Genomic DNA, 57671 nt, shown 5'->3' with positions numbered 1-57671 from the left:
TCCATGAATTCTGGCGTCTCATGGCAACGAATGACTTTCGCTCAGTGATGGCGGTTCTCTCACCGTCGTTCATTCTTGAATGGCCGCAATCCAACGAACGAATTCGTGGTGCAGAAAATTTCGCCCGCATGAATAGTGAATATCCCACGGAAGGACGATGGCTGTTCAGAATAAACAGCCTTGTCGCAGCGGAATCGGCAGCGGTGTCCGATGTTTCGATTACCGACGGTGTGCAAAAGGCGCGCGCCGTCTCTTTCTTCACCATTGCCGAGGATAAGATTATCCGCCTGGTTGAATTTTGGCCTGAATCATATACCGCGCCTGCAAATAGAAAACATCTTGTGGAGCCCATCGAATGAAGTGGACAGCAAACCGATTTTTGTTAGTTTGCTTCATGAGCTTTGCCAAAGACAGTCGATAGAAGCGAAAAATCAGCGCCCGAGCTCCCGGCAAAGCTGTTTCAGAATTGATGCCGTACGCCGACCATGGCGCTGGCGCGTGTCTTGACGAAAGCGGTGATAGCACCGCTTTCGTCCGTGCTGACCGGGAAGGCGTAGACATCGAACACATTGGTGGCATAGCCGGCGTCGATCTTGCTGTAATCGGCCTGCAGGTAGACGTTGGTGCGCTTCGATAATTTGTAGTTGAACATGCCCACCACGGTGCGCTTGTTGCCGCTCTGCTCGCGCTGGCGATCGTAATAAAAACCGCCGTACAACTCCACCGCCGGCGTCAAGCCATAGGATGCGCCGCTGGCCCAGACATCGTTCTTTTGCGGCGTCAGATCGCTGCGATGGTTGAGATAGCTGAGAAAGAGTTTCAGGGCACCGATCGGATAGTAGCCGCCGACGGTCCACACTTTGTGATCGGCCACGCCATTGGCGTCATGCGTCTGCTGGTAGCCGGCGCTGACGGCGGCTTGGCCGAACTCATAGGCGATGCTGCCGCCTTCCTTGCCGCCATTGCGCGTGGCGCCGGCCTGTTCGCCGAAGCCCGCCATCAGCGTACCCGAGAAATGGCCGATTTTCTGCTGATACAGGACTGAATTGTCCCAGCGGTTGCCGCCCATATAATTATCGTAGATGAAGCCGGATTCGTAGACATTGGCCCAGCCGAACGGCTCGTTGGCGAACTCGATGTTATACGCCGGACTGTACTGGCGGCCGGCGGTCAGCGTGCCACAGCTTCCCGACAAGCCGACCCATGCCTGGCGACCGAACAGGCGGCCGCTCTGCGCAGCTTTGCCGGTATCGGGTTCGAAGCCATTCTCCAGAGTGAAGATGGCCTGCAGTCCGCCGCCCAGGTCTTCACTGCCCTTCACACCCAAGCGGCTGCCGCTGGCGGCGCCGGACGTCAGCTCCAGCAATTTGCCGCCGTCAATATCCTGGTTAGTGCTGTAACGAATGCCGGTATCGATACGGCCGTACAAGGTGACGGTGGATTGGGCGTCAGCCGCCTGGCTGGCCAATGCGGCAATGCAGCCGCTGATGATGCAGCGTAGTTTCATACTTCCTCCGGTGTCGGGCGAATAGCAAATCGGATTTATTGAATTGCGTCAGGAGTGACCACAATCCAGTTTTTGTCGGCGGTCACCGGCAGGCCAAGCGCCTTCTGCCGTGCCGCGTTTCGCTGCTGCATGGCGTTCAGCTGCTGCATGTATTTATCCTTGCGGTTGACCCAGACCCGCACCCCGCCATTTTCCACATCGGTTTTATGGAACAACATCGGGCCGTCGCTGACCGGCGTATCGCCCGCCACCAGGATGGGACGCTTCCATTCATCGATATAGGTGTTGATGGCCGCCGACTTGCCTTCGAACCAGGTCAGCGGCGCCCACAGCGTGGAGGTCAGCTCGTAATCTTGCAACGCTTCCGGCTGGTAGCGCCCTTCTGTCACCAGCTTGCGGACCGTGGTGAGTTCGCCCGTCTTGCGATTCTTAAGCAGCATACTGACGCCGATGACGTTCTGCGGCTTGACGTTATAGCCGTATTTCGAATCGGCCAGCAGCATGCGCGCCAGGTCCTCGCTGGCGGCGCTCATCACGTACACTTCAATGCCGTTTTGCATCAGCGCATGGTATAGCTCGCGCATGCCGGAGAACAGCCTGGGCGCTTGCACCTCGCCGTTCTTGGGTTCGCCTGCTTCGTAATACTGCACCGGCAGCGGCTTACCGTGAGCCATCAATTGATCGACCTGTTCTTTCAGCTCACGCAAGGTGAAGCCGGCGAACACTTGCGCCACCCAGGGATAGCAAACCTGATCGTCGATTTCGCATAGCCGCTGGTAATAGCTGTACAGGCTTTCCTTGAATTGCGGCGTATCCTTGAAGGGAATCAGCCTGAGCGCAGGCGGCAATTTATAGCGCGTCAGCAAGCCCTTCATTTCCATGAATGGCAGCAGCGATTCTTCAAGGTCATAGCGGTAGCTGGTGTTGTCCATGTCAAACACCGCATACGCGCCCTGGTTGGCATTGGCGGAAATCACGCTCTTGAGTTTTTCGGCTGCTGCTGCCGGCCAATGCTCCAGCACGATTTCAGCGTGAGTCAGGCACGATACCGCATACAGCGCCATGCCAAGCGTAACGCCAGTCCACCAGCTTCTTGTCTTACTGCTCGCCATGCCATTCCCCTTCCAATGATGTGCATCCGGATCCGAAAATCTGCAGCGCAGTCGGTCAAGGCATTGTGGGATTCATGATATGGCGTCGATTGCGATCAAGCGACGGGAAACATAAGACATGCGACGGTAACCTGCACTACGCCAAGGCCGGCGAATCGCTGCCGAAAAAAAATCGGGATGCGTAAATCTAGGCATCCCGATCTATTTGAAGCTGAACGCCAGGAACCATCGCCTGGCGAAATTCAGCGCATCATGCTTTACTTGTTGATGGTGGTTTTGTCGCCGCTGAAGCCGCTGTTATCCATAATCGTCTGCTGCGATTCCAGCGTCCGGATACGATTTTGCAGAGCGCGCAATTCGCTGCGTGCTGCCTGCTGTTTGCTGCTCAAGACTTGCGTTTGCTGGCGCGCCTGTTCCTGCTGCGTGCTGACATTCTGCTCTTGCTGCTGCTGTACCACCAGATCGTTTTGCAAAGCGCTCAGGCGCGTTTCCTGGCTAGCGATCTGTTGTTCGGTGTATTGTTTTTCCGCTTCCAGCTGGATCCGGCGAATGTCGATCGCCGCCAGCTTTTCAGTCTGGGCGACGAAGCTTTTGTAGATCTGCTCGGCTTGGGTATCGGAGGTGGTTTTTACTACGCGCCAGAAATTCTTCTGTTGGAAAAGCGCGACATAATAGGTGCGGTTATCGGGCTTGAACAACAAGCTGGAACCGTAATTGCCGTTGTAAGTCGTGCGCAATTCACTGACGCCTTGGCTCTGCATGAGCTGTTGCAATTCACTGATGGTGCTGTTGCCGCTGGCGACCGGCTTGATGCTGGCGGCCGGAGTCGGAGAAACGGTTGCCGGCGCCGGGCTGACGGTAGACGATTGCGCCATTGCATCGATCGACAAGCCGGCAATGAACAATCCCAGTCCTAAACCGCGAACCGCATTGCGTACAGTTACTTTCATCCCCTGATTCCTTCGCTAACATTAATTTTTATCGACATAAGCTACACCATGCAGTCAATTTTATCTGCAATTTTATTGTTACTGGGCATTGTTTTTACTTAAAACGCTATTGTTGCTTATTTTACCATCAGCATCCCTCGGAAATCCCTACAGACAAGTCCCAAAATAGCGTCGAAAAGAAGAAAAACAGCGTTGAATGCGCCACTGCCGCGCCGAGGAGGTTGTCGGACTTAGGATGATCGGCTACTCAGCCTCGCCAATTGCCTCGGTATCGGCGATCTGGAACTTGCGCATTTTTTCCCACAACACCTTGCGGCTGATGCCGAGCGCATGTGCGGTGTCCTGGCGGCGCCAGCCGTTGGCGTCCAGCACCGATAAAATCCGGCTACGTTCCGCCATATCCCATTTCTTGCGCACCGCAGTCAGGTCATTGCCCTCCACCAGGCGCTCCATGGTGCCGAGCGTGTCGAACACACGATCGATACGCGCCCTGTCCCAGACGCCCAGTTGACGATAGATGATCCCGACCCGTTCGGCGACATTGCGCAGTTCACGCACATTGCCGGCGAATTTTGCCGCGGCCACCAGTTCCAGCAGCCATTCAGGCGGCGGCGGGATGTCGTCATAAGTCTGCGCCAGCAAAGTGCTGAAAATCGCGATCTTGTCGGTACTGCCGCGCTCTTCCAGGTTCGGCACCCGCAATTCGATCACCGCCAGCCGGTAATACAAATCGGCACGGAACATATCTTGCTGTACCTGCTCCCGCAGGTTGCGGTTGGTGGCGGCCACCAGCCGGAAATCCAGCTTGACCTCGGTTTGCGAACCCAGTCTGGTGACGGTGCTCTGCTCCAGCACCCGCAACAGCTTGACCTGCTGATACAGCGGCAGATCGCCGATTTCATCCAGGAACAAGGTGCCGCCGTCAGCTTGCTCGAAATAGCCTTTATGCGCCAGCAAGGCGCCGGTAAAAGCGCCCTTGGCATGACCGAAAAACAGCGACTCGAACAAACCATCCGGGATGGCGCCGCAGTTCACGGCGACAAACGGCCCGTGACGATACCGGCCATGGCGCTGGTGTAAAAGCTGGGCGATGCGTTCCTTGCCGACGCCGGTTTCGCCGATGATCAACACGCTGGATTCGCAATCGGCAAACGCCTCCGCCTCCGCCACTAGCGCCTGCATCGGCTCGGATTGCGCAATCAACGGCTGCGGCGCACGTTCGGCGCTAGCGCTGGCATGCAGCTCGGACGCCAGGCGGAACACCAGTTTGCGCAATTCGGCGCAGGTAAAGTCGAGCATCAGGATATGCGAATACTCGACCGGGTAGACGCGCGGATTGGCCGCCCTCCCCACTTCCGCTACCCAGATCACCGGCATGCCATGCGATTTTTGCCAGGCGTCGGCGGAAAATTCGGAATGCTCGATCACGGTCACGGAAATCACGGCGATCGATGGCCGCGACGACACCTGGTCGCGCGTCACCGGCAGACCGTCGGCGCGGATCACCTCGATATCGAAACTCGCCAGGCAAAGCGAAATCCGGTCGGCAATATCAGACTTGCCTTCCCATATATAGATATCGAGACTTTCTTGCAAAGGCTTGTTTTGCATGGTCATCTCTTTCAGTCACCGTCGCGCAGTGCCGGCTGGATCGCCGCCGGCGCTTGGGTCTGGCGCGCCATCAGGTCGCGGATTTCAACCAATCGTTCGTAGATATTGAATGCCAGGACTCCCTGTTCACTGAGCAGGCGCCAGATCAGCAAGACCAATAGCGTAGCGCCAAGCGCCAACAAAGTATGAGCAACGCCGCCAGTGTTAATACAGCTCTGTTCGCTAGCGATCACAAGTACGCCCAACCAGCAGATCAATTTGATCATATAGGGAACAATAATATGTTCACCTTCAAACAAACTGACCAGTTTGCTGCAACCTTTTTTTGTTATCACTGTGATTCCGTCATTTGATATGCCATTTTCAATAAACCAGTTTTACATTTCCACAACTGATTGCAGATACATCTAAGGTGCTCTGTCCAACACCAAGTCCCAATAACGAAAGTGCCGAATCAAGAACACCGCCCACAAGGGACAAAATCGGGTTTAGTAGCCCCCCTAGTGCGCTTAGCAAGGGATTCAATATGCTTAAAATCCCTCCAAAAACAAAGGTCCCAGGTTGAATAATGTTCCCTAAAATGCTGCTCAAAGAAGAGCCAACTGGCTTCGGGAACGGCGCACTCATGGTTAACGTTTTACTAGGATTAGTCAGCGACGCGTTGATCCCGAGACTCACCGTCGGGATTCCAAGAACACTAATTACGTTTACCTGATTTGCCGGTTTTGACACGTCGGGGCAGGAGAATGGGGCGCCATTATTAGTTTGCCCATTTGCCAAACAGACTTCAGCCAAACCGGGCTGAATAGAGAATGTCGCGCTTTGCGGCGCATTGCATTGCAAACTGTTCAGCGTGGCTTTGCCGGGAGCGAGATCGACATACAGCGGGAGACTAAGCAATCCAGGTATATTGGCATTGAGACTCAGCCGCAACTGAGCCGAAGTTGCTGTCGCGCCTACACCCACTGCAATTTGTGGCGGCTCAATCAATTTCAAACTCAAACCGGCAACACCAGGTATTGTCGCAGCAGCATCAATAAAATTACTTTTGTTGGCGACCTGCAAGGTGCCAACATTTAGCAAATCCAGGACATTAATCTGCGTGTCCAGCGCAGCAATACCATTTGCTGCATTCAGATTCAAAATATTCCCGATTGTTAAAAGAGTCCCGCCTAATGTTCCTGTTGTAAGTTTCACGAGGTCAGCGACATTTATATTTGCCACCTGCGCCGGGGTCAGTGCGTTAATAGTTGCATTAACGAGCTGCGCCAAGGAAATCTGGGTGTTCGCGACTTGAGTGACGGTGCCAACTGTAATATTCAGATTGGCCAGCACTTTCAACAAAGATACTTGGGTTCCAAGCAGCCCATTATAAGTTACAGCACTCAAGCAAATATTACTGCCCAAGAGACCATTGACCAAGATTGATGACAATGAACCGCTAGCACTACATAAAGATAACAAACCCGTTCCAAGAGAAAATGCTGCCGTAGGACCACTACCGGATGCAATCGCCACAGCGGTAAGCTTCTGTGGAGCTAAACCAAAAAATGTTGGCACTGTTTGAGTCAATACGACCTTTACCGAATTCAGCTGTGTCCCCGAGACCGGCGCAGCAAAGTAGGCGGGCGCCGCGGACGCGTTGACTATCGGATCCCAGAGGCCGCAGGCAGGAATAATTGTATTCACCATTGCATTTGGAGCGGCAGTCGAAAAACCATTTGTCTGTGCATTGCCAATCGCGGCCTGCCACGGAGCATCAGCTGCCACGCAGCCAGTTGGATTGCCACTTAAAGGTACACTGACCAGCTGCTGAGCGCCCGCCAGCGCGGCCAGATCGGCGGCTTTCTGCAAATTACGCTTCATGTAAAACACGTACCCGATATCGATCGAAGACAGGAGAACGACGATAATCGACAAAAAAACCGCCGCCATCACGACCACTGAACCTCGCGCTCGTCCCATTCCACCCTGGCGTTGGCGCAAGGGCAAAAATCGCGCGGCAATATGGGTCAAAAGTGAATTCATGATAAGTTGGCGTCAGTGTGATGTCGCTATCCGTGTTAAATGATCAATCCGATTGTTTCTTCGTCACCTTGTTTTCATAAAATTCAGGCAGCGGATGCTTGAAACTTTCCAGATAACGTTCCCAGCTGACGTCCGCAGTCGCCCCCAGCATCGGCAAATGCGCGCCGGCGACGCGGCCGTCCACCTGGGCCTGCAACAAGGTATGAGTGACATCGCCGATCCGCACTCTGGCATGCCGCCTTGATGGCAAGGGAGCCGTCGATGACTGAGCCGGTTCAGCATCGACCGCAGCTGTCTTCGGATAAGCGGCGGCGCTAACCGCCGCTGGCGTTGCAGCCGGTGTGGCGGGATTTACAGCATGGACAGGTTCCTGCAACAATGCGCCGGTAAGCGGCGTCATGTTCTGCGCGGCCACCGACGAAATGCCGGCTGTCGCCAACAACACAGAAGCTGTAAGAAAAATGTGCTGAAGAAGAATTCCTTGTGCTTTCATTCTCTACCTCTTGTAGCAAAAATTAAACTGCGTGACGAATTTCCCGGGACTTAGCCGCCATTACCGAAGCGGTCCATCATTGATTGAAACTGCGTGGCCGGCAACGGCACCGGACTGGTATTTTTGGTCGTTGGCACAACAGCGCCGCCGATACTGGCCTTGACCGGGTCAACTGCCTGACTCACCGGCTGCCGCTGACCGATTTCGGCCGCCAGGCTATATATCCTGGCGCGGCTGTCTTGCGGCAACGCAGCCTTGTCCATGACAACGCGCGCCTTTTCCGGGTCTCCAGAGACCAGCAGCAACAGCGCCAGGTTCCCTATCATCTTGCGATTGTCCGGCGCGAGTTCGGCGGCTTGCGCCAATGGCACCCGGGCAGACGCAATATCGCCGCTGCGCAGCATGGCATAGCCAAGATCGCTCAGCATCACCGCATTGGTGGGCTCGCGCCTGGTGGCTTCGCGCATCGCTTTTACGGCGGCTGGGTAATCGCCGTTTTGTGCAGCCAGCAAACCCAGGCCATGCCAGGCCGCGCCCGCTTCGTCAGAAGTCAGCAGCTTGCGGTACGTAGCGTCCGCTGCGGCGTCCTGGCGGGTTTCGCGCAGTGCATCTGCGCGCAAGCGCTGCACTTCCGGCGTACTGCCGTTTTTCTGCTCGTAAGCATCGATATGCGCCAGTGATGCAAAGTACATTCCCCGCTCTTGCATTTGCCGGATCAGGCCGAGATACATCCCTTTGTTGTCCGGCGTGGGGGCTTTTTCTTCTGCTTGCTGACGTAGTTGCGCCGCTTCGTTTTGTTGTGCATATATTTTTGCCGCATCGCTGGCGCAACCGCCCAGAGATAGTAAGCAAAGCGCGAGGGAAGACGGAAAAATCCAGGTCCGCACAACATGCTTGTGCGAAGAAAATTTCCCCTCATTGATAATTTTCGTGGAAAAATTCATCCCTGTACTCCCATTTTCGACAGAGCGCGAATCACAGCCAAAAAACCCACGCCACCGGTAATCACCAGCAATCCCGGCAGCAGGGTCAATACCATGACTCCTGTCATTTTCACCGTCAATTTTCCGATTCTCTCTCTCATGTCCAATTTGCGTTGCTCACGAATCCGCTCGCTGAACAGCTTGAGCGGTTCTTGCACCGCACCTCCGTGATGTTCCACCTGCACCAGCAAGCGCGCAACTGCGTGTAGATCTTCGTTGTCGAACACAGTGGAAAAGCGCCGCATCGACTGCTCACGGCTGCGTCCCGTGCTGTATTGGCGGCCGGCGATCGTCAGTTCTTCACCCAGCACTTTCAGCACACTCCTGAATTCGTTTTCAATCACATGCAGACTCTGATCGACGGACAGGCCGACGCCCTGCAGCAAACGCAACAAGTCGATTAGCAAGGGCAATTCCTCCGCGGCCTGGCGCTGGCGCTGGCGGGCAGTGCGCGACATTACCCATTTTGGCAACATATAACCCAAGGCCAGGCCAAAAAATAGAATCAGCATCGCGGACAGCCATCCGCCGCGATGAAAAAATACCAGGCCTAACAACGGCAGGCAAATCGCCAACACAACCCGCGCAGCAAAAAATAGAGATTTTCCTCGTACGTCATTGACGCCGCACTGATCCAGCAAATGCCTATCCTCCTCCGCTACCAGCTGCTGCCCTAGCGGTGTATCCAGCCAGTTAGCGCTGAACGAAACAAGTCGCTCACGCCAGTCCGGCCGTTGAGAGATCGCAACGGGCGCGGCTGTCGGCCGGTCGTGAGAGGCAATTTTTTCATCGACCGTAGCGAGATTTCGTTGCAGCCGCCATGCCCTGGCCAGCAGCGCAGCACCTACCAGCAACAGGGCTGCCGCAAGCAACAAGACTGCAAGAATGATCAGCATATGCTGTGTTGTGTTCACTTTATTTCCGTCTCAAATAATGCCGTGCAAAGCATCGACTGCAAGGTTAAATCGATTTTGCCAGCCGATATAAACCATAGCCGCCAACGACTTCCAGCATGAATGCACCAATCAACATTTTCTTGCCGATCGGATCAAGCCACATGCCGACAAACATATTGTTATTAAAAACAATCAGGAAGATACCAATGGCAATTGGCAGTATTCCCATAATCCATGCTGACAGGCGAATTTCCGCTGACAAGGAAGCCATCTCATTTTGCGCATGTTCCAGATCGCGCATGAACGCGGCCATGCGCTCAAGAACCAGATCGGAGCGCCCGCCAAACCGAGCGGAAACACCGATCACCGCCGCCACCAGATCAAGTTCCTTGAATTTATATATCGTGGCTTGCTGGCGCAACGCATGTTCCAGATCGACACCGGCCTGGACTTGCCGGTTAGCGCGCTCCAGAATTATCCGCAAGGGACCTTCAGTGCTGCCGATACCAGTCTGAAAAGCTGCGCCGATGCTGTTGCCAATCGTGACCAAGCGCACCAGAGTATCCAGGAAACCAGGCAATTGCCGGATCATGGTTCGTTGCATTTTCGAAGTTTTTAGCCAAAAATAAAAAGCCGCCAGCATTGCATATAACAATACCGTCCCTAATGCCGAGAGCCAGCCGCCGAAGATCAGCGCCAGCAATGTCAGTATGACGCCGGGTACGATTATCCGGGCGTACAGCTTGCCACTAGGGTGCTGGATTCCGGCGCGCAAAAAGAAATTGCGCAATGCTTCTGTCGTCAACTGTCGTTGCGGTACTGCTTCGTTCGCGCCCTGCGGTTGCGGTTGCAGTTGCGCCTGCTGCATTCCTTGAATCTGCCGGTTCACGAATGCCGCGCTGACATCTTGCCTGGTACGTTGCTGCGCGCGCTGCCACAACCATAGCGCGCTGCCGGTAAGCAGCAAGGCAACCGCAATCAGCCAGAGAGCAATATGCATGATTAGCGTTTCCCTGGCTGACCGCTAGTGCTGTAGCCGGGACCGCCGGTATTCGGGCTACCGGTGCTTTGCTGGCCAAGCTGGCGCTGACGCTGCAGTTTCGGCGCATGCGGAAAAATTCCCAGCGAGACCCAACGGTCCGCTTCTTCGCCATCCGCTCCGATAAAGCTCTCGTGCCGATACAGCTCCTGCAGGGTGATGATGTTGTCGCCCATGCCGGTTACTTCGGTAATCGAAACGATGCGTCGCCGTCCATTCGAAAGGCGGCCGATTTGTACGATGAAATCGAGCGCGCCGGCGATCTGACGCCGGAGGCTGCTTTCGCTGCCTTGAAAGCCGGCGAAACCTGCCAGCATTTCAATCCGGTAGAGGCATTCGCGCGGCGAATTGGCGTGGATCGTGCCCATCGAGCCGTCGTGGCCGGTGTTCATCGCTTGCAGCATTTCCAGCACTTCGGCGCCGCGCACCTCGCCGACGATAATCCGGTCAGGGCGCATGCGCAGGCTGTTGCGGATCAGGTCGCGGATGCTGACTGCGCCGGCGCCTTCAAAACCGCCGAGACGGGACTCCAGGCGCACCACATGCGGATGGTTAAGCGACAGCTCCGCAGTATCTTCCACCGTGACGACGCGTTCGTTTTCAGGGATGAAAAACGCCAGCGCGTTGAGCAAGGAAGTTTTACCTGAGCTGGTGCCGCCCGATACCAGAATATTGCATCGGGCCTTGACTGCGTTATCCAGCAGTGAATAGATCTCGTCATTCATGGTGCCGAGATTGAGCAGATCGGTAGGCTTCAGCGGCTCCTTGCGGAATTTGCGAATCGAGACCATGGGGCCGTCTACCGACAGCGGCTCGATCACCACGTTCAGACGGCCGCCATCCGGCAGGCGCGCATCCACCATCGGATTCGATTCGTCCAGACGGCGTCCCAGCGGCGCCAGGATCCGCCTGACGATACGCAACAAGTGCGCGTTATCGGTAAAGCGCAGCGTCTCACGCTGCAATATGCCGTGGCGCGATACAAACACATCGTTGTAGCCATTGATCAGGATATCTTCGACCGTCATATCGGCCAGCAAGTCTTCCAGCGGGCCCAGTCCGGCCAACTCCTTGGTCAAGGCATCGGCGATCTGCCGCACCTCGGATTCATTCAAGGGGATCCGTTGCAGGCGTACAAAGCCATCGACATCCAGATTGACGAATTGCTGGATCGCGCTGCGCGACCAGCGTCCGAACTCCGCCCCCAGTTCTTCGATCCGCGTCAACAGATGATCGTAAGCCGCCGTCTTGATATCCTGGAATTCCTGGGTATTCGAGAACGTCTGGTCGTCATCCGCAAATTCAATCTGGTTACTCACGTTTATATCTCCCGTCTTTCATCAGGGGCCGCTGCTTGTCTGTCTTCTTCATGTGGCTGGACAGGTTCCGGGTGAGCGGCGCAGATCGGTCTAAATCACGCTTGCATCAATTAAATTACAGGTCTATTTCCGTAACAGTATTTTTGGGAGCCAACGCCCCACACCCAACTTGTGCGGCACGGTTTCCTCGTGGTTGAGCAAGCCATCGATCAGTCCATCAACTGCGCGTACATAGGAATCGTGAGGAGCAACTTCATGCAACAGCTTGCCGCGATTGGCGCTGGCGGTGAGTTTCAACGTGCGCTCCGGCAAAGTGGCCAGCAAAGGCAGCTTGAAGCGTTCAGCGATCTGATTGGCGCCCATGCCGAAACGGTCATCATAACGATTCACCACCAGATGGCGCTTGCCATCATCCGGATGGCGACCATTCAGCTCTTGTAGAGTGCCGGCCAGCGACACCAGCGCACCGACGCTTTGGTCGGTCACCAGCCATACCTGATCGGCGGCGCCGGTCAGGTTGGCGATAAATTCGTGGTTGGTGAAGCCGCCCAGATCGGCGATCAGCACATCGAAATAAAGACGTAGGCGATCCAGCAAAGCCAGCGCATCGTGATGCGATACGGTGCGCATCTCGCTCAGGCTATGCGGCAATGAAATCACGGTAACGCCACCGGGACTGCGCGGTAACGCTGTATGCACCAGCGTTTCGTCAAAGCGGCGCAAATTGCGCACTGCTTCCGCGAAATCGAAATTACCCGTGGCGCTCAGGTACAACTTGCCATCGCCGGCAGGCAGTCCGAGATCAAGCAATGCCACCCGGCTATCGGCTGCGATCCGCTTACCGCCATGAATACCATTACGTTGCTGAATCATGTCCGCCAGATGCGCAGCCAGGGTGCTGGTGCCGATGCCAGAACGAACGCCGAGCAGAGTTACCAGCTTACCGCGCTTGACCGGCGCCGGATTGCGCGCCGCCGCCTTTGCCAGCACGCGCTGAACCACTTCGCGGGCCTCGTCTTCGGAGGCGCTGACGTCGATGAAATCACTCACGCCGGCGCGCAACGCCGCCACCGTACCTTCGGGGAAAGCCATGGAACCGACAGCCACCAGCGGCAGAGTTGGAAGTGTTTTACTCAGTGCGCGCGCGAGCTCAATCGCGTGTGCGGTGATGCCAGGCGAATCAAGCGACATCACGCCGGCGTGATCGTGTGCATGCTCAATGCCTGAAAAATCCAGTAAAACCAGCAAAGGATTAAGTTCGACTATACGTGACAACAGCTCCGCTACATCGGCCTTTTCTTGCAGCAAGGTACCCCACTTACCGAGGGCGGCCCCAAGCCATTCGGCCTGCGTACTATTGCGCGAGCAAAATACGAAGCGGCTGAGCGACGTCAATTCATTCAAAGCTTTGTTACGAGCATTCATCATGTGATCCAAAAATGGTTGTCGCTTACTTCGAAAATCCCGGCAACTCGTCTCGACTTGCTCCTCCTAGCAGATAGCTGCCCCACGCGGTTCCCCCGGTATTGCGGCGCTCGTTCTCACCTGGCGTTGGCAGCGGCACATCTTTTGCGATGGCTTGCACCACATGCGGCGTCACGATGATCACCAGTTCTTTATCGTCCTGCGTATAGTTCATGTTGCGGAAAAAACTGCCTATGATCGGCAGATCGCCAAGTAGTGGAATTTTTTCCACATTCGATTTTGTGGTGCGCGATACCAGCCCGCCGATAATGAAACTTTCCCCGTCGCCCAGTTCCACCGTGGTGTCGGCGCGGCGGGTGGTAATTGCCGGGATAGATACGTTGTTTGATGTGATGGCGTTGGTATAGTCGAGCTCGCTGGCCTCCGGAGCAACTTTCAATGCAATCCGGCCTTTCGCCAATATGGTTGGAGAAACCGTCAGACCGATACCGTAAGGCTTGTACTGGATAGTGATTGACCCCAAGCCCGCGGATTGCGGGATCGGCAGCTCCCCTCCCGCCAAAAAACTTGCACTCTGTCCTGACAGGGCGGTCAGCGTGGGTTCGGCCAACACCCTGGCAAGACCATTGGTTTCAATCAGGCGCAGGTTACTGGTCAAGCTGTAGCTGCCTCGGGTAAGTGAAGTCAGCAGGCCTACGGCCGAAGATGCCGTATTTAAACCACCATTGGACGCAAGATTGCTGCCGAGATTGAAACTGAAATTTCCGCGCTTCAGGGTGGCGCCAAAGTCAAAGCCAACCGCCTTCAGCACCTGCTTGCTGAACTCGACGATCTTGACGTCTATCTGCACCACACTGCCGCTGCTGATGTTGGAAATATCAAGCACCTTACCTTTGCCAACCGCATCGGCTGCAACCGCACTGCTGCCCAAATGGTCCAGCAACGACGGCGCCTGGCCACTGATCAACGCGGCACCGCCTTGTACGTGCACCTCGGCGCCGGGTTGGCCTGCCATCGTCGACTGCAAGTCGCCTTGCACCTTGATGCGCCAGGTCTTGGCTGGCAATCCCTTGGCCCATGCAGTCACTGTAGTGCTGCCCGCCTTTTTCCCGACCAGGATCACGCTGCCGTTTTTGCCGCCGCTACCTTTCACCATCATTACATCTGCGACTTCGGGGTCGGCAATGGCAATGCGTTCCAGCGTGCCGTTAACCGGCAGGCTTTGCTGTTCGCGCGCGCCCAGCGAAATATCAGCGGCGTCGACGGCGGCCATTGATATTGCGGGGATGATATTGGCACTCAATAACAACGGCAGAAATAGGTCGTGAATTTTCATGAGTGCGAGTTATCCTGTTATTGATATAAGCCAGTCATTACACAATGTCTACGCATCAAAAAGCGACCGACTCCCGTTGGGTGCCACGAATCACTTCCACTGTGCCCCCACGCACAGCCCCTGCAGCCGCCGCTTTGGTGGCCACTGCCGCTACGTTGCGAGTCGCTGGTTTATGGCCCGGAGATGATTTCGAATCGGCGCTCAGACCATCTATTTCGATCCCTGCAAATGCCTGGTTATCAGGCTGTTTCAACGCTTCCTGCTGATCGCGCGTCAGATCCTTTTTTGCCGTCAGCACAGCAGGAATCTGCGGAAATAAGGCAACGTCGGAAATGGTTTCATCGCTGGGGCTGCGCAATGCCAGCGTCAGCTTGCCGTTCTGGGTTGCCAGCAGCAGTCTGTTGACATCGGCAACCGGCGTCGCCAATACCGCAGTACGCGGCGCCTGCTGTTGGGATTGCTGTGCGCCCTGTGACGGTTGTGCGGATTGGGAGGACTGTTGTGCCGGCGCTATGCCGGCACTGCCACCACTGGTCGCAGTACCGATCACGGCCGTTCCGTACGAAAGCACATGTACCCGCGACAGCAGCAAGCGCGACTGCGTTGTAGTGATGTCTTGCGACTGTTTGAGCGTGAAAAAAACATCCACATAATCCCCCGGCTGGACACGATTGCCGGCGCCGACAATTTCATCGACAGCTATCGCCACCGCCCGTTCGCCATCCGCCAGCTTGACAGACAGGCCACTGGCCAGGCCGCTTTCCGTAATGGGTGTACCGGTGCCGATGTCAATCAACGGGATTTTTCCAACTACAGAACTAGCCTGGTTGTATGCACCCGCAGGATTGATCGGTAGCGTCACCAGGCTGATATCGTTGGTGGTGATTACCTTGCCCGCCTCCAGCGCACGTGCCGCAACGATCACCTCGTATTGCTGGGAAGATTTGCCAATTGCCGCCGGCGCCGGCGCAATCGTCAGCGGTGGACGGCTGCCGAGCCACCAGGCCACAAACGCAAGCCCGAGCGCTGCCATTACCAGTATTGCTGCCACAATTTTTGTCAGATTATTCATAGCGTGTAATCGATGCCTATCCGAACGAAGAGATTGTCCAAAATGGTTTTCTTGTCAAATTCAAATCAACAGAAGTCCAACCACTGATTGATCCGAGATCGATAAAAAATTCATCCAATAAATTCCCACGCGTGCGAAGACCGTATTCAATCAATCTGCACCGTGGCCTTGCTCGTCAGCGTGTTTGGCACTGCAACATTCATGAGCGACCCCAGCAGTAGTGGCACCAGCGGATGCGCGCGATAGGGGTATATGACATTGACAGTGATGCATTGTGCAGTGGTGCCAGCAGGGAAGGTGCAGGTGAATGGTCCGACCGGCGCGCAGACTGCGTTAGCACCCAGCCAGCTGATCATTTGGTTGGCGGTATTGCAGCCATTCGGCCCGCGATTCGCCGCGATAGGGGTATAGCGCAGCGCAGCGCGCGCGCCCTCTTCGGCCGCCATGGTCAGAGATTGCTGCGCCAGGAAAATCAACACATAGGTGATGATCCCATATAGCAGCAAGAAGAATACGGGAAAGATCAAAGCAAACTCTATCGCTGCAATACCGCGCTGAGCAACGCTCTTGGCCCCTCGATCCATATCCGGATGAGCTGCACGTTTATATTGGTTATACATCCCTGCTCCTGTTCTTCACAGCCGAAGCGATTCATACATTAGCGACACGCGCTCTACTGACATGTACGATGTACACAAGAACTCAGGTAAAACCTGGAACAACTCCAGCACTCTGCATCCCGGCCCAAGCCCCCGCTAGTGCCAAATATGCTGCAAAAGGAATACCAATTCGGTTGCCGCGTTTCTCCAGAATGCGTTGATATAAAATCCAGCCGGCTACTCGCGTTGCAACCACTTGCAAACCCGGCGCCAGCCCCAGCCTCAAGACATAGACTGCAACAGCGTGCACGCCGGCGATCGCCGAAGCAATCAAGAACACCGGCAACAGTGCGCTTGGTCCAAGCAAAAAACCAAGCACGGCAAAAAACTTGACATCACCTGCCGCCATCGCGCGCAAGACGTAGAATGGCAAGAAAAATGCCAATCCCAACATAAAACCGTAGATTGCGCTTCCCCAGGCCATTCCATTCAACCCCGCGCCTGAAGCTGCAAGCCAGCCTAGCTGCGCTGCCATCGCCATCAGGAGCAACTTGTTGGGAACCCGCCGGAACAAATAGTCATACAGGAATATCGCGGCGCAAAACAACAAGAACAGCGGCAAGAGAATGCTCATGTCCGGTATGTTTTTCTCTGTCCAGCCAGTCGCTGAGAATGGCCGGACAGTTCATGGTTTCCGGTTGATAGTTCGGTTGAATTCTCAGGTGGCAGGTATCTGAGCAGCGATATAAGCGAATATCGTTTGCAGCTTGGTACCTAGAAGAGTGACCCCACCTATTATCACCACCGCAACCAGCCCGGCAATCAGACCATACTCAATCGCCGTAACGCCATCTTCGTCCCGAAGAAATTTCATTAATTTGACGTTCATTGTGATCTCCTAAAGAAACACCATCGCATTAAAGAGGTAGTCCCTGGCACTGCAATCCAGACGAATAAAAACAAGCTATCTGATTACAAATAACCACTCCCAAATCCGGACTACGCAGTATCAGCATAGCCCCGATTAAAAATTACCTCAAGATAAATTTTTCTCTTAAGAAACTTATTATTAGAGTATTACCTCTACTCACATTTTCATAGGTAAACCGCGACTTCATATTGAAATATTGTTTTACATTGTGAAAAAATGCTTACATGAAAACAAGTAAAAATTACCTCATAGAAATTTAACAATTAACTATTGACGTGTGTTTTCGATAGCTTTTTCCGACATGAAAATGCAGTGTAATTTCTGTATTTTGAGGGCTTGAAAAAAACACCGGAAACGCCGCTCACCGGCAGCTTTATTCGCTGCGGCGCGTTAATTGTTAAAAGCCCGGGTTGGCTGTGGATGACGAGCAGTTGATTGTAGTCAACATAAAATCATGCTGCTCGGCATGAATCAAGATCCATTTAAGCTGCCGTGAGGCAAGACTCAATCCATCTGATACGAATATATGGCGTTTACGCGTGGCGAACGCGAACTGGAATTGACGGGAAGATCCGCCACCGGCTTGGCCACCGACAGGTCTAGCGAGTAGTAATGGCCGTCTGTAAACCGTACCCCCAGCGCAACAGAGCCCAAAGTGTCGTGCATCAAAGGACCTGCATTGGAATACACTCGAGAATGGTCCACCAGAAAATACGGTTGCACCGATTTCAGGTAGGTGTAGCTCATGGGAAACAGACGGTTTACTTCCGCCGATATGCCCCAGCCTTTGTCGCCGGCGACTTCTCCTGAAGGATAAGCCAGGCCGAACAATCTCCCGCCGAAACCAATCTGCTCCGAGGTCGGCAAAATATTGCTGCTGTACTGCGTGCTGGCCGCCACCGCAACGCCAAAGCCGCCGGGCAGCTGGTTCGATTGCGATGCTTGCAGGGTGACACGGGTGAAGCCCAAATCTACATTATTCGTCGGGCTCTTGGTCCCCAGAGAACTAATGGCTTTATAAACGCCGACACTCAACTGGCGCGTCTGCTGCAATTTTTCAGGACTTGTTTTAACGTCGACCCACGCCGCTTCCGCACTCAATACCCGCACTTGCGAACTGATCTCAACCGTCATCGGCGTAGTAGGTATCGCGGCCGTGAATATTTGGCTGTTTTCGGCGCCATAAGCACCGCCGGTGACCGTCAGGCTATGCGTGTTATCCAAAATTACCGGATAACTGAGAGAACCGCCGACGTGCGTGGTTTTAGTTTGGTATTGCGTCAGATAGTTCAGGGGAGCCAATGCAGCATTTTGCGGTTCAGCCCGATAATCCGACAAATTCAGTCTTCCCAACAAGCCATCGCTGCCGATCGGCTGGACATAATTGAGCGCATAGAATTTTTCATGCTGGTCGCCGCTCGGTTGCAGCGTACTCACCGTCACCTGCTCGCCCAGCGGCGTCAGACCGTTGCTGCTGGCGGTCAGCAAGCCGCGGATGCCTGATTGCAGGTTATCGGCGCCGATGCCTGCGGTAATCGGGTTCCGTTTCACCGTCAGCACCATGTCTGCAGCGCCATCGGTGGTGGTCGGCGGCGCCACGTTGGCGACAATCTTGACGCCTGGCTGCAAGCTGAGAATACCCGCGACCCGTTCAAAAGTCGCGCGGCGTAACGGCCGGTCTTGCTGCAATTGTTCGGCGATCCGCTTCAGGCGCTCTTCGCTGCCACCCGGGTTGCCTTCAACCTTGACGTTCTGGACGTAGCCTTCCACCAGCGTGATCAGCACCACATTATTCTCGAAGCTCTGGGCCGGCACGAAGGCAAAGGATAGCGGATAACCGCGGTCCTGATACATCTGCGTGACCTTGTTGGCGGCGGCCAGCAATTCTGCCACGGTGGTATCGCGGTTGGCCATCGGCGCGAACAGCGCCGCGACTTCTTCGAATGGCAAGGCCTTGCCGCCGGCGATCTTGAAACTCGAAGGAGTCAAATGACTTGCCAAGAGTTTTTGCATGGCCGGATCGACCGGCTGCGTCTGTACATTGATGGTCACCGTCGGGCTGGCCGGCGCTTCGGTCTTGGGCAGGGCATCGGTCGGATTGCCTTGCAACGGACTGCGCGAATCGGCAAGCGCGGGCGCGGCAGTCAGCGTCATCAGCCAATAGGCGCTGCTGGCCAGGATCAATCCAGCGCGGCGGGAGCACTTCGATTTAAATAGTTGCATGCGGCTACGGCTCTCGTTCGTTATCGACGGCAAAACCATTCTATTCATCGCGGTCTGAAAGCAGGACCTGAAGTCACTGTTAAAGTACGGCAATAATTCATTCAGTGCAACTATTTTATTCTGCAATGCGTTGTCAATCCGCTGTCAATCTGTCTCGATCTGATTTGACGTATTGACTTCCTGGAAAACAAAAAGCCTTGGTAAAAACCAAGGCTTTTTGCATCCCCCTGCCGCCTTTTATTTTTTGCTCGAAGCGCCCAGCAAACCACCCAAAAGACCGCTCGATTGGCCGCTACCGCTGGCGCCTGTCGTGCCGCCTGAAATGCCGGAGGTCAGGCCGGCAACCAGGTTAAGCACCGGAGCCAATGGGCTGGCTGCAGTGCCGCCGGCGCCCGCGGTTCCACCCAAGCCGCCTAACAAGCCAGTGACAGGAGCCAATGGGCTGCCTGTGCTCCCACCGGCGGCACCGCTAACCGCACCGGTCAGGCTGCCTAGCAGGCCGGTCACTGGCGCCAGGATATTGCCTGCTCCGCCGCCACCGCCAACACTGCCGGTCAAGCCGCCCAGCAAGCCTGTGACAGGAGCCAGAGGCCCACTACCGCCGGCGCCGCCGACAGCGCCGGTCAGGCCACCCAGCAAGCCCGTGATTGGAGACAATGGGCCGCCGGCGCCGGCAGCGCCGCTAAGGCTGCCGGTCAAACCATTCACGACACCAACCACAGGGGCCAGCGGGCCGGTAAGCGCGCCCAGCAATGCGTTGTCAACCGGTTGCAAGATACCGCCGGTCTTGCTACCCAGCAGCGGCTGGCCGGTACCGGTAATGCCATTGGTGGACAGCCCCCCCACCAGGTTGCCGGTATTGCTTACCACCGGCCCCAGATTGCTGACGACAGGCACGCCTGAATTAGTCAGCCCGCCGCCGACGCTGGAGACGGTATTGCCGAGCACGCCTAGCAACAGGTTAGCCGGCTGGTTGAGCGCCGTCACATTGCCGACCGTTTGCAAAACGGTGGCGGCGGTATTGGTCAATGGCACGATTGCAGTGCTGACTGTCTGCGTCAGTTGCTGTACCGGACCGGTAGTCAATGCTGTCGTTACCAGCGGCGCCACGGTGCCGGAGACGGTATTGCCGATAGTGCTGACCAGGCCGCCCACTGGCGTAGTCACGGGCGCCAGGACGCTCAGCGGACCGGCGCTGCCCAGGCTTGAGACCACCTGGCCGGCGCTGTTCACGGTAGCGCCAACCTGAGCCACCACGCCGCCGGTGCTGCCGACGGTAATGCCAAGCGGATTTTGCGCAGTGCCGATCTGGCCAAGGCCATTGGTCAGGCCGCCGCCCAGCACGGTGACGATGCCGCTGGCGTTATCTATCAGGCCTGACAGTGCTGTCTTGGTGCCTGGCATCAATGGCAATTGACTGACGATTGTGTTGCCGGCGCCATCAACCGCTGTACCGACGCTTGAGACCGTCGTGCCGAGATTCGACAGCGCATTGCCCGCTGCCGCTGGCGTGACCGGAGTCACCGGCGTAACCGGGGTGACCGGCGTCGTCGGCGTGGTAGGGCTAGTCGGTGTCGTGCCACCGGGACCGGTGCCGGCAGTGGTGCCGCCGGCTCCCCCTCCTGTCAGGCTGCCACTACCGCCGCAACCGCTGAGCAGCGCTGTCAGTAACATGGACGCCGCCAGCAATCCGCTTTTTTTCGATGCTTTCATGATCTATCTCCCTTTTTGATGAATCGGATAACAGCTATGCCTACTGTCTTTCCGCAAAGAGCGTGCCAGCCGGAAATGCAAGCAAACCCGTTGCCGAGGCACATCATCCAATTTTCAAAAAGAGAAAATAAATCCTTATAAATCAATGACTAGCAGAAATTTTACTATATATAATCTTATGTTGGACTGCGCTGCCACCACGTTCTCTGACACGTAACATGTAACGTAACAACAAGGAACATCGCTCGCCCGGCGGCTTCAAAACAATAACAAAATCGCCATTTATCCACTGCGCCGCAACAGCCTATAATGGAGGCTTTCGATCGTCACCTGAAAACCGCCAGCTATGCCCAAGTCCCTGGAAAATTTACTGGTCGTGGGAATTTCATCCCGCGCGCTATTCGATCTGGAAATCGAGGAAACCATCTTTCGCCAGCAAGGGCTGGGGGAATATCGCCGCCATCAACTGCTCAACGAAAATCAGATCCTCAAACCTGGCGCCGGCTACGCGCTGGTAAAAGCGCTGCTGAAACTCAACCAGCTGACCGGCCAGCGTTTCGTCGAGGTGGTGGTGATGTCGCGTAATTCCAGCGAAACCTCGATGCGCATCTTCAACGCGATCAAACATTACGATCTCGACATCACGCGCGCGGTGCTGTCCGGCGGCGCCTCGCTGGCGCCGTACCTGCAGGCTTTCAATGTCAGCCTGTTCTTGTCACTGCACGAAGATGACGTGCAGGCCGCAGTCAATTCCGGCGCTGCGGCGGCGCTGTTGTACCAGATGCCCGACAACGCCATGGAAGAACTGGACCAGATTCGCATCGCCTTCGATGGCGACGCCGTGATTTTTTCAGATGAATCGGAAAGGATCTACCAGGCCGAGGGAATTGAGGCATTTGAAAAACACGAGCGCGAAAACGCACTGTTGCCCTTGCCGCAAGGCCCGTTTGCGCGGCTGCTGCTGGCGCTGTCCTACATCCAGAACAATTTCAAGAACCCCGATGGCCACGCCGCGCCGATCCGCACGGCGCTGGTGACGGCGCGTTCCTCGCCGGCCCACGAGCGCGTGATCCGCACCTTGCGCGCCTGGGATGTCGCGATCGATGAAACCTTCTTCATGGGCGGCCTCGTCAAATCCGACGTGCTGGCGGCCTTCAAGCCACACATGTTTTTTGACGACCAGCCCGGCCATTGCGACCGCGCCGCCAGCCGCGTGCAAACCGGCCGTGTGCCCTTGATACAGTCCGACAACCTCAAATAGATCGTCGCAACGCTCAGGCGGTCGGCAAGGTATAAGCCTTGAACTGCTCACGCAATTTATTTTTCAGCAGCTTGCCGGTCGCCCCGATCGGCAAGGCGTCGACGAATGCGACGTCATCCGGCGTCCACCATTTGGCGACTTTGCCTTCGAAAAATTTCAGCAGTTCCGCAGTACTGACTTCCGCGCCCGGCTTGCGCACCACCACCAGCAAGGGCCGCTCATCCCACTTCGGATGGAAGATGCCGATGCAAGCCGCCATCTGCACTGCCGGATGCGCCATCACGATATTTTCAAGATCGATGCTGCTGATCCATTCACCGCCGGATTTGATCACATCCTTGCTGCGATCCGTGATTTGCATGTAGCCGTCGGCATCGATGGTCGCCACATCGCCGGTCGGAAACCAGCCGTCCTGCAGGATATCGGCCCCCTCATTCTTGAAATAGCTGTCGACAATCCACGGCCCCTTGACCAGCAAATTACCATAGGTGACGCCATCCCACGGCAGCTCCTGGCCGGCATCATCGACGATTTTCATATCGACGCCGTAGATCGCATGGCCCTGCTTTTGCAATAGCAGTTCCTGTTCTTCCAGGGGCAGCGACAAATGCCTGGTTTGCAAGGCGCCGGTGGTCCCCAGCGGCGACATCTCGGTCATGCCCCAGGCATGCACCACCTCCACGCCGTAGCGATGATGCAAGCTCTTCATCATCGCCGGCGGACAGGCCGAGCCGCCGATAATGGTGCGCTTGAAACTGGAAAAGCGCAGATTGTTCTGATCCATATAATTCAGCAGGCCCAGCCAGACCGTAGGTACGCCGGCGGACATGGTGACCTGTTCCTGCTCGAATAATTCGTACAAGGATTTACCATCCAGTCCCGGTCCCGGAAACACCATTTTTGCGCCGGTCAAAGGCACGGCATACGGCAAACCCCAGGCATTCACATGAAACATCGGCACTACCGGCAGCACGGCGTCGCGGCCGGAAATATTCATGGTATCCGGCATGGTCGAAGCCAGCGAATGCAACACGGTGGAACGATGCGAGTACAGCGCGCCCTTGGGATTGCCGGTGGTGCCAGAGGTGTAGCACAGGCTGGAGGCGGAATTTTCGTCGAACAGCGGCCAACGGTAATCGTCCGCACTGGCCGCCAGCAGCTCTTCGTAGCACAGCAGATTGGGCAGATTGCTGTCCACCGGCATATGCTCACGGGCGCACAGGGCGATATAGCCCTTGATGGTCTTGGCCAGCGGCGCCACCGCTTCCACCAGCGGCAGGAAGCAGGTATCGAACAACAGATATTGGTCTTCGGCGTGGTTGGCGATATAGCCGATCAGGTCTGGATGCAGGCGCGGATTAATTGTATGCAGCACCGCGCCGCAGCCGGAGACCGCGTAGTAGGCTTCCATATGCCGGTAACCGTTCCAGGCCAGCGTGGCGACCCGCTCGCCCATCCTGACGCCGAGTGCGGCGAGGGCATTGGCGAGCCGCCGCGAGCGCCGATGACACTCGCTGTAGGTGTAGCGATGCAGATCGCCCTCAACCCGCCGCGAAACGATTTCATTGGCGCCGAAATAGCGGTCGGCGTGCTGGATGATGCTGGAGATGAGCAAGGGCTGGCTCATCATCTGCCCCATCAGCGGGCTCTTCGGATACTCGGACATCGCATCTCCTGAAAATTATAGTGCTGCTGTTTTAACTATAATTTACACGTTTTATCTCTCTTGCGACCAACTAAAACGTGTCCGGCGATACCTTTCCGAACCAATAAAAAAGGGCCCTGCTTCGCCGCCGATCATCTGGCGCTAAAGCTGGGCCCTTCTATTTCTGCTAACTGCTTCTATATAGATCTTAGCGCGCCGAGATGGCATCCACCACGCACAAGGCGGTCATGTTGACGATACGGCGCACGGTGGCCGATGGCGTCAGGATATGCACCGGCTTGGCGCAACCGAGCAAGATCGGACCCACCGCAACGCCATTGCCGCAAGTGTTCTTGAGCAGGTTGTAAGCGATATTGGCGGCGTCGATATTCGGCATCACCAGCAAATTGGCATCGCCTTTCAGCGCCGAGTCCGGCATCAATGTACGGCGCAGCTCGATGTTGAGCGCGGTATCGCCATGCATTTCTCCGTCCACTTCCAGATCCGGCGACAGTTCCTTGATGATGGCCAGTGCGTTGCGCATCTTCTGTGCCGAAGCACTGTTGCTGGAACCGTAGTTGGAGTGGGACAGCAAGGCTACGCGCGGCTTGATGCCGAAACGCAGCATCTCTTCCGCCGCCAGGATTGTGATCTCAGCTAATTGCTCGGCAGTCGGCTCTTCGTTGACGTGCGTATCGACCAATACCAATTGGCGATCAGTCAGGATCAAGGCATTCATCGCTGCGTAGACATTGACGCCTTCGCGCCGGCCCAAGACCTTGTCGATGTAGTTCAAATGCAGGCTGGTAGTGCCGTAGGTGCCGCAGATCATGCCGTCGGCGTGGCCCTTGTGGATCGCCATCGAACCGATCAGCGTGTGGCGGCGGCGCATTTCCAGCTTGGCATATTGCTCGGTCACGCCCTGGCGCTTGGTCATGGCCAGGAAGGTTTGCCAGTAGTCGCGATAGCGCTCGTCGAAATCCGGATTGATGACTTCGAAATCGACATCCGCTTTCAGGCGCAGGCCGAAACGTTCGATACGTTGCTGCAGCACCGCCGGACGGCCGACCAGAATCGGCCGCGCCAGGTTTTCATCGACCACCACTTGCACGGCACGCAAGACACGTTCTTCTTCGCCCTCAGCATAGACGATGCGCTTCTTCTCGGCTGGCGTCTTCTTGGCGGCCTGGAACAATGGCCGCATGAAGGTGCCGCTGCGATAAACGAATTGCTGCAGCTTGTCGATATAGGCTTCCATATCCTGGATAGGACGGCTAGCCACGCCGGAAGCCACCGCTGCCAGCGCGACTGCCGGTGCAATCTTGATCATCAGGCGCGGATCGAACGGCTTCGGAATGATGTACTCGGGGCCGAACGACAGGTTGGTAATGCCGTAAGTGGTGGCGACGATGTCCGATTGCTCGGCTTGCGCCAGTTCGGCGATCGCATGCACCACGGCGATTTCCATCTCGCGAGTGATAGTGGTAGCGCCGCAATCCAGCGCGCCGCGGAAAATGTACGGGAAGCAGAGGACGTTGTTAACCTGGTTCGGATAATCCGAACGGCCGGTCGCCATGACAGCGTCGTCGCGCACGGCCTTGACGTCTTCCGGCAGGATTTCCGGGCTCGGATTCGCCAGCGCCAGCACCAGCGGCCGCGGCGCCATCGCCTTCACCATGTCTTGCTTGAGCACGCCACCTGCCGACAGGCCGAGGAAAATATCCGCGCCCGGCATCAGTTCGGCCAAGGTGCGCGCATCGGTCTCGCGTGCAAAACGCAGCTTGTCCGGATCCATCAGTTCGACCCGGCCGTTGTAGACCACGCCGGCCAGGTCGGTGACGAAAATATTTTCAATCGGGAAGCCGAGATCGACGATCAGGTCGAGGCAGGCCAGCGCCGCGGCGCCCGCGCCCGACACCACCAGCTTGCAGTTCTTGATGTCTTTGTTGACTACCTTGAGGCCATTGAGAATCGCCGCGCCGACGATGATAGCGGTACCGTGCTGGTCATCGTGAAAGACCGGGATCTTCATGCGGTCACGCAACTTGCGTTCGATCTCGAAGCACTCAGGGGCCTTGATGTCTTCCAGGTTGATGCCGCCGAAAGTCGGTTCCAGCGAGGCGATGATGTCGCACAGCTTGTCCGGATCGTGCTCGTTGATTTCGATGTCGAAGACGTCGATGCCGGCGAATTTCTTGAACAGCACGCCCTTGCCTTCCATCACCGGCTTGGAAGCCAGCGGACCGATATTGCCCAGGCCCAGCACGGCGGTGCCGTTGGTGATGACCGCGACCAGGTTGCCGCGCGCTGTGTAGCGGAAGGCGTTGGCCGGATCGGCGACGATTTCTTCGCAGGCAGCGGCAACGCCAGGGGAGTAAGCCAGTGCCAGATCGCGCTGGTTAGTCAGTAATTTGGTGGGAGTTACGCTAATTTTCCCGGGGGTCGGAAACTCGTGATATTCAAGCGCCGCTTGGCGTAATTGTAGGCGAAGCTCTTCTTTTTTATCGATCATCGAATCCATGTTCCTCTGTCCCCAAGTGTCACAAGTGAAAGTCTCTGATTTTATCAGACTGGTCGTAACCGGCTATGCGAATTTCGCATGGTGAATAGCGATTTCACATAGTTGTATATTTGCAATAATTATTACATATTAAAAATGCCACAAACTATCATAGTCATAAATATATGCAATTTCTAATTTCGATAAATAAAATCTATCATCTATCCCAAGGTAATAACAAAACACCCCTTCCCTGGAATAACCGAGAGAGAACACATCATGACAAACCAAGACAGCAGCATCAAATCAGTCACCATCGAAAACCTGGAAGCCGCCTTCGCCGGTGAATCCATGGCCCATATAAAATACCGCTATTTCGCCAAGCTGGCGCGCGAAGCCGGCGCCAACGACGTCGCCAAGATTTTTGAAGATACAGCGGATCAGGAAGTCATGCACGCCTTCGGCCATCTCGACCTGCTGTATCCGAAAGCGCAGTTGACCCCGGCCAAATCGCTGGAAATCGCAATTGAGGGCGAAACCTACGAATATACCGAGATGTATCCGAAATTCCGCCACCTGGCGATTGAAGAAGGCAACCAGGCCGCCGTCGCCGAATATGACGAACAAATCGCCGAATCGAAAGAACACGCGGAAAATTTCAAGCGCACCCTGGAAAAGGCTGCCAAGCGCTTTGCAGCGCTGGCCAAGGTGGAAGAACGCCATGCCAATCATTACCAGCATGCGCTGGATGCACTGAAAGCGGCATAATTGTGTATTGAACCGTGCATTGAATCGTGCACTGAACCAGCCCGGTAGCGGGGCAAAGCGTTGCCGGGCTGACCAACCAACTATTTATTACGACACACACTCACAGGAATACAAAATGAAAACTTACCAATGCATCGTTTGCGGCCTGATCTATGACGAAGCGGCCGGCTGGCCGGAAGACGGCATCGCCGCCGGCACCAAGTGGGAAGATGTCCCTGCAACCTGGGAATGCCCGGATTGCGGCGTCGCCAAGGCTGACTTTGAAATGGTAGAAATCTGAGCAGATGTTGTAAAATCAGCCGCCGCATCGCTGCAAGCGCCAACGGCGGTTGGCTGGACATCCATTTCAACAAATTAAAGCCGCTTTATTCTCACAGCTACCAATCCCCAGGAACTCCATGAAACCCATTATCATCATCGGCGCCGGCATGGCTGCATATACGTTGGCACGTGAAGTGCGCAAACTGGACAAAACTGCCGCACTGCTCATTATCACTGCCGACGATGGTGGTTTCTACTCCAAACCGATGCTGTCGAACGCTTTTGCGCAAAAGAAGATGGCGGCGCAACTGATCTCCCAAAGCGCGGTGCAAATGGCGGAGCAGGTTGGCGCCAACATCATGACCAAGACCAGCGTCAAGCATATCGATACCGCCGCCAAGGTGGTCGACACCAGCAGCGGCGCTTTCGACTATGCGCAATTGGTCATTGCAGTCGGCGCACAAGCGATACGGCTAGGCATCGCCGGCGACGCCAGCGACCGGGTGCTGTCGGTGAATCATATCGACGACTACGCCACCTTCCGCGAGAAACTGTTGATGGAACAGCCGCACACGGAGCCGGCCACGGCCCGCGTGGTGATTCTTGGCGCAGGCCTGATCGGCTGCGAATTCGCCGACGATTTGGCGCTGCACGGCCACAAAGTCACATTGGTTGATCCGAATCCGTTGCCGTTGGCAGCTCTGGCGGCGCCGGCGTTGTCGCAAGGCTTGCACGCTGCGCTCACCGCCCGTGGTATCGACCTGCGGTTAGGCACTACTGCCGTCAGCGTCGATCACGCTGACGGTGCGATCAAGGTCACCTTGGCCAACGGCGAAACTGTCATTGCGGATGTGGTGTTGTCTGCCGTCGGCTTGCGCCCTGACCTGACATTGGCGCAAGCGGCGCAACTGAAAACCGGCCGCGGCATCATTGTCGATAGCCATGGCCGTACCAGCGCCGCCGATGTGTATGCGCTGGGCGATTGTGCCGAATACCTGGTCGACAGCGAAGGCCGCACCAGTCCGCTGCCTTACATCGCGCCGATCCTTACCGCCGCGCGGGCGATTGCCAAGACATTGACCGGCGAAGATACTGCCATCGATCTCAAGCACTCTCCGGTCATCGTCAAAACCCCAAGCTACCCGCTGGCGCTGGTGCCGCCGCCAATGCACGCTGTCGCAACAGGCCGCTGGGAAACCGAAGTGGATGGCGTCACCACCATCTGCCGGTTCTTTGATGCACAAGGAATAATGGTTGGTTTCGGCGTCGCGCCGCAGGAAGCGAAAATCAGGCAAGCCTTGATGGTGGCGTTGGGAACAAGCGCTTCAGAATAGACGATATAAACTTGTTGCAGTCATTCCCGCGAACGCGGGAATGACTCGGTCGGAAATGACTCGGTCGGAAATGACTCGGTCAGAAATGACTCGGTCGGAAATAACCGCACTTTTCCAGCTATCCACGTGGGCAAAACTGCCTGCCCATCCTACGCAAACTCCGCAATCAGCTCGACAATCTCTGCACCGTAGGTCTCCAGCTTTTTCTCGCCGACCCCACTCACCCCACGCAAATCATCCAGCGACCCGGGCTGCGCCTTGGCGATTTCGCGCATGGTCGCATCGTGGAAAATGACATAGGCGGGAACGTTATGCTTGCGCGCGGTTTCGACCCGCCACCAGCGCAGTTTCTCGAAAATGGCCTGCTCCAGCGTCGACAGATCGGTCTCGACATAACCCTTGGATTTGCCGCTGCTGCGTTTCTGTTTGACCGGTTTCTGGTATTGCCGCAACTGCACCGGATGTTCGCCTTTCAGCACCGGCCGCGCAGCGTCGGTCAGCTTGAGCGCGCTGTATGCTTCATGGTCGACCGTAATCAGGCCGAGTGCAATCGATTGCCGCAGAATCGCCCGCCATTCCGCCTCGCTGCGATCGCTGCCGATGCCGAAGGTGGACAGCTGATCGTGCCTCCATTGCTTGATCTTGTCGGAATCTATGCCGCGCAAGACATCCATGACGTGCATCGCGCCGAAACGCTGGTCGACCCGGTAAATCGTCGACAGCAGTTTTTGCACCACCACCGTGGCATCGAATGATACCGGCGGATTCATGCAGGTATCGCAATTGCCGCAGCGTTCTGAACCCTGGCCGAAATAATCCAGCAGGCGCACGCGGCGGCAGTGCAGGGTTTCGCACAGGCCGAGCATCGCATCCAGCTTCACGCCCAACACTCGCTTGAAGGTCTCGCCGGCTTCCGATTCATCGATCATGCGGCGCTGTTGCACCACGTCCTGCAAACCGTACGCCATCCAGGCATTGGCAGGCCCGCCATCGCGGCCGGCGCGGCCGGTTTCCTGGTAATAGCCTTCGATGCTTTTCGGCAGATCCAGATGGGCCACGAAGCGCACGTCCGGTTTGTCGATGCCCATGCCGAAAGCGATGGTGGCAACCATCACGATGCCGTCTTCGCGCAGGAAGCGCCCTTGGTTTTTGGTGCGTTGCGCGTACTCCATGCCAGCGTGATAAGGCAATGCGGAGATCCCTTGCTGCACCAGAAATTCAGCGGTTTCCTCCACCTTCTTGCGCGACAGGCAATACACGATACCGGCATCGCCGACATGTTCGCTTTCGATGAAATCCAGCAGCTGCTTGCGGCCGTTGGCCTTTTCCACAATCTGATAGCGGATGTTGGGACGATCGAAAGAAGAAACAAACCGCGCGCCGTCTTCCAGCTGCAGACGCATCGCGATTTCTTCACGCGTCTGCTGATCGGCGGTCGCCGTCAGGGCGATTCGCGGCACCTGCGGAAAGCGTTCGTGCAGAATCGACAGCTTGATGTACTCGGGCCGGAAATCATGCCCCCATTGCGATACGCAATGGGCTTCGTCGATCGCAAACAAGGCGATCTTGGACGACTCCAGCAACTCCAGACAACGCGGCGTCAGCAAGCGTTCCGGCGCCACATACACCAGGTCGAGATCGCCGCTGCGGACGCGGCGTTCGATCTGCGCTGCTTCTTCATAGGTTTGGGTGGAGTTCAGGAAAGCCGCGCGCACGCCGACTTCCGCCAGCGCGTCGACCTGATCCTGCATCAATGCGATCAGCGGCGACACCACGACCCCGACGCCATCCCGCAACAAAGCCGGAATCTGATAGCAGAGCGACTTGCCGCCGCCGGTCGGCATCAGTACCAGCGCATCCCCGCCGTTGGCTACATGACTGACAATCTCAGCCTGCTGGCCACGGAACGAGGGATAACCGAATACCGTTTGCAGTATGTGAAGTGCTTGCGGATCGGAACTTGATGCTGCTGCTGAATTTGGCATTGATACACTTTTAACTATGATGCTTACTTAATGACTTGATTAATGACTTGACTAAGGATGCTTAACTGAGAAAACCGTTGTTGACCGCAACCAGGAGGAAAATCCCCAGCGCGATGCGATAGACGATGAACGGCCAGGTGGAGAATTTCTCCAGGAATTTCATCAGGCCCCAGATAGCGCCGAAGGCGGAAATACTAGCCACGACCAGACCGAAGATCAGCAGCATCCAGGTTTCCAGCGGCATATGCAGGTGGAACAACACCAGCAGTTCTTTCAAACCGGCCAGGGCAATCGCCGGCAAACCGAGCAGGAAAGAAAAACGCGCCGCTTCTTCGCGCTTGAAATTCAGGAACAAGGCTGCGGTCAGGGTCGAACCGGAACGCGATACGCCGGGAATCAGCGCGCCAACCTGCGCCAGGCCGACGATCAGCGCATCGCGCAACCGCATTTCACCCATGGTGCGACGATGCTTGCAACTCAGCTCGGCCAGCGCCAGCAATACGCCCATGGCGATACAGGCATAGCCGATCACGCTCAGGCTGCGCAACGGCGAGCCGCAGGCATTTAATACATGCGACAGCGACAGGCCGGCGATGCCGATCGGAATGGTGGCCAGGATGATGGCGACGCCGAGGCGGAACTGCGGACTGCTGAAATTACGCTGGCGTACCGCGGCGATGCTGCCAACGGTAACCTCGCGCACGTCGCGCCAGAAATAGCTCACCACCGCCGCCAGCGCCGCCAGCTGCATCGCTGCCGAAAACGCCGAACCGGGATCATGCCAGCCCAGCACCGCCGGCACGATGCGCATATGCGCGGTGGAAGAAATCGGCAATAACTCAGAGATGCCTTGAATTACACCGAGAATCGCTACCTGCAAATAGTCTAGCGATGCAAACCCGATATCGGTACCAGCGGAACATACACTTGCCACAACATTCTCCTGCAGAGGATTAAATGATTAGATGTTTAAAACAGAGTTGACTGCCGTGCTCAATGCGCCCAGCTGACCCAGCCGGTATAACCGGTCACGATCACGATTATCCCGAACACAATCCGGTACCACGCAAACGCGGTGAAATCATGGCTGCTGATATAGCGCAGCAACCAGCGCACGCACAGGAACGCCGAGATGAACGCCGCTACGGTGCCAATCGAAAACAAAGGGATGTCGGCCGCCGACAGCAGCGCGCGATCTTTATACAGGGAATAAATGGTGGCGGCAAACAGCGTCGGGATCGCCAGAAAAAAGGAAAATTCGGTAGCCGCCTTGCGCGACAGGCCGAACAGCATGCCGCCGATAATCGTGGCGCCGGAACGGCTGGTGCCGGGAATCAGTGCGAAGGCCTGAGCAAAGCCGATCTTCAAGGCATCCAGCGCCGTCATGTCATCGACCGATTCGACGCGCGCCACGATGTTGCCAGCACGGTTGCCGCCCTGGCTGCGCGCGCTGTTGCGGCGCTCGACCCAGAGAATCACGAAGCCGCCGATGATCAGCGCAATCGCCACCGGTAGCGGCGCAAACAGTTTTTCCTTGATCATCTTGCTGAATAGCAGGCCGAGTACCGCCGCCGGAATGAAAGCGATGATCAGGTTGATCACCAGCTTGCGCGCCTTGGGATCGCCGGGCAGGCCGCGCAAGACGGCGGCGATGCGCGCCCGGTATTCCCAGCAGACGGCGAAAATCGCGCCGGCCTGGATGGCAATCTCGAATACTTCGGCTTTTTCACGGCCGATATTGGCGGTAAAGTCCAGCAGGCTGCCGGCCAGGATCAAGTGTCCGGTCGACGAGATCGGCAGGAACTCGGTGAAGCCCTCGACCAAACCCATGATGAGAACTTTAAGCGCGAGAAGTATATCCATGTAGTGTAGTAGAGGGCAAAGTAGAAGAATAAGTAAATCGTGCGGCGGGACAAATGATACCGTCCCGGCCGCCGGCGTGTAGCGAGAGTTTTCTTAAAACAGGCGGGCTATTTTACCGGTTCGAACGTAACCACCAGGTTTTCCGGCTTGGTGGCGATACGGGTCGGCATGAAAGCGACGCCGGCATAGTGCAGATCTTCCGGCTTGAAGGTATACAACGGCAGCTTGGTCAGCAGTTGCTGCGCCAGCAGGTTGCCGATCTGGCTCACTTGCGCGGCGTAGGTATTGTCCAGGCCGTTCAGCACCAGGCTATCCAGTTTCGGGTCGGCCAAGGTCACTGCATTCTGCGCGTTATCCAATGTCAGGACGCCGGAAATCGCCATCTTGCCGCTCCATGACTTGCCCAAGAGCGGCAACGCCACCGTGACATCGGTATTCATGGCCAGGCGATTCTGCTCGACCGGCAAGCTGAGCAGGGCCTTCTCTGCCGTGATGTCAAATATACCCAGGTAACGCCGCGAAAACGGCAAACGTTTGTCGACAGATTGCTGCAATTTTTCGAGTGGGAACGCAATGTCGCGCGGACCGATAAGGGCGGCGCAGGATGCCAGCAACAGCGCGGCAAACAAGACCGGCAGCACGAAGATTGTCTTGCCTGATACAGGCCAGATTGATTTCATTCAGATTTCCTTATTTTTTGCCAACGAACAAAAACCGAGACAAAAGACAGAGACATAGATAGAGACAAATTCAGCAGCGCCGATTCTACCCTGCGGTCAATTGCTCAAGCGTTGCCAGGTAATGCATCGCATGCGTCCGGGAACTGCCACACATGTCTGCCGCGGGCTGCAAACTGGCGCAAACGGCAGGCCGTTCGGGGCTATCGAAAATCCGGCAAAGATTCGCCGGATCCAGTTGGATACAACGTACGCCCGCCGGCTTGCCTTTAGGCATACCGGGGATAGCCGACGAGATCGACGGCGCAGTACAACAGGCGCCGCAATCCGGACGGCAAGCGATGGCCGGCAGGCTCAAGTTGCGGCCCTGCCGGATGAAGCCAGTGTTGAAAACATGTAAAAATTACCAGATGCAAAGGATGGTCAAGCAAAGCCAGATTTTACCGCTATCTAGGGCCTGTTCACATTATCAGTTCCAACGGCAGCGCAGTGGTGGATTTGATCTGCTCCATTGAAAACGCCGACGACACGCTATGCAATTGGGTCAGTTTGATCAGTTTCTTGTAAAAAGCATCATAACCCTGGATATCTGTCGTCACCACTTTCAACAAATAGTCGACATCGCCGCTCATGCGGTGAAACTCCTGCACTTCCGGCAACCCCATCACCGCGGCGGCAAATTTGGCCAGCCACTTTTCATCATGCTGGCCGGTGCGCATGCTGACGAACACGGTCACCGGCAAACCGATTTTGTCGCGATTGATGATGGCGACGCGCCGTTCGATATAGCCGTCGTCCTCCAGCCGCTTCAGGCGTTTCCAGCAAGGCGTGCTGGACAGGCCTATCTTCTCGCTGAGTGCAGCGACGGACAGGCTGCCATCGATCTGGAGCGCGGACAGTATCGCATGATCGAATTTATCGAGCGCCAGCTTGTTTAGCATATTCATGCTTAATTTTTAAAATAAATAGAATTAACGTTTTCCATTTTATCAAATACAAGGGATTTTTAGTATGTCTTTACACGCCGAAAACAGTAAACTATTTGCAAGTTTATTAGCCGATGAAGAAAATGACTGAAATTTATCTCGACGGAAATGCCACCACCGCAGTCCTGCCAGCCGCAATCGAAGCGGCGACGCAGGCGATGTCACAGTGTTTTGGCAATCCCAGCAGCACGCACGCCACCGGCATCCGCGCCAAGGCCATGATGAGCCAGGCGCGGCAGCGTGCAGCGCGCCTGCTTGGTACAGGCGAAGGCCGCTTGATGTTTAATAGCGGCGCCACCGAAGGCATCCAGACTGCCGTACTTTCGGCGTTATGCGCCCTGCGTGAGCGGCAGTCCGGCGGCGAGCGCATAGGTAAATTCCTGCTCTACGGCGCCACGGAGCACAAAGCAGTACCGGAAAGCCTGATGCATTGGAATCGTTTGCTCGGCTTGAATCTGGAAATGCGCAAACTCGCGGTCGACGGCGACGGCCTGCATGATCTCGATGCTCTGCGCCTGCTTGCCAAGGATGCGGCGCTGGTATGTACCATGGCGGCCAACAACGAAACCGGCGTCATCTCCGAGCTGGCGCAGATCGAAGCGGTGTTGCAGGACAGCCGCAGCGATGCCTACTGGCTGGTCGACTGCGTCCAGGCGCTGGGCAAGATGCAGTTGAACCTGGCTGCAACACGGATCGACTACGCGACATTTTCCGGGCACAAATTGTATGCGCCCAAGGGCATCGGCATGCTGTACGTCCGTCCGGGAGCGCCTTTCACGCCGTTGATGATGGGCGGCGGGCAGGAATCCGGGCAACGTGCCGGCACTGAAAACATGGCTGGCATCGCCGCCCTCGGTGCGGTTCTGGCGGCGCTGGAAGATGGTGTCACTTTTCGCGGCCACCAGCAACTGCACGCCTTCCGTGAGCGTCTCGCCGCAAGCCTGCGCACGGCCTTTCCGGGTATCGTCTTCAATCTGCCGCTGGAAAAGACCTTGCCGACCACGCTCAACTTCTCCGTGCCTGGCCTGTCCAGCAAGGAATTGCTGGATCTTTTCGACGCCGCGCAAGTGCGGGTCAGCTCCGGCAGCGCCTGCTCGGCGGCAAAAGCAGCGCCCAGCTATGTGCTGGAGGCGATGCATCTGCCGGATTGGCGTAGCAGTTCGGCGATCCGCATGTCGTTCGGCCCCCTTGCCGACGGGGCTTTCATCAGCGCTGCCTGCGCACGCATCGAACATTGCGGCAAGGCCTGGCGTCATGGCGGACCGGCTTCTACCGTGCTCTCGGCTGCGGCTGGCGACGAAGTCGTCCAGTTCAACCTGGACGGCGCCAATGCCTGGCTGGTGGCGGACGGCGCCACCAGCAGCTGCGTCATCATCGATCCCACGCCGGCGCTGACAGTGCGCCTGGTTGCCTACGTGCGCAGCCAGAACTACCGGCTGTGCGCCATTCTTTGTAACGGCCTGCAGCCCGATGGCCAGACAGCCAGACTTGAACTGATGCAGGAGTTGGGCGGCCATGCCGATTACGACGAATTTGGCTGGCCGGGGCTGCAAGGCTCGCCAATGGCGGAGATCATTCTGGGCGCGCGGAAATTGCTGCGCACCGTACAGGGTGACCACCAAGCATACTTGCTAGGAAACGCCATGGATGAACCGTTTACAGCGCAATTCGCCTTCATAGGCGAATTGCCGGCGGCGGCGATGGCGTCTTCGTTGATCGGTCCGGACACCCTGCTATGCCTGGCGCGCGACGACGTTAATCAACTGTGCACCAGCCTGCGGGCAGAACAAAACCAGGTGGAAGTAGACGGCAATACCGGCAACATGCATCTGCCGGCAGCCGCACTTGACCATTTCCTTGCCAGCCACCCGGGCGCGATCCTGGTGGATGTCCGCGAAGCCTATGAACAAGCGGCGGGGGCCGGGGTGCTGGCGGGATCCGGACTCACCGTGCTGCATGCGCCGCTGAGCCGGTTGACCTCGCATCTGGGACAATGGCTGCGTAGCGATCCCGTGCCCTTGGTGTTTTTCTGCCGCAGCGGCAATCGCAGCGGCAAAGCGGTGGCCTGCCTGCGCCGGCTCGGTTATCAAAACGCATGGGACGTGGCTGGCGGACTTGCCATTCTCGACAAGTCCTAGACTCAGACTAATACTCAGAACCTGACGGCAATCACAGTTGACACTGTGCACATTGCCGCTTACATTACTGACTCTAAAGTCAGTAACTTCAGGATTCATGAACTGCCCTTTCAGCTCCAAACCCCGTTGGGCACGACGCAAAGAAGCACGGCCGCAGGAATTACTGGCGGCCGCGCTGGATTTGTTCGTCGAGCGCGGCTTTGCCGCCACCCGGCTGGGTGATGTCGCGGCGCGCGCGGGCGTCTCGAAAGGCACGCTTTACCTGTATTTCGAGAATAAAGAAGAGTTGTTCAAGGCAGTGGTGCGCGAAAACATGCTACCGGTGCTGGACGAAGCCGAAGACATTATTGACGGCTATAGCGGCAGTAGCGCCGACCTTTTCCGCGAACTGATTACCGGCTGGTGGGAACGCATCGGCGCCACCAAGCTGGCTGGCATCACCAAGCTGATGATGGCGGAGTCGGGTAATTTCCCCGAGTTGACGACCTTCTACCGTGAAGAAATCAGCGTCCGTGGCGACGCCATGATCGTGCGCATGCTGGAACGCGGCGTCGAGCGCGGCGAATTCCGTGCAATCGACGTTCGCCAGACCGCCAACGTGGTCATTGCACCCGTAATCATGCTGATGATGTGGCAACAATCTCTTAACCCCTGCCATGAGGAACCGCTTGACCCGGCATCCTATCTGAACAGCTTCATCGACTTGTGCCTGAATGGCCTGCAGCAGCCGAAACCGGCATCCGGCTAAGCACAGAACCATGCCGAACAGCCTGGAGCGCACAATTATCGCCCCTAAACGATGCAACGCGGGTAGCGCTGCCCGCGAACGCACTATTTGCCTTACTGCGCGATAGGTTTTTGAGGGTGGCCTTTGATAGAATGAGCCCTTTATTTTCATTACCGAGCCTTAACCATGAATATCGAACAAGCCCGCTTCAATATGATCGAACAGCAAATTCGCCCCTGGAACGTGCTGGATCTGGACATTCTGGAATTGCTGACGGTAGTCCGCCGTGAAGATTTCGTGCCGGCGGCCTACAAGAGCCTGGCATTTTCCGATACCGAGATTCCGCTGCCTGGCCCGAATGGCGAAAGCATGCTGGCGCCGAAGCTGGAAGCGCGCCTGCTGCAGGAAGCCGCCGTCAAGAAACACGAGCAAGTGCTGGAAATCGGCTCCGGTTCGGGCTACATGGCTGCTTTGTTGTGCTACAAGGCAAGACACGTCACGACCGTTGAAATCGATCCGGAGCTGAAGGCGCTGGCCGCCGGCAACCTGGCGGCGTATGGCATCACCAATGTCGAGGTTGCCCAAGGCAACGGCGCCCAAGGCTGGGACCTGAGCGAAACCAAGACTTTCGACGTCATCTTCATCTCGGGCTCGCTATCGGTGTTGCCGGACGCTTTCCTCAAGCAGCTCGATATCGGCGGCCGCATCGTCGCCATCGTGGGCGAGGCGCCGGTGATGTTTGCGCAAATCATTACTCGCACATCGGAAACCAATTACACCACGGTGCATTTGTTTGAAACCGACGTCAAGCCCTTGCGCGAAGCCGCCGTGCATTCGCAGTTCAAATTCTAAACCGGGTTCAATCGAGACTATGCAACATCTAACCGCCTCAGAGCTGGCCGCCTGGATTGCAAACCCGCAACGGCCGACGCCGTTGTTGCTGGATGTGCGTGAACCGTGGGAATACGAGACCTGCCACATCGCCGCAGCGCAGCTGATGCCGATGCAAACAGTGCCGGCGCACCTGAATGACCTGGAAGAAGACCAGGCCATCGTCTGCATCTGCCACCACGGCGCGCGCAGCATGCAGGTCGCGGCGTTCCTCGAGCGTCACGGGTTTTCCGCAGTCAGCAACCTGACCGGCGGCGTCCATGCCTGGGCGCAGCAGGTTGATCCGGCCATGCCCACCTACTAAACCTGCCGCCATCGTTCCGGAGAGTTCATGCGCATTACCCTAATTGCCTCGTTGGTTGCAGGCGCACTGCTGGCTGTGAATGCGCATGCTGTCGATTTGGTTCAAACGTATCTGCAGGCGCTGGCCAACGACCCGGTCTACACCAGCGCGCGTTATGCGCTCAGCGCCAGCAACGAAGCAAGCGTCCAGGGCCGCGCCGCGCTGCTGCCGGTGGTCGGTTTCGGCGGCAATTACAGCCGCTCGGGACAATCGTGGAACACCATCACCAATAATTACAGCCTGCAGCTGACCCAGCCCCTGTTTCGGCCGGCGTACTGGCAGCAGTACCAGGAAAGCAAACTGTCGGTGGCCGCCGGCGAGGTCAAGTTCGCCCAGGCCCAGCAGGATCTGATCTTGCGCGTCAGCCAGGCTTACTTCGATACGCTGACGGCGCAGGACGTGCTGGCTTCCCTGCAAGCGCAAAAAAGCGCAATTGCCGAGCAGCTGGCATCCGCCAAGCGCAATTTCGAAGTCGGCACGGCGACCATTACCGATACCAACGAGGCGCAAGCCAGTTACGATCTGGTGATCGCGCAGGAAATCGCCGCGGCCAATAACCTGGAAGTCGCGCGCAATGTGCTACAGCAGATTATCGGCAAGCCGCCGGCGCCGCTGGCGACCTTGCGTTCCGGGGTACAGTTGAGCGCGCCGCAGCCTGCGGCGATCGAGACCTGGGTCAGCAGCGCCGAGGACCAGAATTTCGGCGTGGTCGGCCAGCAGATTGCGCTGGATACGGCAAAGTACGACATCAAGAAGAGCCGCGCCGGCCATCTGCCGACGGTCGACCTGGTCGCCAGCCGCGCCCATTCGGACGTCAGCGGCAGCGACATCCCTTTTTATAATGTTTCGCAGATGACCAACTCCATCGGCGTGCAGTGGACCATTCCGCTGTATGCAGGCGGCGCGGTCAACAGCAGCGTGCGACAGGCAGTGGCGCTGGAAGACAAGGCGCGCTCGGATCTGGAAAATGCACGCAGGACCGCGGCGCTGAATGCGCGCCAGGCCTATCTCGGCGTCAGCAGCGGCCTGGCGCAGATCAAGGCCTTTGAAGCGGCAGAGATTTCCAGCCAGTCGTCGCTGGATTCGAACCGCTTGGGATATCAGGTCGGCGTACGCATCAACATCGATGTGTTGAATGCACAACAACAGCTGTATTCGACCCGCCGGGATCTGGCCAAGGCGCGCTACGATACGCTGATGAACAGTCTGAAGCTGAAATCTGCCGTTGGCACCTTGAAGGAAGAAGATCTGCAGCAGATCAATGTCTTGCTGGCGCCGGCCGCCTATTGATTACCCCCGCCGGCCTGCGGGCGGTTGCCAGCGACGGCCAGGCGTGCCGGCCAGGGTAACAATCAGCCTGCTGTATTTTTCAGGAGGAACGGCGAGGTCTTGAACATGTGGATGCAGTTGTCGACCACCTTGGAGACGTTCTCCGCGAGATCGAAGCTGTGCGGACTGAAGGTCCAGTTGTTCAAAATACCGAACAACAGCCCTTGCACCATGACCGCAGCCAAGATAGGATCTAGTTCGCGCGGCAGCTGCCCTTTTGCAACGGCAAATCGCAGCAAGCGTTCTATATCGGTACGGCCCTGCAAAAAACATTCATGCTGGCGGATATAAATAGGATCCTGCGGGTCCACCAGTTCGCATTTGTGCAGAACGATTTCAAAGATTTTGCGCGACTGCGGATTCAGCGTCGCTTCTTGCAAGGTAAACAAACATCTGTTGCGAAATTGGTTTAGTGGGTCGTGCGCGTTTTCGTCGGCGGTTTTTTCGATCATCGCTTCCATCGGCAGGCGTACCCGCTCGCACATGGCATCGAATAAATCGCTCTTGTTCTTGAAGTGCCAATAGATAGCGCCGCGCGTCACGTCGGCCGCACTGGCGACATCAGCCAGGGTAGTCCGCGATACGCCGTGCTGATGAAACACTTCCGCTGCAGCGTCCAGGATGCGGCCACGCGTTTCCAGTGCTTCCTCTTTTGTACTTCTAGCCATATTGCGCCCACCTCCAGACTGTTACGATATTTTGTGCATTTGCAGCAAATGTTGAAACAACAACGAACACCAAGTACACTGATCGGTATAACTTTTCACATACATTCGTGCATGTATGTATAATAGCAGGATTCCGGCTGTTCAACCCGCTTTCTGGCAGCGCGTCCGGTGCACCAAAGCAATTACTTATATATCCTATGTCATTTCCAGAAACAGAAACACCTGTCAGATTTGCAGTCCTTCCTCAATTACCGTGCGAGAATTTTATGAATTCAGTTAGCTCTATCAGTCGTCTCACGCGTATCACCTTGGCCGTCGCGGTATTGTCCGCGGTCGCCGCTTGCGGCAAAAAGCCGGACGCCCAGGGCGCGCCGCCTCCAGCCGGTGTTTCCATCATTACTATCGCACCGGAACGGCTGGCCCTCACAACCGAATTGCCAGGTCGCCTGGAAGCTACCCGCATTGCCCAGATCGGCGCCCGCGCCGCCGGTATCGTGCTCAAACGCAGCTTCCGCGAAGGCAGCGATGTCAAGGCCGGTCAGACGCTGTACCTGATCGATCCGGCGCCGCTGCGCGCGACCTACGACAGCGCGCAAGCAGCGCTGGCCAAGGCTGAAGCAAATCTGACTACCGCCACACTGAAAGCCCAGCGCTATAAACCGCTGGTGGAAGTGAATGCGGTCAGCAAACAGGATTACGACGACACCGTGGCAACGCAAAAGCAAGCCGCGGCAGATGTTGCATCCGCCAAAGCCGCACGCGAAACCGCCAGCCTGAATCTGGGCTACGCCACCGTGACTTCGCCAATTTCGGGCCGCATCGGCAAGGCGCTGGTGACTGAAGGCGCACTGGTTGGTCAGGGAGAAGTGACGCAGCTGGCAACCGTGCAGCAGATCGATCCGATCTACGTCAACCTGACCCAGTCCAGCACCGACATCCTCAAGTTGCAGGAAGCCATGCGCAAGGGCCAGCTGGAAAGCGCGGGCCAGGGCCAAGCCAAGGTCACGCTCGAAACCGAAGACGGCCATGCTTATCCGCAAGCGGGCAAGCTGCTGTTTTCCGATCTGACGGTCGATCCGAATACCGGCTCGGTTACCTTGCGCGCCGAGTTCCCTAATCCGGACCACAGCCTGCTGCCTGGCATGTATGTGCGCGCCAAACTGGAGCAGGCAGTCAATGCTTCTGCCCTGACCGTGCCGCAACAAGCCGTCCAGCGTGATCTCAACGGCGCTTCGGTGTTCGTGGTCGGCGCCGACAACAAGGTGACAGTACAGCCAGTGAAAGCCGACACGGCCCAAGGCAACAGCTGGATCGTTACCGAAGGCTTGAAAGCCGGCGACAAGGTCATCGTCGATGGTTTGCAAAAGGTGAAGCCGGGTGCCGTGGTCAATCCATCGCCTTGGCATCCTGCTGTTGCAGCAGGAAATGCAGCCGCAGCCGCTCCGCAAGCTGACTCAACATCTAAAGCTAAATAAGGAGCCTACTGATGGGCAAGTTTTTTATCGATCGCCCCGTATTTGCGTGGGTGCTCGCCATATTCATCCTGCTCGGGGGTGCTCTGGCGATCACGCAATTACCGGTGGCCCAGTATCCTTCTATTGCACCGCCGACGATTGTCGTCAGCGCAGCTTATCCCGGCGCCACAGCGCAGACCATCGACGATAGCGTTACCAGCCTGATCGAACAGGAAATGAACGGCGCCGATGGCTTGCAGTACATCGAATCGCAAAGTCAGGCCGACGGTTCGGTATCGATCACAGTGACGTTCTCGCCAGACACCAACGCTGACCTGGCCGCGGTGGATGTGCAGAACCGCCTGAAACGGGTGGAAGCACGACTGCCGGCAGTGGTAACGCAGAACGGTGTGCAAGTAACCAAGTCGCGCAGTAACTTCCTGATGTTTATCGGCCTCTCCTCGACCGACGGCAAGCTCGATCCGATCGCGCTGGGCGACTATCTGTCGCGCAACGTGCTCAATGAAATCAAACGCGTGCCAGGCGTCGGCCAGGCACAGCTGTTTGGCACCGAACGCGCCATGCGGATCTGGATCGACCCGGCCAAACTGGTCGGTCTCAACCTGACTCCGGCGGACGTCACCGCCGCCATTACAGCGCAAAACGCGCTGGTTGCCGGCGGTACGCTGGGTGATTTGCCTAGCCCTGGCACACAGCAGATTTCTGCAACCGTGGTGGCTACCGGCCAGTTGAATACGGTCGAACAGTTCGGCAAGATCCAGCTGCGCGCCAATTCGGATGGTTCTATCGTCCGCTTGCGCGATGTGGCGCGTATCGAAATCGGTGGCCAGTCTTACGCCACCGCAGGCCGTCTGGACGGCAAGCCGACTTCCTTCGTCGGCGTACAGTTGTCGCCAACCGCCAATGCGCTCGGCACCGCGACAGCAGTCAAAGCCAAGATGAAAGAACTGTCCAAGTACTTCCCGGCCGGCGTCGCCTACGAGATCCCTTACGACACCTCGAAATTCGTCAAGATTTCGATTGAAGAAGTGGTCAAGACCCTGGTGGAAGCGATTGTCCTGGTGTTCCTGGTGATGTACCTGTTCCTGCAAAACATTCGCTACACCCTGATCCCGACCGTGGTTGTGCCGGTCGCGTTGATGGGTACGTTCGCCACGCTGCTACTGTTTGGCTTCTCGATCAACGTCCTGACCATGTTCGGTATGGTGCTGGCGATCGGTATCCTGATCGACGATGCGATCGTGGTGGTGGAAAACGTCGAACGCATCATGAGCGAAGAAGGTTTGTCGCCGCGTGAAGCTACCCGCAAAGCGATGGGCCAGATTACCGGCGCGCTGATCGGGATTACCCTGGTGCTGATCGCCGTGTTCATCCCGATGGCTTTCTTCAGCGGCGCGGTGGGTGCGATTTATCGCCAGTTCTCGCTGTCCATGGTGGCTTCGATGGTGTTCTCGGTACTGATGGCGTTCACGCTGACGCCTGCGTTGTGTGCCACCATCCTGAAACCGGTGGAAAAAGGCCATCACCACGAGAAGAAGGGTTTCTTCGGCTGGTTCAACCGCAAGTTCAATGCGACCACCAACAGCTATCAAGGCTTCGTCGCCAAGATGCTGACCAAGACCGGCCGCTACCTGCTGGTTTACGGCGCCATCCTGATCTGCGTGGGTCTGCTCTACGCGCGCCTGCCGGCATCGTTCCTGCCGAGTGAAGACCAGGGCTACATCGTCACCAACGTGCAACTGCCGGCGGGCGCCAGCAGCAACCGTACGCTGGAAGTGATCAAGCAGATCGAAGCGTACTACGGGAAACTGCCTGCGGTAGCCAATGTGGTGGCGATCACCGGCTTCAGCTTCTCCGGTAACGGCCAGAATGCCGGCCTGGTGTTCACGCCGCTCAAGGACTGGAGCCTGCGCGGACCGGACGAATCGGCTGACGCGATTGCCGGCAAGGCGTTTGGCGTGTTCTCGCAAATCAAGGACGCCATCGTCTATCCGCTGAATCCGCCGCCGATCCCGGAACTGGGTAACGCCACCGGCTTTACCTTCCGACTGCAAGACCGTTCGGGCCAAGGGCACGCCGCGTTGACCGCAGCGCGTAACCAGATGCTCGGCATGGCTTCGCAAAGCAAGATACTGGCAGGTGTGCGTCCGGAAGGACTGGAAGATTCGCCGCAGCTGCAGCTCAACATCGACCGCGACAAGGCCAATGCGCTGGGCGTATCGTTTAGCGCCATCAACAGCACGCTGTCGACCGCGCTCGGTTCTTCCTATGTCAATGACTTCCCTAACCAGGGCCGTCAACAACGCGTAATCGTACAAGCGGATGCGCCGCAACGCCTGCAACCGGAAGACCTGGCCAAGCTGTATGTCAAGAACACACAAGGAACCATGGTGCCGTTCTCGTCATTCACCAGCTCGGAATGGATCAAGGGTCCGGTACAGCTGACACGTTACAACGGCTATCCGGCGATGAAAATCTCCGGCGGCGCCGCTCCCGGCCATAGCACAGGCGAAGCCATGGACGAAATGGAAGCATTGACGGCCAAGCTGCCGCCAGGCTTCGGTTTTGAATGGACTGGCCAGTCGCTGGAAGAAAAAACTTCCGGCTCGCAAGCGCCGATGCTGTACCTGCTGTCGCTGATCGCCGTGTTCCTGGTGCTGGCGGCCTTGTATGAAAGCACGTCGATTCCGGTGGCGGTGATGCTGGTAGTACCACTGGGGATTCTCGGTGCGCTGCTTGGCGTGACGTTGCGCGGGATGCCGAACGACGTCTACTTCAAGGTAGGGATGATTACCGTGGTCGGCTTATCGGCCAAGAACGCGATTCTGATTATCGAATTCGCTAAAGACCTGCAAGCAGAGGGCAAGGGCCTGATAGAAGCCACTTTGGAGGCAGTCCATCTGCGCTTCCGTCCGATCCTCATGACGTCGTTTGCGTTCATCCTCGGTGTGTTGCCGCTGGCGATCAAGACCGGCGCCGGTTCAGGCAGCCAGCGCGCGATCGGTACCGGCGTCATGGGCGGCATGATCACGGCGACGCTGCTGGCAGTGTTCCTGGTGCCAGTGTTCTTCGTGGTGGTGCGCAAGATGTTCAAAGGCAGCGAGCGCCAACAGAAGCTGCATGATGCCAACAAAAAAATAGATGTGGAGAGTCAGCATGTTTAACACTTTACCCAAGCACTTGACCGGCGCCCTGCTGCTGGCAGGCGTTCTCTCGGGTTGCACCTTGGCGCCGACCTATGTGCGGCCGGAGGCACCGGTGGCCGGCAGCTATCCGGCTGCCGCCGAAGGCAAGGCGCAACTGGATGCGGTGGAACTCGGCTGGCGCGAGTTTTTCCCGGACCAGCGCCTGCAAGCGCTGATCGCTTCCGCGCTGGAAAACAATCGTGACCTGCGCACCGCCGCCTTGAACATCGAGGAAGCGCGTGCCCAGTACGGCATCACCGCCGCCGATGCATTGCCTAACTTTGATGGCAACTTCAGCCGCACCCGTGGCCGCACCGCCGCGGATCAATTGGTTCCGGGCCAGCCGGCGGTAGGCACCGCTTACCAGGTCGGGCTCAACATGACCGCATTCGAGCTGGATTTCTTTGGCCGCGTGCGCAGTCTGAAAGATGCCGCCCTGGCGACGTATCTGGCAACCGAGGAAGCCAAACAATCTGCGCAAATCAGTTTGATTTCACAGGTTGCCCAGGCTTATCTGACAGAACAGTCGTTTGCCGAGCAAGAGCGGCTGGCGCAGCAAACCCTGGATAGCCGGCTGGATGACTACAAGCTGGATCAAATGCGTTTCCAGGTCGGCGCATCTTCAGCGCTTGACCTGAGAAATTCAGAAACCCTTGTGCAATCGGCCCGTGTATCGCTAACTACGCTGGTGCGCCAGCGCGCCCAGGCGACCAATGCCTTGGTGCTGCTGGTCGGCAAGCCATTGGGTGAACTGCCTGCGCCGCAATCGCTGTCGGATGAAAAGATCGTCACTGATATTCCTGCCGGCCTGCCATCCGACTTGCTGAACCGTCGTCCGGATATCCGCCAGGCAGAGCAGCAACTGCGCTCTGCCAATGCGAATATCGGCGCCGCTCGCGCTGCTTTCTTCCCGACCATTTCGCTGACGGCCGGGATCGGCAACGCCAGCACTTCGCTGGGTAGCTTGTTCTCGGCAGGCAGCCGCACCTGGTCGTTCGTGCCGCAGTTGACGCTGCCGATTTTTGAAGGCGGACGCAATCGCGCCAACCTGACGCTGAGCGAAGTTCGCAAGAATCTGGCCATCGCCAACTACGAGAAAACCATACAAAGCGCATTCAGGGAAGTATCCGATGCGCTGGTCGCCCGTGGCACGCTGGAAGATCAGCTGGCAGCGCAGGATGCTTTTGTCAAAGCCCAGGAAGAAAGAGTCAAGCTGACCGATCTGCGCTACAAGAACGGCATCGCCAGTTCGACTGACCGTTTGAATGCTCAGCGCGATCTGTTCTCGGCACAGCAATCCTTGATTCAAACACGGCAGCTGCGTTTGAACAATGCGATTGATCTGTATCGCTCGCTGGGTGGCGGGTTGAACGAAAATACCGTGACAGCCAAATCGTGATTCGTCATTGCATCTAGTTCTACTTACAAAACGCCGCACAAATGCGGCGTTTTTTTTCGCCACCAAGGTTCACGGCCAGGCGGGGAATATAATGAGGTTTTTCCTTGCCGACAATATAAATTGAAATGAATTTCCCATGAAGAAAACCATTATTCTCACCGGGGCAACCGGATATATAGGCTCTCATACATGGTGTGCCTTGATTGCCGCTGGATATAACGTCATCGGCCTCGATAATTTTTGCAATAGTACATTTGCAGTTGTCAGCCGGGTCGCTGCGATTTCCGGAGAAAAATTGAATTTCATCGAAGGAGATGTGCGTGATGAGACTCTGCTGGATGGTCTTTTCTCAAAGCACAAAATAGATGCGGTAATCCATTTTGCCGCCCTGAAAGCCGTAGGGGAATCGGTGGAAAAGCCGCTTGCATATTACGATACGAATCTAAACGGCTTGCTAACCTTATGCAAGGTTATGGCGCAGCATGCAGTCAACACTCTGGTATTCAGTTCATCGGCAACGGTTTACGGCAATCCGGAATTGGTGCCGGTCAGGGAAAATTCTCCTCTGCGTCCCACCAATCCCTATGGCCAAACCAAACTGATGAGCGAGCAAATTTTGCGTGACCTGGAATGCTCGGATCCAGACTGGCGAATAGGTTATTTGCGCTACTTCAATCCGGTTGGGGCGCATGAAAGTGGTTTGATCGGTGAAAATCCTCTTGGCCTCCCTAACAACTTGATGCCCTATGTTGCGCAGGTTGCAATCGGCAAGCTGGATAAATTACGCGTTTATGGCGGTGACTATCCAACGGAAGACGGTACAGGTGTACGCGACTATATTCATGTGATGGATTTGGCGGAGGGACATGTCTCGGCACTTTCGCATTTGCTTTGCAAAGGCACATCATTCACAGTCAATCTCGGTGCTGGGCGAGGTATCAGCGTCCTGCAAGTAATTAGCAGCTATGAAAAAGCATGTGGTCACGCAATTCCTTATGAAATTGTCGCAAGACGCCCTGGCGACGTCGCTGCTTACTACGCGGATCCGTCGCTGGCTGCGGAAATTCTCAATTGGCGGGCAACCCGCGACCTCGATATTATTTGTGCCGACTCGTGGCGTTGGCAGAATACGAATCCAAACGGCTTTTCCGACGCATAAGTTTGCAAAGACAATAAATGGCAAGATTTTTATGGGGCATCGAAATAGAGCGTGAGGAATGACAAACGCCATGTCTGGACGTGGCGTTTAGCTACTCACACTCTTAAAAATTGATTATTTCCATAATTGCAATAAGTAGTATTTATTATTTATATAATTGCATTTTCTTTACCTGACAATTCTTTTTTCTTCATAATATATATTAAGAAGAACGCTATGCTTATTGTGTAATAGGGATAAATTTCCCACCACAAAAACACAACGTCAACTAATCCCAAGGTAAAGAATCCGAAACACAATGCAAGACCCATTGCCGCTACGTAACGGATTTCCGGATCATTATCGCGTATGCTCCGGAAAAAATAATAAGCAGGTGTACAGTACAATGCCAATATTGCAAATAATCCGAACAAACCAAGTTTGGACATCATGAATAATATTTCATTATGAGAATGCGGGAACGTTGCAGAAAGAGGAGAAATGATATTCCGCCTGGAAAGGTCTTCCAAAGCCATTGGAAAACCCTCTACGCCAACCCCGGTAAGTGGATGCTCGGTGAATAATATCCAAGATCCACGCCAAAGCTGAAGACGTATACCCAAAGAAGTATCGACGTTTTTCCCGACAGAATATTGGGTAAGATCGCTTTCCCCAACCAAAACTCGCTCTTTTACAATATCGCCAAAATAGGACACGGCTCCCAAAAAAATCATAAAGGAAATTACGACAGACAGTTTATAGCTGGAACGAATATTCTTGGTCACTAGAAGCGCGATGACGACAAATACCAAAATGGTCAGCCATACGCCGCGCGATTGCGATAAATATGCTGCATACAATCCGGCGCACAGCGCCGCAATTTTGAAAAATATTGCAACTTTATTCTCCGGCTTGTTCCACACAATCGATAAAACAGAGAAAACGCCTAGCAGTAAGGTAAGTTCGCCAAAAATAATAATAGGAATAAAATCCGATCCATAGCGCATTGCCCCGCCGCCAGTAAGTACATGGATTTTAATAGCCGACAGGAATGCTCCTATCACCCAGGCCCATTGGACGTGCTTCAGGTATTTGATGGGCAAGAATGACATTACCCAGAAAACCATGATAAACATGGCCAACCTGAATGGAGGATCATATGTCCGCCCTAGAAAATGACCAGATCCGATCTGATTGGCAAATACGGCAATTAGCCAGGCACACATCGCCAGATGGAGCGGCCAGTATTTCTTTAACAACTGAATGAATGACTTATCATCTGGATTTTTCCCAGACGCTAGAAAAACCAGGCCAAACAACAGCAACAAGCCATAAATCACTCCGGCAGAACGATCTACAACTAATGCCAATATATAAAATGCAATCAATAAGGCAGTAACCAGTAATTTCGAGTAACGCAAATGCTTCTCCGATTCGCGGATATTTGATAATTCAAAAAATAGGAAATCCGGCTTTCATATAATTATTATTTTTAATGCAATAAGAATAATATTTATATTTATCTGGCGCGAGCCTTGAGATTACGAACAAATCTTGCGCATAAATACCTGATATGCCAGAGTGCACCATCAACGACTCTGTGCTGTTTGACGAGAAATTTTGAAAACAACTTCAATTCCCTGGCGCTTTTTGGCTGGTCCAATGGCATATCTGCCCAGGAAGATGCTGCCTGATATCCAATGAATATAGTCTTTGCTTCGTGCAAGCACCAGTCATGCCAAGGCTTTACGGGACCGGTAAAATGCATGAAGACTACGGGTTCTGTTACTCTCAAATTTTTCTCACCCCTACTGAGAAAATCTACCAGATGGTAGCGAAAATTCCATTTTTCTTCGATATATTTTGTGCGCCCGTTCAGCACAATATTTAATGCATCTTGATCCGCAAAAATCAAGTCCTGTGTCGACAGAATCGTTAATGCTTTGTTTTGCGTGTCGTTCGCGATCCAATTGTCAACATTGATGTACATGACACCTGCATTGAAATACTGGTGGTGCGGCAAATTCAATCTTGCAATTTGTGTCTTCGCCGTAGTTTCCATCTGATCATGAACCACTGCGGCTATATACTCATCTATTTCTATAGATGATAATCCGTCAAGCTTTCCCATACATAGGATATCTGCATCCATGTAAAGCACTTTGCCGGTAACTCCCTGAAGCAAATTGGGGATCAGCAGCCGAACGAATGTACCAAGCGGATGCTGGGAAAAGCAGGGAAATTGCGAAAATTCGGCCAGCACGCTAGTCTGGAGCGTGTGGATATTGACAGTAGTGCCGTATTGGCTTTCCAACTCTGCCAACCGGCGTCTGCTGTCATCCGTAATGGAAAATGCAAAGACGTGGAAAACGAACGTCATGCCAGGATTATTTTTCATCACGGAGGCCATGGCGACGCCCATGCCTCTGTAGTAATTGATGTCGACACCAAATGCAACATGCATAGGATCAGAGCCGAGAATGACGCCGGAACCCGGATTATGGGATAAAGAGATGCCCAATTGTTGTCCTTGCTATCCTATGCTATCGGATCCTCAAAGCCTAGGGACTGAGTTTTCGATGAAAATTAATAAAAACCCATTAAAATGAGCCGCTTCCTGTTTTTTAAAACTAGCGAAGGATAGCAAATTTGAGTCCGGCATACCATTGAAACGCGTGATAGTTCGGTCTTTGGCGAATACGCCTGCTCCCAAAATAAGTTGCTTTTTGCCTCCGAGTCAACCTGCCGCCACGCGGTTCCCGTATGTTACAAGCTGCTGTGCCGCGCAAGATGCCACAGTATTCCCAGCCACTCATGCAATGCGTATTCGCTACGACGCATACCTTCCCCCGAAGGCATGAAACTCAGCAGCGTCAGCCGGTCCCTGCTAAAAAATACTGTCGGTGCAGCCACCACCTCCAATCCGGTTCTCTCAAAAAGGATTTGAGCGCGAGGCATATGCACAGCATCTGTGACCAGCAGAATTCTGGCCACCCCTGCCCGTTTCAGGATTTTTGCAGAAAATATTGCATTCTGCTCCGTATCATCGGATGCCCCTTCCAGCCATTTTACCGGCACAGAAAAGTCTTCCTGCAAACTACTTGCCATCATTTCAGCCTCTGATAGCGACCAGCCCTCAGGGCTGCCGCCCGATGCCAATATCGGCAAACCGGTTTGGCGATATATCTTCGCACCGTAACGCAGACGCGCCAGGGTCCAGTAACTCGGTTCATCGGCAGCGCCATACTCCGGGGCATTTGCCAAGCGTCCGCCGCCCAATATCACGATCGCCTGTGCACCGTGCGATCCTGCGACGGACAAGGCCGGAACCCGTTGCTCTAGCGGCGCTACCAACAGCAACGCCCCTGCCTTGCTGCTCAATACCCCCAGCAACAATAATGAAACAATGCTCAAAGTGGCGCCCAAACGCGGGTAAGCACGACGCAAGAGTATGCCGGCAAAACATGACAAGATAAGGTTCGTCGGCAACAGCAGAAGCGTACTGGACACCTTGGTTGCAATCACGGTGGCGTGCATGGAGCGGAGATCCCGGAAGATATCAAAGGCTGCAGCAAAGCCATGGTTCGCGTGGTGGCGCCGCGATGCTGTCTGGCAAAACTGCTTGCCTGCTGCCCCATTGCTTGCCGTTGCTCCTCGCTCTGCAACAGATGCAGCGCCACGTCAAGCATATTCTCGACATCGGTCACTCTATGTGCAGCGCCAACGGCAATGGCTTGCTCAGTGATGGCGGAGAAGTTAAACGTATGGGGGCCGATCAATACCGGTTTGCCTACGGCAAACGCCTCGATCAGATTTTGCCCTCCCATCGGCAGCAAGCTGCCGCCGATGAATGCAACATCGCAAACAGAGTAATAGGCAAACATTTCACCCATTGAATCGCCCACCAGTATGCTTGTTTGCGACGGCACGGCGGCGCTGGCAAGTCGGGTACGCCGCAACGATGACAATCCCTTCGCTGCCGCCATATCGACAACTTCGTCAAAGCGTTGCGGATGACGCGGTACGATCACCGTCAAAAGGTCCGACCATGCCTTGTCCTGACTGCGCCTGGACAAGGCATCGAGAATCAATTCCTCCTCGCCCTCGCGCGTACTGGCGCACAACAGTACCGGACGGCTGCCGATCTGTTCCCGCAGCGCTGCCCCCACCTCCAGCAAACCCGGCGTCGGCGTGACATCGAATTTCAGGTTGCCGGTGATCTGCACATTGCTGCCGCCAAGCTGCTGCAAACGTCCGGCGTCGGCATCGGTTTGCGCGCCGACGCAAGACATGCCGCTGGCGGCCTCTGTCATCAGCGTCGCAAAACGCTTGCCACGCCGCAGGGAGCGCTCCGACAGGCGCGCATTGACCAGCGCCACCGGCACCTTGTAGCGCCCGCACTGGGCGATCAGGTTCGGCCAGACTTCGGTTTCCATCAATACGCACAGGCTTGGCCTGAAATGCTGCAGGAAGCGACTCATCATCCAGCCGGTGTCGTAGGGCAGGAACGATTGCAATACACGCGGTGATTTCCCGAACAATTGCTTACCGGTCTCGCGCCCGGTCGCGGTCATGTGCGTCAGCAAAATGGCGTGCTCGGGATAAACCTCCAGCAAAGCGTTGATCAATGGTTCGGCCGCACGTGTTTCGCCGACCGAGACTGCGTGCACCCAGAGGAATTTGCGCGATGCCGGCGGTGAAGCCAAAGGCTGGTAAAAACCAATGCGCTCCGCCACATGCTGGCGATAACCCGGTTCCTTGCCGCCACGCCGCCACAAGCGCAGCAATACCATCGGCATCGCCAGCCACCACACTGCGGAATACAACAAACGGATGCGCCAGGCCCGCCCTGCATCAAAACCGGCGTCTACCTTCATTCGGTCAGCACCCGACCCGTCAGGCGGCGCAAGATCGCCAGCGGGCTAGCGCCCGGATCGTATTGCCTGGCTGCCGGCAGGTGCAGGGTTTGCTCCATCATGTACTGGCCGGCCATCACCGCGTGCGGGGTCTGGTCGGAAAAACATACCCACACCGAACCGGCGGCAAACGGCTGCGTCACTTGCGGGCCGTTTTGCTGATAGTCCGGATCCGATTTCATCGCGTCATGCAATTGCAGCATCAGATGATCGTATTCGCTGCGCAGCGACTTGGTGATATGCAAGGCGTTCATGGCTTTTGCCTGCCAACGCGAATAGGCTTTTACGCGCGGCAAAAAGCGCTGGGCGACATCTTCAAACGGTTCGCCGACGCGCCAGACGCGCGGCACGCCTTCCGGATTGACATTGGCGAACACGCGCAGGATGCGCTCGCCGTAATTCGGGCGCGAAGGGAAAGCATCCACGTGCAGGCGGCGATCATCGGCACGCCATGATTGCGCACGGGTTTCGACCTGCATCGGCCGATAACTGGTGGGCGCCATACGTAATTCGCTGCGGGCATCGGCATACGCCGGCAGCAGAGAATAAATCAACTGCTGCGCCTGGCTGCGAAAACGTCCGATCATCTTGGCCAAGGCCACCTGGTCAGCCACATCGCCGAGCGCGCCCTTCAGCTTGCCGCTCGCATCGAGACTGATGTTGCGGCTTTTGGGATCACGGATCGCAGGCGTCAGGAAGCGTTGCTCATCGGCAGTGAATGCAAAACGCAGATGCGGGAAATACAGGATTTTTCCAGCTTCAAGCGCGGAAATCCACGCTGAGTTTGGTGTGCCGATCTGCCAGTCGGCAATATCGATTTCGAGAATTTGTTGTTCCATGGCCGTATTATGCCGCGTTGCGGTGACGGCGGGAACTGCGGGGCGGCAATACCTGACCAGATTCACACCTTATAATTATTAATTTAACAATTAAACAGTATCCTGTCGCCCTCAATAGAGCTCACGTCGATGGTCACACGGGGCTACATTTCACTCTGTTGGCAAACATGAATCCAATCTATAATGAAAACCAGCAACTGGTGAGTTACCCCATAAGGCTTGCTAGCAAGCTGGTTTGGCATCCATCCACTACGGGAGGTTTCCCATGGTCCACATGTCGCGGCGTCAGTTCCTTAGAACGACTGGCGCTACCCTGGCAGGTTCGAGCCTGGCGCTGATGGGATTTTCTCCCGCGCCCGCGCTAGCCGAAGTGCGTAGCTACAAGCTGACGCGCACGGTCGAAACCCGCAACACCTGCCCCTATTGCTCCGTCAGCTGCGGGATCCTGATGTACAGCCTCGGCGATGGCGCCAAGAATGCCAAAGCCAGCATCATCCACATCGAAGGCGATCCGGATCACCCGGTCAATCGCGGCACGCTCTGTCCCAAAGGCGCATCCCTGCTGGATTTCGTTCACAGCCCCAGCCGCCTGCAATTCCCCGAATACCGCGCACCGGGTTCCAAAGAATGGAAGCGCATGTCATGGGACGATGCGCTAAGCCGCATTGCCACCTTGATGAAGCAGGACCGGGACGCCAACTTCATCGAAAAGACGCCGGAGGGACTGACAGTCAACCGCTGGCTGACCACCGGCATGCTGGCGGCATCGGCCAGCAGCAATGAAGTCGGCTACCTGACCCACAAAACCATGCGTAGCCTCGGGCTGCTGGCGTTCGACAACCAGGCGCGTGTCTGACACGGTCCGACGGTGGCAGGTCTTGCCCCGACGTTTGGCCGTGGAGCGATGACGAATCATTGGGTCGACATCAAGAATGCGGACGTTATCCTTATCATGGGCGGCAATGCAGCCGAGGCCCACCCATGCGGTTTCAAATGGGTGACCGAGGCCAAGGCGCATAACAAGGCGAAGCTGATCGTGGTCGATCCGCGTTTTACGCGTTCGGCTTCGGTGGCAGATTTTTATGCGCCGATCAGAACCGGCACCGACATCATTTTCCTCGGCGGCGTGATTCGCTACCTGCTGGAAAAGGATCAGATCCAGCATGAGTACGTCAAAAATTACACTGACTTCACGTTCATCGTGCGCGAAGACTATACCTTCGAGGACGGCATTTTCTCGGGCTACAACGCTGACAAGGGCAACTACACCAAGACCACCTGGGACTATGAACTGGGCGCAGACGGCTTTGTAAAAACCGATCCAAGCCTGGCCCATCCGCGCTGCGTATTCAACCTGATGAAGCAGCACTACGAACGCTACACGCCGGAAATGGTGGAAAGCGTGTGCGGCACGCCGAAGGAGAAATTCCTGAAGGTGTGCGAGATGCTGGCATCCACTGCCTCGCCAACCCGCGCGGGAACGATCTTGTATGCGCTCGGCTGGACCCAGCATTCAATCGGCTCGCAGATCATCCGCACCGGCGCCATGGTGCAACTGCTACTGGGAAATATCGGGATCGCCGGCGGCGGCATGAACGCCCTGCGCGGCCACTCGAATATCCAGGGACTGACCGATCTCGGGCTGATGACCAACCTGCTGCCCGGCTATATGACGCTGCCCTCGGAGTCCGAGCAGGATTTCGGCAAATACATCGCCGCCCGCGCCAGCAAGCCGCTGCGGCCCAACCAGCTGAGCTATTGGCAAAACTACGGCAAATTCCACGTCAGCCTGATGAAATCCTGGTGGGGCGACGCCGCCACGGCGGACAACAACTGGGCCTATGACTACCTGCCCAAACTCGACAAGCCGTACGACATGCTGCAGGTGTTTGAGCTGATGAAGCAAGGCAAGGTCAACGGTTACATCGCGCAAGGCTTCAACCCGCTGGCGGCGGCGCCGGACAAGGGCAAGATCAGCGCCAGCCTGGCCAAGCTGAAATTCCTGGTGGTGATGGATCCGCTGGCGACCGAGACTTCCGAGTTCTGGAAGAATTACGGCGAATTCAACGACGTCGATCCGAGCCAGATACAGACTGAAGTATTCCGGTTGCCGACCACTTGCTTTGCCGAAGAAGAAGGCTCGCTGGTCAATTCAGGCCGCTGGCTGCAGTGGCACTGGAAAGGCGCGGATGCGCCGGGCGAAGCGCGCAGCGACCTGGAAATCATGTCGACCCTGTTCCTGAAGATGCGCAAGATGTACGTCACGGATGGCGGCAAATATCCCGATCCGATTGTCAAGCTATCCTGGCCCTATGCCGATCCGGAAAGCCCGACGGCCACGGAACTGGCCAAAGAGTTCAATGGCCGCGCGCTGAGCGACCTGGCCGACCCGAAAGACGCCGGCAAGATCACCCGCAAGAAGAACGAGCAACTGGCCGGCTTTGCCGAACTGCGCGACGACGGCAGCACGGCTTGCGGCTGCTGGATCTTCAGCGGCTGCTGGACGGAAGCCGGCAACCAGATGGCGCGCCGCGACAACTCGGATCCGACCGGCATCGGCCAGACTCTCAACTGGTCCTGGGCCTGGCCTGCCAATCGGCGCATCCTGTATAACCGCGCCTCTTGCGATCTCAACGGCAAGCCGTTCGACGCCAAGCGCAAGCTGATCGGCTGGAACGGCGACAAGTGGGGCGGCGTCGATGTCCCCGATTTCAAGGTGGACGAAGCGCCGGCCGGCGGCATGGGGCCGTTCATCATGAATCCGGAAGGCGTGGCGCGTTTCTTCGCCCGCGCCGGCATGGCCGAAGGGCCTTTCCCGGTGCACTACGAACCGTTCGAAACGCCGGTCGGCTACAACCCGCTGTTCCCCAAGAATCCGAAAGTGACCAGCAATCCGGCGGCGCGCGTGTTTCCGGATGACCGGGCGATGTTCGGCAAGGCCGACGCCTTCCCGCATGTCGGCACCACTTACCGGCTGACCGAGCATTTCCATTACTGGACCAAGCATGCGCGCCTCAACGCCATTCTCCAGCCGGAGCAGTTCGTTGAAATTGGCGAAGAGCTGGCGAAGGAAGTCGGCGTGATTGCCGGCGAACGGGTCAAGGTCAGTTCCAAGCGCGGCTATATCGTCGCCGTGGCGGTGGTGACCAAGCGCATCAAGAAAATGACGATTGAAGGGAAACCTGTGCATCACGTCGGCATCCCGATCCATTGGGGCTTCAAAGGCCTGACCAAACCGGGCTATCTAGCCAACACGTTGACGCCGGGTGTGGGAGATGGCAATTCGCAGACGCCGGAATTCAAGTCGTTCCTGGTCAAAGTCGAGAAGGCATAGGAGAAACCATGGCTCTGCAATCGCTCGATATCAAACGCGTCTCCGCCACCACCACGCCGCCACCTGGCGTGCGCGAGCCGGTGACCGGCACCGTCGCCAAACTGATCGATGTCACCAAATGCATAGGCTGTAAAGCCTGCCAGACCGCTTGCATGGAATGGAATGATTTGCGCGACGAAGTCGGCGTCAATGTCGGCGTGCTCGATAATCCGCCTGACATGACCGAACACTCGTGGACCGTGATGCGCTTTTCGGAATATGAAAATCCGGATGGCAATCTGGAATGGCTGATCCGCAAGGACGGCTGCATGCACTGTGAAGATCCGGGCTGCCTCAAGGCTTGTCCGTCGCCAGGCGCAATCGTCCAGTACAACAACGGTATCGTCGATTTTCACGAAGAGAACTGCATCGGCTGCGGCTATTGTGTCACCGGCTGTCCGTTCGACGTGCCGCGCATTTCGAAGAAAGACAACAAAGCCTATAAATGCACGCTGTGTTCGGACCGGGTAGCGGTAGGCCAGGAACCGGCTTGCGTCAAAACCTGCCCCACCGGCGCCATCGTCTTCGGCACCAAGGAAGACATGAAGGCGCATGCGGCGGAACGCATCGTCGATCTCAAGGAACGCGGCTTCGAGCAGGCCGGCCTCTACGATCCGCCTGGTGTAGGCGGTACGCACGTCATGTATGTACTGCATCATGCCGATAAACCATCGCTCTATCACGGCCTGCCGGAGAATCCCCGCATCAGTCCGCTGGTCGGCTTGTGGAAAGG

49 protein-coding genes (1 of these 49 running past the window's edge) are annotated in these 57671 nt (G+C 56.3%); 16 read left to right on the top strand and 33 right to left on the bottom strand.

The features are described from left to right. Window positions 1-359 carry the 3' portion of a nuclear transport factor 2 family protein gene (locus ABI171_RS13520; protein ID WP_348093081.1) on the top strand. Its footprint begins 28 nt before the window's first position, so 359 of the gene's 387 nt are visible here — the last part of the coding sequence; its start codon lies off the left edge, out of view; its stop codon occupies window positions 357-359. Window positions 360-460: 101 nt separating this feature from the next. On the opposite strand, the gene ABI171_RS13515 is transcribed toward ABI171_RS13520, so the two are convergent. The 19 genes from ABI171_RS13515 to ABI171_RS13425 form a co-directional block, all read right to left on the bottom strand. After that, window positions 461-1507, bottom strand: a complete 1047-nt coding sequence (locus ABI171_RS13515) for a porin (RefSeq protein ID WP_348093080.1) — start codon at window positions 1505-1507, stop codon at window positions 461-463. Window positions 1508-1542: 35 nt separating this feature from the next. Beyond that, window positions 1543-2619, bottom strand: coding sequence for an HAD family hydrolase (locus ABI171_RS13510; protein WP_348093079.1), 1077 nt, complete (start codon window positions 2617-2619; stop codon window positions 1543-1545). Window positions 2620-2876: 257 nt separating this feature from the next. Then, entirely contained in the window at window positions 2877-3569 is a 693-nt protein-coding gene (locus ABI171_RS13505; protein ID WP_348093078.1) for a DUF2968 domain-containing protein, read from the bottom strand. Between the two features lie 243 nt (window positions 3570-3812). Beyond that, entirely contained in the window at window positions 3813-5180 is a 1368-nt protein-coding gene (locus tag ABI171_RS13500) for a sigma-54 dependent transcriptional regulator (RefSeq protein WP_348093077.1), read from the bottom strand. Between the two features lie 11 nt (window positions 5181-5191). Next, entirely contained in the window at window positions 5192-5446 is a 255-nt protein-coding gene (locus ABI171_RS13495; RefSeq protein WP_348093076.1) for a hypothetical protein, read from the bottom strand. 97 nt (window positions 5447-5543) lie between these two features. Continuing rightward, complete coding sequence (locus ABI171_RS13490) at window positions 5544-7208, bottom strand: pilus assembly protein TadG-related protein (protein ID WP_348093075.1); 1665 nt, start codon at window positions 7206-7208, stop codon at window positions 5544-5546. A gap of 43 nt (window positions 7209-7251) precedes the next feature. Next, window positions 7252-7701 (bottom strand): DUF3613 domain-containing protein, encoded by a 450-nt coding sequence (locus tag ABI171_RS13485; protein ID WP_348093074.1) that lies wholly within the window; start codon window positions 7699-7701, stop codon window positions 7252-7254. A gap of 50 nt (window positions 7702-7751) precedes the next feature. After that, complete coding sequence (locus ABI171_RS13480; RefSeq protein ID WP_348099301.1) at window positions 7752-8393, bottom strand: tetratricopeptide repeat protein; 642 nt, start codon at window positions 8391-8393, stop codon at window positions 7752-7754. Between the two features lie 248 nt (window positions 8394-8641). Continuing rightward, window positions 8642-9598, bottom strand: a complete 957-nt coding sequence (locus tag ABI171_RS13475; RefSeq protein WP_348093072.1) for a type II secretion system F family protein — start codon at window positions 9596-9598, stop codon at window positions 8642-8644. Between the two features lie 46 nt (window positions 9599-9644). Then, window positions 9645-10580 carry a type II secretion system F family protein gene (locus ABI171_RS13470; protein ID WP_348093071.1) on the bottom strand — a complete coding sequence of 312 codons (936 nt, stop codon included), beginning with the start codon at window positions 10578-10580 and terminating at the stop codon, window positions 9645-9647. A gap of 2 nt (window positions 10581-10582) precedes the next feature. Then, on the bottom strand, window positions 10583-11938 hold the full coding sequence (locus ABI171_RS13465; protein ID WP_348093070.1) for a CpaF family protein: 1356 nt from the start codon (window positions 11936-11938) through the stop codon (window positions 10583-10585). A gap of 123 nt (window positions 11939-12061) precedes the next feature. Next, the gene (locus ABI171_RS13460) at window positions 12062-13366 is read right to left on the bottom strand and encodes a pilus assembly protein CpaE (RefSeq protein ID WP_348093069.1); all 1305 of its coding nucleotides are present in this window, start codon (window positions 13364-13366) and stop codon (window positions 12062-12064) included. Between the two features lie 22 nt (window positions 13367-13388). Continuing rightward, a complete protein-coding gene (locus ABI171_RS13455; protein WP_348093068.1) occupies window positions 13389-14699 on the bottom strand; it encodes a type II and III secretion system protein family protein in 1311 nt (436 codons plus the stop codon). A 55-nt stretch (window positions 14700-14754) separates the two neighbouring features. Next, window positions 14755-15771: a Flp pilus assembly protein CpaB gene (gene cpaB / locus ABI171_RS13450; protein WP_348093067.1), complete on the bottom strand. Its 1017-nt coding sequence runs from the start codon at window positions 15769-15771 to the stop codon at window positions 14755-14757. A 146-nt stretch (window positions 15772-15917) separates the two neighbouring features. Then, the gene (locus tag ABI171_RS13445; RefSeq protein ID WP_348093095.1) at window positions 15918-16355 is read right to left on the bottom strand and encodes a TadE family protein; all 438 of its coding nucleotides are present in this window, start codon (window positions 16353-16355) and stop codon (window positions 15918-15920) included. A 118-nt stretch (window positions 16356-16473) separates the two neighbouring features. Then, the gene (locus ABI171_RS13440) at window positions 16474-17004 is read right to left on the bottom strand and encodes an A24 family peptidase (protein WP_348093066.1); all 531 of its coding nucleotides are present in this window, start codon (window positions 17002-17004) and stop codon (window positions 16474-16476) included. Between the two features lie 84 nt (window positions 17005-17088). Further along, window positions 17089-17259 (bottom strand): Flp family type IVb pilin, encoded by a 171-nt coding sequence (locus ABI171_RS13435; RefSeq protein WP_348093065.1) that lies wholly within the window; start codon window positions 17257-17259, stop codon window positions 17089-17091. Between the two features lie 546 nt (window positions 17260-17805). Next, the gene (locus ABI171_RS13430; protein WP_348093064.1) at window positions 17806-19524 is read right to left on the bottom strand and encodes a POTRA domain-containing protein; all 1719 of its coding nucleotides are present in this window, start codon (window positions 19522-19524) and stop codon (window positions 17806-17808) included. Window positions 19525-19761: 237 nt separating this feature from the next. After that, window positions 19762-21237 carry a collagen-like triple helix repeat-containing protein gene (locus ABI171_RS13425; RefSeq protein ID WP_348093063.1) on the bottom strand — a complete coding sequence of 492 codons (1476 nt, stop codon included), beginning with the start codon at window positions 21235-21237 and terminating at the stop codon, window positions 19762-19764. A 346-nt stretch (window positions 21238-21583) separates the two neighbouring features. Between ABI171_RS13425 and ABI171_RS13420 the strand changes: the two genes are divergently transcribed. Further along, complete coding sequence (locus tag ABI171_RS13420; RefSeq protein WP_348093062.1) at window positions 21584-22498, top strand: 5'-nucleotidase; 915 nt, start codon at window positions 21584-21586, stop codon at window positions 22496-22498. Between the two features lie 13 nt (window positions 22499-22511). Here ABI171_RS13420 and ABI171_RS13415 read toward each other — a convergent pair whose 3' ends face one another. Then, the gene (locus ABI171_RS13415; RefSeq protein WP_348093061.1) at window positions 22512-24164 is read right to left on the bottom strand and encodes a 3-(methylthio)propionyl-CoA ligase; all 1653 of its coding nucleotides are present in this window, start codon (window positions 24162-24164) and stop codon (window positions 22512-22514) included. A gap of 187 nt (window positions 24165-24351) precedes the next feature. Beyond that, window positions 24352-26664, bottom strand: coding sequence for an NADP-dependent malic enzyme (locus ABI171_RS13410; RefSeq protein ID WP_348093060.1), 2313 nt, complete (start codon window positions 26662-26664; stop codon window positions 24352-24354). 258 nt (window positions 26665-26922) lie between these two features. Here ABI171_RS13410 and ABI171_RS13405 point away from each other — a divergent pair, with 258 nt between their 5' ends. The 3 genes from ABI171_RS13405 to ABI171_RS13395 all read left to right on the top strand — a co-directional run bounded on the left by ABI171_RS13405 (window position 26923) and on the right by ABI171_RS13395 (window position 29006). Further along, complete coding sequence (locus ABI171_RS13405) at window positions 26923-27411, top strand: rubrerythrin family protein (RefSeq protein WP_348093059.1); 489 nt, start codon at window positions 26923-26925, stop codon at window positions 27409-27411. 115 nt (window positions 27412-27526) lie between these two features. Beyond that, complete coding sequence (locus ABI171_RS13400) at window positions 27527-27691, top strand: rubredoxin (protein WP_038485925.1); 165 nt, start codon at window positions 27527-27529, stop codon at window positions 27689-27691. A gap of 118 nt (window positions 27692-27809) precedes the next feature. Beyond that, window positions 27810-29006: an FAD-dependent oxidoreductase gene (locus ABI171_RS13395; RefSeq protein ID WP_348093058.1), complete on the top strand. Its 1197-nt coding sequence runs from the start codon at window positions 27810-27812 to the stop codon at window positions 29004-29006. A gap of 149 nt (window positions 29007-29155) precedes the next feature. On the opposite strand, the gene recQ is transcribed toward ABI171_RS13395, so the two are convergent. From recQ to ABI171_RS13365, 6 genes are all read right to left on the bottom strand, one after another. Continuing rightward, on the bottom strand, window positions 29156-30991 hold the full coding sequence (gene recQ / locus ABI171_RS13390; RefSeq protein ID WP_348093057.1) for a DNA helicase RecQ: 1836 nt from the start codon (window positions 30989-30991) through the stop codon (window positions 29156-29158). Between the two features lie 61 nt (window positions 30992-31052). After that, a complete protein-coding gene (locus tag ABI171_RS13385) occupies window positions 31053-31925 on the bottom strand; it encodes an undecaprenyl-diphosphate phosphatase (RefSeq protein ID WP_348093056.1) in 873 nt (290 codons plus the stop codon). A 59-nt stretch (window positions 31926-31984) separates the two neighbouring features. After that, window positions 31985-32854 carry an undecaprenyl-diphosphate phosphatase gene (locus tag ABI171_RS13380; protein WP_348093055.1) on the bottom strand — a complete coding sequence of 290 codons (870 nt, stop codon included), beginning with the start codon at window positions 32852-32854 and terminating at the stop codon, window positions 31985-31987. A 107-nt stretch (window positions 32855-32961) separates the two neighbouring features. Then, complete coding sequence (locus tag ABI171_RS13375) at window positions 32962-33534, bottom strand: DUF1439 domain-containing protein (protein WP_348093054.1); 573 nt, start codon at window positions 33532-33534, stop codon at window positions 32962-32964. 85 nt (window positions 33535-33619) lie between these two features. Continuing rightward, on the bottom strand, window positions 33620-33874 hold the full coding sequence (locus ABI171_RS13370) for a YkgJ family cysteine cluster protein (protein ID WP_348093094.1): 255 nt from the start codon (window positions 33872-33874) through the stop codon (window positions 33620-33622). 118 nt (window positions 33875-33992) lie between these two features. After that, window positions 33993-34472: an Lrp/AsnC family transcriptional regulator gene (locus tag ABI171_RS13365; protein ID WP_348093093.1), complete on the bottom strand. Its 480-nt coding sequence runs from the start codon at window positions 34470-34472 to the stop codon at window positions 33993-33995. 128 nt (window positions 34473-34600) lie between these two features. On the opposite strand from ABI171_RS13365, the gene ABI171_RS13360 reads away from it, so the two are divergent. The 5 genes from ABI171_RS13360 to ABI171_RS13340 all read left to right on the top strand — a co-directional run bounded on the left by ABI171_RS13360 (window position 34601) and on the right by ABI171_RS13340 (window position 39906). Further along, window positions 34601-36655 carry an aminotransferase class V-fold PLP-dependent enzyme gene (locus tag ABI171_RS13360; protein ID WP_348093053.1) on the top strand — a complete coding sequence of 685 codons (2055 nt, stop codon included), beginning with the start codon at window positions 34601-34603 and terminating at the stop codon, window positions 36653-36655. A 97-nt stretch (window positions 36656-36752) separates the two neighbouring features. Continuing rightward, window positions 36753-37403, top strand: a complete 651-nt coding sequence (locus ABI171_RS13355) for a TetR/AcrR family transcriptional regulator (protein WP_348093052.1) — start codon at window positions 36753-36755, stop codon at window positions 37401-37403. Window positions 37404-37568: 165 nt separating this feature from the next. Beyond that, window positions 37569-38234, top strand: a complete 666-nt coding sequence (locus ABI171_RS13350) for a protein-L-isoaspartate O-methyltransferase (protein ID WP_348093051.1) — start codon at window positions 37569-37571, stop codon at window positions 38232-38234. A 19-nt stretch (window positions 38235-38253) separates the two neighbouring features. Continuing rightward, complete coding sequence (locus tag ABI171_RS13345) at window positions 38254-38577, top strand: rhodanese-like domain-containing protein (RefSeq protein ID WP_348093050.1); 324 nt, start codon at window positions 38254-38256, stop codon at window positions 38575-38577. A gap of 27 nt (window positions 38578-38604) precedes the next feature. Next, entirely contained in the window at window positions 38605-39906 is a 1302-nt protein-coding gene (locus ABI171_RS13340; protein ID WP_348093049.1) for a TolC family outer membrane protein, read from the top strand. A gap of 62 nt (window positions 39907-39968) precedes the next feature. On the opposite strand, the gene ABI171_RS13335 is transcribed toward ABI171_RS13340, so the two are convergent. Continuing rightward, window positions 39969-40613: a TetR family transcriptional regulator gene (locus tag ABI171_RS13335; protein WP_348093048.1), complete on the bottom strand. Its 645-nt coding sequence runs from the start codon at window positions 40611-40613 to the stop codon at window positions 39969-39971. A gap of 266 nt (window positions 40614-40879) precedes the next feature. Between ABI171_RS13335 and ABI171_RS13330 the strand changes: the two genes are divergently transcribed. The 4 genes from ABI171_RS13330 (at window position 40880) to galE (ending at window position 47831) form a co-directional block, all read left to right on the top strand. After that, complete coding sequence (locus ABI171_RS13330; RefSeq protein WP_348093047.1) at window positions 40880-42088, top strand: efflux RND transporter periplasmic adaptor subunit; 1209 nt, start codon at window positions 40880-40882, stop codon at window positions 42086-42088. A gap of 11 nt (window positions 42089-42099) precedes the next feature. Further along, window positions 42100-45252 carry an efflux RND transporter permease subunit gene (locus ABI171_RS13325; protein WP_348093046.1) on the top strand — a complete coding sequence of 1051 codons (3153 nt, stop codon included), beginning with the start codon at window positions 42100-42102 and terminating at the stop codon, window positions 45250-45252. Continuing rightward, window positions 45245-46672, top strand: coding sequence for an efflux transporter outer membrane subunit (locus tag ABI171_RS13320; RefSeq protein ID WP_348093045.1), 1428 nt, complete (start codon window positions 45245-45247; stop codon window positions 46670-46672). The genes ABI171_RS13325 and ABI171_RS13320 overlap by 8 nt, the downstream gene beginning before the upstream one ends. A gap of 136 nt (window positions 46673-46808) precedes the next feature. Further along, the gene (gene galE / locus ABI171_RS13315) at window positions 46809-47831 is read left to right on the top strand and encodes a UDP-glucose 4-epimerase GalE (RefSeq protein WP_348093044.1); all 1023 of its coding nucleotides are present in this window, start codon (window positions 46809-46811) and stop codon (window positions 47829-47831) included. Between the two features lie 149 nt (window positions 47832-47980). On the opposite strand, the gene ABI171_RS13310 is transcribed toward galE, so the two are convergent. The 5 genes from ABI171_RS13310 to ABI171_RS13290 form a co-directional block, all read right to left on the bottom strand. Beyond that, entirely contained in the window at window positions 47981-49231 is a 1251-nt protein-coding gene (locus ABI171_RS13310) for an O-antigen ligase family protein (protein ID WP_348093043.1), read from the bottom strand. A 98-nt stretch (window positions 49232-49329) separates the two neighbouring features. Further along, complete coding sequence (locus ABI171_RS13305) at window positions 49330-50331, bottom strand: glycosyltransferase (protein WP_348093042.1); 1002 nt, start codon at window positions 50329-50331, stop codon at window positions 49330-49332. Between the two features lie 245 nt (window positions 50332-50576). After that, window positions 50577-51347, bottom strand: a complete 771-nt coding sequence (locus ABI171_RS13300) for a YdcF family protein (RefSeq protein ID WP_348093041.1) — start codon at window positions 51345-51347, stop codon at window positions 50577-50579. Further along, window positions 51332-52687, bottom strand: a complete 1356-nt coding sequence (waaA, locus tag ABI171_RS13295; protein WP_348093040.1) for a lipid IV(A) 3-deoxy-D-manno-octulosonic acid transferase — start codon at window positions 52685-52687, stop codon at window positions 51332-51334. The genes ABI171_RS13300 and waaA overlap by 16 nt, the downstream gene beginning before the upstream one ends. After that, window positions 52684-53565 carry a Kdo hydroxylase family protein gene (locus ABI171_RS13290; protein ID WP_348093039.1) on the bottom strand — a complete coding sequence of 294 codons (882 nt, stop codon included), beginning with the start codon at window positions 53563-53565 and terminating at the stop codon, window positions 52684-52686. Before ABI171_RS13290 ends, waaA begins: the two co-directional genes overlap by 4 nt. Before the next feature lie 265 nt (window positions 53566-53830). Here ABI171_RS13290 and fdnG point away from each other — a divergent pair, with 265 nt between their 5' ends. Beyond that, on the top strand, window positions 53831-56899 hold the full coding sequence (gene fdnG / locus ABI171_RS13285) for a formate dehydrogenase-N subunit alpha (RefSeq protein WP_348093038.1): 3069 nt from the start codon (window positions 53831-53833) through the stop codon (window positions 56897-56899). A gap of 8 nt (window positions 56900-56907) precedes the next feature. Beyond that, on the top strand, window positions 56908-57671 hold a 764-nt coding region (gene fdxH, locus ABI171_RS13280; RefSeq protein ID WP_348093037.1), incomplete at its 3' end, for a formate dehydrogenase subunit beta.

The sequence above is a fragment of the Collimonas sp. genome (assembly GCF_039923675.1).
GTDB lineage: Bacteria > Pseudomonadota > Gammaproteobacteria > Burkholderiales > Burkholderiaceae_D > Collimonas.
Note: the sequence above shows the minus strand (reverse complement) of the source record. Positions and strands in the feature narration are given on the sequence as shown.

Excerpts from the sequence above, each read along its gene's own strand:
- ABI171_RS13290 (WP_348093039.1), bottom strand. The coding sequence starts at position 53,565 with ATGGAACAACAAATTCTCGAAATCGATATTGCCGACTGGCAGATCGGC.
- ABI171_RS13360 (WP_348093053.1), top strand. The coding sequence starts at position 34,601 with ATGACTGAAATTTATCTCGACGGAAATGCCACCACCGCAGTCCTGCCA.
- recQ (WP_348093057.1), bottom strand. The coding sequence starts at position 30,991 with ATGCCAAATTCAGCAGCAGCATCAAGTTCCGATCCGCAAGCACTTCAC.
- ABI171_RS13345 (WP_348093050.1), top strand. The coding sequence starts at position 38,254 with ATGCAACATCTAACCGCCTCAGAGCTGGCCGCCTGGATTGCAAACCCG.
- ABI171_RS13320 (WP_348093045.1), top strand. The coding sequence starts at position 45,245 with ATGTTTAACACTTTACCCAAGCACTTGACCGGCGCCCTGCTGCTGGCA.
- ABI171_RS13430 (WP_348093064.1), bottom strand. The coding sequence starts at position 19,524 with ATGCAACTATTTAAATCGAAGTGCTCCCGCCGCGCTGGATTGATCCTG.
- ABI171_RS13300 (WP_348093041.1), bottom strand. The coding sequence starts at position 51,347 with ATGCACGCCACCGTGATTGCAACCAAGGTGTCCAGTACGCTTCTGCTG.
- ABI171_RS13460 (WP_348093069.1), bottom strand. The coding sequence starts at position 13,366 with ATGATGAATGCTCGTAACAAAGCTTTGAATGAATTGACGTCGCTCAGC.
- ABI171_RS13445 (WP_348093095.1), bottom strand. The coding sequence starts at position 16,355 with ATGGATCGAGGGGCCAAGAGCGTTGCTCAGCGCGGTATTGCAGCGATA.
- ABI171_RS13330 (WP_348093047.1), top strand. The coding sequence starts at position 40,880 with ATGAATTCAGTTAGCTCTATCAGTCGTCTCACGCGTATCACCTTGGCC.
- ABI171_RS13325 (WP_348093046.1), top strand. The coding sequence starts at position 42,100 with ATGGGCAAGTTTTTTATCGATCGCCCCGTATTTGCGTGGGTGCTCGCC.
- ABI171_RS13435 (WP_348093065.1), bottom strand. The coding sequence starts at position 17,259 with ATGAACGTCAAATTAATGAAATTTCTTCGGGACGAAGATGGCGTTACG.
- ABI171_RS13420 (WP_348093062.1), top strand. The coding sequence starts at position 21,584 with ATGCCCAAGTCCCTGGAAAATTTACTGGTCGTGGGAATTTCATCCCGC.
- galE (WP_348093044.1), top strand. The coding sequence starts at position 46,809 with ATGAAGAAAACCATTATTCTCACCGGGGCAACCGGATATATAGGCTCT.
- ABI171_RS13355 (WP_348093052.1), top strand. The coding sequence starts at position 36,753 with ATGAACTGCCCTTTCAGCTCCAAACCCCGTTGGGCACGACGCAAAGAA.
- ABI171_RS13380 (WP_348093055.1), bottom strand. The coding sequence starts at position 32,854 with ATGGATATACTTCTCGCGCTTAAAGTTCTCATCATGGGTTTGGTCGAG.
- ABI171_RS13405 (WP_348093059.1), top strand. The coding sequence starts at position 26,923 with ATGACAAACCAAGACAGCAGCATCAAATCAGTCACCATCGAAAACCTG.
- ABI171_RS13455 (WP_348093068.1), bottom strand. The coding sequence starts at position 14,699 with ATGAAAATTCACGACCTATTTCTGCCGTTGTTATTGAGTGCCAATATC.
- ABI171_RS13485 (WP_348093074.1), bottom strand. The coding sequence starts at position 7,701 with ATGAAAGCACAAGGAATTCTTCTTCAGCACATTTTTCTTACAGCTTCT.
- ABI171_RS13335 (WP_348093048.1), bottom strand. The coding sequence starts at position 40,613 with ATGGCTAGAAGTACAAAAGAGGAAGCACTGGAAACGCGTGGCCGCATC.
- ABI171_RS13515 (WP_348093080.1), bottom strand. The coding sequence starts at position 1,507 with ATGAAACTACGCTGCATCATCAGCGGCTGCATTGCCGCATTGGCCAGC.
- ABI171_RS13395 (WP_348093058.1), top strand. The coding sequence starts at position 27,810 with ATGAAACCCATTATCATCATCGGCGCCGGCATGGCTGCATATACGTTG.
- ABI171_RS13505 (WP_348093078.1), bottom strand. The coding sequence starts at position 3,569 with ATGAAAGTAACTGTACGCAATGCGGTTCGCGGTTTAGGACTGGGATTG.
- waaA (WP_348093040.1), bottom strand. The coding sequence starts at position 52,687 with ATGAAGGTAGACGCCGGTTTTGATGCAGGGCGGGCCTGGCGCATCCGT.
- ABI171_RS13495 (WP_348093076.1), bottom strand. The coding sequence starts at position 5,446 with ATGATCAAATTGATCTGCTGGTTGGGCGTACTTGTGATCGCTAGCGAA.
- ABI171_RS13340 (WP_348093049.1), top strand. The coding sequence starts at position 38,605 with ATGCGCATTACCCTAATTGCCTCGTTGGTTGCAGGCGCACTGCTGGCT.
- ABI171_RS13470 (WP_348093071.1), bottom strand. The coding sequence starts at position 10,580 with ATGCATATTGCTCTCTGGCTGATTGCGGTTGCCTTGCTGCTTACCGGC.
- ABI171_RS13480 (WP_348099301.1), bottom strand. The coding sequence starts at position 8,393 with ATGTACTTTGCATCACTGGCGCATATCGATGCTTACGAGCAGAAAAAC.
- ABI171_RS13510 (WP_348093079.1), bottom strand. The coding sequence starts at position 2,619 with ATGGCGAGCAGTAAGACAAGAAGCTGGTGGACTGGCGTTACGCTTGGC.
- ABI171_RS13410 (WP_348093060.1), bottom strand. The coding sequence starts at position 26,664 with ATGGATTCGATGATCGATAAAAAAGAAGAGCTTCGCCTACAATTACGC.
- ABI171_RS13440 (WP_348093066.1), bottom strand. The coding sequence starts at position 17,004 with ATGAGCATTCTCTTGCCGCTGTTCTTGTTGTTTTGCGCCGCGATATTC.
- ABI171_RS13415 (WP_348093061.1), bottom strand. The coding sequence starts at position 24,164 with ATGTCCGAGTATCCGAAGAGCCCGCTGATGGGGCAGATGATGAGCCAG.
- ABI171_RS13375 (WP_348093054.1), bottom strand. The coding sequence starts at position 33,534 with ATGAAATCAATCTGGCCTGTATCAGGCAAGACAATCTTCGTGCTGCCG.
- ABI171_RS13500 (WP_348093077.1), bottom strand. The coding sequence starts at position 5,180 with ATGCAAAACAAGCCTTTGCAAGAAAGTCTCGATATCTATATATGGGAA.
- ABI171_RS13425 (WP_348093063.1), bottom strand. The coding sequence starts at position 21,237 with ATGAAAGCATCGAAAAAAAGCGGATTGCTGGCGGCGTCCATGTTACTG.
- cpaB (WP_348093067.1), bottom strand. The coding sequence starts at position 15,771 with ATGAATAATCTGACAAAAATTGTGGCAGCAATACTGGTAATGGCAGCG.
- ABI171_RS13350 (WP_348093051.1), top strand. The coding sequence starts at position 37,569 with ATGAATATCGAACAAGCCCGCTTCAATATGATCGAACAGCAAATTCGC.
- ABI171_RS13400 (WP_038485925.1), top strand. The coding sequence starts at position 27,527 with ATGAAAACTTACCAATGCATCGTTTGCGGCCTGATCTATGACGAAGCG.
- ABI171_RS13365 (WP_348093093.1), bottom strand. The coding sequence starts at position 34,472 with ATGCTAAACAAGCTGGCGCTCGATAAATTCGATCATGCGATACTGTCC.
- ABI171_RS13490 (WP_348093075.1), bottom strand. The coding sequence starts at position 7,208 with ATGAATTCACTTTTGACCCATATTGCCGCGCGATTTTTGCCCTTGCGC.